Raw genomic sequence first — 57671 nt, forward strand, 5'->3', positions numbered from 1 at the left:
GGACCCCACGCCGCCCCCGCCCGCCGACTCGGCCAAGGTGGGGGCCGCGCTGCTCGAGACCATTTATAACGCCCCGGCCGCGCAGCCCGCGGCAGCAACGCCGAGCGCCCGCCCTTCGCAGCAGCTCGAGGCCAAGCCGACCAGCGGCAACACGGCTACGAAGCTGGGCGCTGCCAACGCCGCAGCAGTGGGGGACCAGCCTACCCAGCCGCCCCTCGCCCGCCTTACCACCAAGGTCCCCTTCGCCCCTGTCAACCAGACCGCCATGCTCGAGCTCCAGACCGAGCTCCAGGCGATCAAAAGGCTCGTGGGTCAGGTCCTCTCGACCGCCCGCACCACTGCCGCGACCGTGGTGCCCAACGCCGCGTCCAACCTCTCGTCCATGGCCGGCGCGAGCGACCCCCTCTTCGCCCTCTACCTGCGCCTCCAGGACGCCCAGGTCTCCCCCGCCATTACCGAGGAGCTCATCGGCGCCGTCCGCGACGAGCTCACCCCCGCCGAGCTCGCCGAGCCCGAGGTCGTCCGCGCTGGGATGCTCCGCGCGATCGCAGCCCGCATCCCGGTCGTGGGCTCGATGTCCCGCCCAGGCGCCCACGATGAGTCCGGTCGCCCGCTCACAATCGCCCTCGTCGGCCCCACCGGCGTGGGCAAGACCACGACCATCGCCAAACTCGCGGCCGCGTACAAGCTCCGCCAAGGCAAGAAGGTCGGCCTGATCACCAGCGACACCTACCGCATCGCCGCGGTGGACCAACTCCGGGTGTACGCCAACATCATCGGCCTGCCGCTCAAGGTGGTGATGACGCCCCGCGAGATGGCGGCCGCGTGCAGCAGCCTCGCCGACCACGATGTCATCCTTATCGATACCGCCGGCCGCTCGCAGCACGACGCGACGCGCCTCGACGAGCTCCAGACCTTCATCGAGGCCAGCAGCCCGCACGAGACGCACCTGATGCTCTCGGCCACGGTCGCCGAGCCCGTGCTGCTCAAGGCCGCGGAGAAGTTCGGCGCCCTCTCGCCGACGCGGGTTATTTTCAGTAAACTGGACGAGGCCGTGAGCTTTGGCGTGCTCCTCAACGTGATGCACGGCCAAACTCAAGGCCAGAAGCTCAAGGTCAGCTACGTCACCACCGGACAGGAAGTCCCGGACCAGATTGAACTTGCGCAGGCGGACCGCTTGGCTCGCCTGGTGCTTGATGGGGAGTTGGTCAGGTGAGTTCTCTCAACGTCTCGATCACAGGCGCACTCCCCGGCGGGCTCAAGTTCACCGGCGACAACCGCACCGTGCAGCCCCGGCCCGACGATCAGGCCTCCCGCCTTCGCTCCATGGTTGACGCCATGAACGGCGTCGGCGCGCCCGCGCCGCAGCCGCCCCGCGTCGCCGCGGCACCCGCCCCCGAGCGCCGCTGCCCGGTGGTCTCCATCACCAGCGGCAAGGGCGGCGTCGGCAAGACCTCCACCAGCGTCAACCTCGCGATCGCGCTCACCGAACTCAAGCTGCGCGCCACACTGCTCGACGCCGACCTTGGCCTGGCCAACGCCGACGTGCTCTGCGGAATGACGCCCACCACGCGCCTCGACGCCGTGGTGCAGCAGGCCAAGGCCGACCCCCTGGTGTACGGCCACAACCCGCCGCGGCGCAGCCTCGCCACCATCGCCATCGATGCCCCCGGCGGCTTCCGCCTCGTGCCCGGCTCCGTCGGAATCTCTCGGATGGCCAACCTGCCCGCGCAGCAGCGCGAGATCATCCTCCGCGGCTTGTCCGAACTCGAGGCCGACTCCGACGTCGTGCTGGTCGACACGGGCGCCGGCCTCTCCGACTCGGTCACCACGTTCGCCGCCGCGGCCGATCTCACGCTCGTCGTCGCCACCCCCGAGCCCACCTCCATTGCCGACGCCTACGCGATGATCAAGGCCGTCGCCCACCTCCGCGCGGCCAAAGCCCCCGGCACCGGCTTCCGCACCGCCATCGTCATCAACCAGGCCCGCAACCCCACCGAGGGTCAGGCCGTGCACGCCCGACTCGCGGCCACCGCCAAGCGCTTCCTCGGTATCGAGCCGCCGCTTCTGGGCGTCATCCCGCAGGATGACGTAGTCCCAGCCAGCGTGCGACTCCGCAAGCCCGTGCTGCTGCACGCGCCGACCAGCAGGGTCGCGAAGGACCTGCGCACCCTCTCGGTCGAGCTCGCCCACTTGCTGGGCGTGCAGAAGAAGCCCGTCGAGCAGCCCGCGAAGCGGGGTCTGTTCGGGTTTCTGCGCAAGTAATGCGCGCAACGATCCTGCTCTGATGGTCGTGTCTTCGCGCACTCTCGCATCCACCCCACCCTCGGCCGCGCACCGGTACGCCCTTTGCGGTTTATGCCGTCGCCCCGCGCACGGAATTCCGCGCGCGGCGGCAAAGTCGCGCCCGCATCCAGCCGATGCTGGCCTTGCGGCCTTGTCCGGTAACCGCCCTCCCGCGAGCTCATGGAGCACCGCTTGCACAACCAGGCCCGCGTCGTCACCGCGGTCTTCGCGCTTTCGGGCTTCGCGGTCGCCATCGCCTGCGGCCTTTCCGCCGGCAACTACGGCGGCATCATCCTCTCGCGCGCCATCGCGGCCATGATCGGCTGCCAGATCGTCGGCATGCTCGCGGGCGCCATCGTGCAGCGCGTCACCACCGACCACGAGGCGCGCTACCGCGCCGACAACCCTGTGCCGAAGTCCACCAGCGACGGCGTCGTCGTTGTGGATGAAGCTGTGGATACTTCCGCGGACAACACGCATGCAGCGGCGTAACACGAAAAAACACTTGAATTCTTGCAGTTGTGTCCTTGCACCGGCGCGGAGTCGTTATACTCCGCCCGCCGGTCAAGGACGACTCGGCGCGCAGTGATGCAGGCGTGCGGCGCACTTCCCGCGACGCACGCAAACAACGGTCAAGGACACGACCAATGGCAATCAAGTCAGCACCACGAAGCGGTCTGCGTTCCGGCGGGCGGTTCAACGCCCGCCATGCCGAACCCTCCAACATCCGCTCCCCGCTCGACAAGCTGCCCATCAACGAGCTGTGGAAGAAGTACCAGGCGAACCCCACCGAGGAGGTCCGCAACTACCTCATGGAGAAGTTCCTCCCGCTCGTGCGCTACAACGCCGAGCGCATCCACACGCGCCTGCCCGACGAGGTCGACATCGAGGACCTGATGTCCGCGGGCATCTTCGGCCTGATGGACGCCATCGACGCCTTCGACCTCGCCCGCAAGGTGAAGTTTGAGACCTACTGCGCCCCGCGCATCCGCGGTGCCATCCTCGACGAGCTCCGCTCGATGGACTGGGTGCCGCGCCTGGTCCGTTCCCGCAGCAACAAGGTCGAGCAGGCCCGCCAGCAGATCGAGAAGGAGACCGGCGAGCCCGCCACCGACCAGCAGGTCGCACAGAAGCTGGGTGTCAAGGGCGAGGAGTTCGACAAGCTCAAGCGTGACAGCTCGGCCGTGACCACCCGCAGCCTCACGCAGCGGGCGTTCCCCAGCGACAGCGGGCGCGACGTCCGCGAGATCGACGTCATCCGTGACGAGACGCAGAGCAACCCCGTCATTGACATCCAGCGGCGCGACCTCCGCGACCTGATCACCAGGGGTCTCTCGCGCTCTGAGCGCCTCATCGTCATCCTCTACTACTACGAGGGCATGACCATGAAGGAAATCGGCGCGACGCTCGACCTCTCCGAGAGCCGCGTCAGCCAGATGCACAGCTCCATCCTCGCCCGCCTCAAGAGCCAGATGCAGTTCCGCATGCGCGAGCTCGAACCGGTGGAATGAAAAGACGCCGGCGCTGAGCCCTCTCCCGCGACGCCGGAATTGAGCCGCTCCGGGTGAAGTACCAGACTGACGGCGACTCGCAGCCACTAAGATGACCTCACCAACCCGCGCCACGCCGCGGGTTTTTTCATTCCTAAACTCCCCCGTGCCCACCGCCGCCATCGCCCTCGGCAGCAACATCGGCGACCGCCGCGCCCACGTCCACGCGGCGTTCCAGGCGCTGGGGGCTCTCCCGGACTCAAAGCTCCTTGCATCCTCCGACCTCTTCGAGACGGCGCCAGTCGGCCCAGTCCCACAGGGCCACTATCTCAACGCCGCCGCGAAACTCGAGACGTGGCTCCCGCCCCGCGCCTTGCTCGAGCACCTCCTCGCCATCGAGAAGACCCAAGGCCGCGACCGCGGCAGCGAGCAGCGGTGGGGGCCCCGCACCCTTGACCTCGACCTCCTTCTTTACGACGGGCTGACCATCGACGAGCCGGGGCTCCAAATCCCCCACCCCCGGCTGCACGAGCGGCTGTTTGTGCTCGAACCCCTCGCCCGGGTCTGGCCTGACGCGGTGGTGCCTGGGCACGGTCGGACAGTTGCGCAACTCCTGCACGCCCTTCGCGTACCATCCGCGCGATGAAGCCCGCCGCACTGCTCCTGCTCGCCGCCGCCTGCACACACGCTCTCGCCCAGCAACAGCCGCGCGAGCCCGACCCTCATCCGCCTACCCCTGCCGAGATTGAGCAGGTCGCCCCCACGCCCAGGAAGGTCCCGCAGATCGACCTTCCTGAGACCATCGACGCGGCCCTCGCCCGCGCTCGCGAGTCCTACCGAGTCGGCTCTATCGCCGAACGCGTGCAGATCACAGTGACCACGAAGGACGAACAGCAGCGCGCCACCACCGTCCTGTTCCGCGTGTTCGCCGGCACGGAGGCCGCGCACCACCAGGATCGCCGCGTGTTCCTCGACCTGGGCCGTCTCCAAATCGCGGCCGACAGCACTGGCGTCACCGCCGTCACGCCGCGCGAGCCCGAGCTCTACTTCCAAGCGCCGGTGACACCGCCGATCACGCTCGACGAGCTCTGGAACGCCGTGCCACCGGTGCCGCTGCCGCAGCTTGAATGGGCCCTGGGCGAGGACACCGGCCGCATCGGGCGTGTCGTCACGGCCATCCTCCAGGCGTCGTGGACGAGCGTGCAGTACACGAAGGACCTCGGCGTCATCTTCAACGGCACCTCCCCCAGCGGCCCCGCCTCTGCCGAGTTCGCCCGTGACGGCCGCCTGGTGCGCCTGAGCGTGCCGCTCTCGCGCGAGGGCGACCGCATCGAGCTGCGCGTCACGCCCGAGGAGGCCGGCAACGCGTGGACGATCCCGCTCGAGGGCCGCAAGCCCGTCCCCTCGCTGGCGGACCTGCGCCCCCGCCCACCGGAGATCATGCCCGGCGGCCGCCTGCCCGCGCTCAGCCTGATGACGCGTGACCTGGATTCCTGGTCGCTCCAGGACGAGCTGGACCGCCTTCCCTCACCCGACCTCGCCCGCGTTCCCACCTACGGCCTGCTCGTCGTCTACCGGCCCGCGGGCACCACCGCTGAGCAGGATGCGGAGATCGGGGCCCGCGCCGTGACCCTCGCCCGTGCCGACGTGAGCCATGCGCAGCCCGACCCCACACGCCGCCCCCGGCTGGTGCCGGTCGTCATCCCCGTGCTCGACCTCGCTGACATGAACCGCACCAAGCTCGTCACCATCGACGACGCGTGGGCCGCCCGGCAGAAGGACGCGCCCCCGCGCTACTTCAGCCCTACCGGGATCGGTGAGATGGACCGCCTCGCCCGCGGCAGCAGCGCCGTTGTCATCATCATCGACTCCACCCAGAAGATCCTCAGCACCATCCCGCTCGAGAACCGCGCCGATGCCGAGTCGGTCGCGCAGGAGATCGGCAGCCTGCTCGAGGCCGCGGCTGCGTTGCCCGCGGCCCCATGACAAAGACACAAAAACGTAGTGGGCACGACGAGCGATCCATCGCTACAAGCCGTGCCCACGTTCCTTCAAGGATGTAGAACCGAGAATCGTGCCACCGAGATGTCTTCATCTCGGTGGTGCGTTCGCGAGCCTCAGCTCGCCTGCGCCCGCGGGTGGGCCTTGTTGTAAGCATCCTGCATGCGCTGCGTGGAGAGGTGCGTGTAGACCTGCGTCGTGCTCAGGCTCTGGTGGCCCAGCAGCTCCTGGACGCTGCGCAGGTCGGCGCCGTTGTCCAGCAGGTGCGTGGCGAAGCTGTGCCGCAGCGTGTGCGGGCTGATCGAGGGGTCGAGCCCGACCTGCTTGAGGTACTTGTCCAGCTTGCGGCGAACCGAGCGGGAGGAGAGCCGCCCGCCGTGCTTGTTGATGAACAGCGGCAGGCGCGAGTGGCCGTTGTTGATTACGGGTCCGAACTTGGCGTCGGCCCGCATCATGTCCAGGTAGCGGTTGATCGAGGCGATGGCGTGCGAGCCCAGCGGGACGATCCGCTCCTTCTTGCCCTTGCCGCGAACGCGCAGCGCCTCGCCCGCAAGGTCCAGGTCCTCGACCGCGAGGCCCACCAGCTCGCTGACGCGGATGCCGGTGGAGTACAGGGTCTCCAGCATCGCCCGGTCGCGCCGCCCCAGCACCTCGGCGTCGCCCGGCGCCGCCAGCAGCCGCTCGACCTGATCGATCGTGATCGCCTTTGGCAGCCGCTTGGCCTGGCGGGGCGTGCGGATGACGGTCATCGGGTTGCCCGCGCACAGCCCGCGACGGTCCGCCCACTTGTAGAAGCTGCGGAGCGTCGCGATCTTGCGGGCCATCGTGGCCGCGGAGTACTGCTGCGTGCCCAGGTGCGCCAGGAACGCGCGGACCACTTCCGCCTTGCTGGCGCAGATGATCTCGGTCAGCGTGCCGGTCCCGGAGACCTGCCCCTTGCTGGCCGCGGCCTTGTCCATCGCCGCCTGCTCACGGGCGTCGTTGATCTCGATCTTGTGCTCGCCGGCGAGGTACTCGATGAACTGGCGGAGGTCCGCCCCGTAGCACCGCGCCGTGTACGGCGAGAAGTGCCGCTCATCGGCGAGGTAGACGGTAAACGCATCCGTGATGGGCAGACTCGACATGACTGACTCCCCGCTCGTTCGTCTCTGCTGTCTCCGCCGCGGGTGCGTCCGTTGCACCTCGCGCCGGGGCGATTGTCCAGTAACTGCTTCGGCGTATTCCAAGGCCCTCTTGACCGCTCATGCCCGAAAACTGAAAAATCGCTCGCTACCGCTCCGGGGCCTCGGCCGACCGCTTTTCAGTCTGGCCCGCCCCCGGCAGCCGCACCCACTCCTGCTGGATCAGCTCATCCACCGCGTGGTACGCCCCGAACTCGCAGTACAGGTCCATGCTGGCCAGGTACCGCCGCCAGCCCAGGGCGGTGGGGCCCTTGAGCCGTCCCTGGGCAAAGCTCCGCACATCCATCTGCACCTGGTGGTTCTTGGCGTCCAGATGCTGAGAGATGACCGCCACCGGCCCTTCGTCGCGGCTCCACGTCATGGCCGGTGCATCGGTGCCCTTGGTCGCCAGAGTCCGCGGGTCCAGCGGCTCCCGCCCCGGCGCCATCGACCCCGGGCGGGCGTACAGCGCCAGCGCCAAGCCGAGCGTGGGGACGTAAGGGTCGTACGCGGTAACGCTGCCCACCAGCACGCCGTCCACGCCCATCGCCTGCGCCAGCGACCGGGCCTCGGCGGGCGAGCGCAGGCTGGTATATCCCAGCACGTTCATCGCCTGGATGGTCCGGTTCAGCGGCACGCACCGCACGCCCTCGACCTCTTCCGCGGCCGCGACCACCTTGTCGCTCACCGCGCCGATGTCGACGAGTGAGGTGCCCGATTCGTTCCGCAGCGGCACTACCGCCCACAGCACCTCGCCGCGGCTGACGTCATACGGCGCAACGATCTTGCGCGGCGCAGTCAACGGCGGCTCCTTCGGCCCGCCGCAAGCGCCCAGAAACGGCGTCACGCCGAGCGCGAGCCCGAGCGTGAGCGATAACCTCAGCTTTGCACGTTGTGGCATCCTGCCCCTCGTACCCTACGAGCCCCGAGCGCAAGCTCGGAAGCCCTCATCCTCACGCGCCAGCATCCTGCCCGCGCGTCCTAACCATCGAACTCACTGATCCGTGTGCTTCTCCGAAGCCGTCGTATGCTCCTCGATCGAAGCCGGGCCATTCGCGACCGGCTCGCTCTCGTTGAACTTCGCGTTTGCCGGCGCGGCCGCGGTCGCGGTAGTGGGGGACACGCCCGCCCCCAGCGCCGCCTGCGCCGAACGCACCGCGGGGCCCAGGTCCAGCGACCAGATGTTGTCCTTGCCCGACCGGTCGCTCACGAAGAACAGCCGGTCGTTGCCGCCCCATACCGGGCTGAGCGCCAGGCCGGTGCCGTCGGTCAGACGCACCTTGCCCTCGCCCTCGCCCGAGATCATCCACAGCGTCGCCCACTGCGGGCGCGAATCGGACCCGTCCACCGGCACCTCGGTGTACACGACCCACTGCCCGTCGGGGCTCCACGAAGGGTCGATCAGCGCCGTCTCCGCGCTGCTGGCGATCTCCGTTGTGTTGCCGGTCGTGCCGTTGCTGATCTCGACCGTCCACAGGCTGAAGGTCCGCCGCCCGCGCTCGCGCCCCAGCTGGAACAGGACCTTGTCGCTGCCGTTGCTGCCCGTGCCCGCGACCGGGCACCACTGCGGCAGCACGCCGTAGCCGATGAAGTTGGCGACCGCGGGGTTGGCAACCTCGGTCACCCACATCTCCCACCGCCCGCTCGCCTGGCCCTGGCGCGAGAACACCAGGCTGCGCCCGTCGGGCGACCACGAGGGGTGCACGTCGTCCGCGCTGTCGCTGGTCACCTGCACCGCGCGCCCGCCGGTCACGGGCATGACGTAGATGTCCCAGTTCCCTGTGCGGTCGCTCGCGAACGCGATCGACTTGCCGTCGGGGCTGATCGCCGGCATCGCGTCCTGCCCCGGGTCGTTCGTCAGCTGCGTCACCACGCGGCTGTCGGTCTTCTTCCAGTAGATATCCGCGTTGGTGCGGTGCTGCGTGCTGGCGAACACCAGCTTCTTCCCGTCGCGGGAGACGCAGGGGTCAAAGTCCGCGCCCTCCTCGGCAAACGTCACGCGGCTCACGCCCGTCATCACCACGCCCGGCGTGCCGCCCTCGTCCGTCCCGTCGCTCGAAAGGGTGAGCGCCGAAGCGCCACGCGGCCCGCTCGCAGAGGCTCCGGGCTTCACCTGCACCGACAACAGCGACACGTTCATCGGCGGCGGGATCCGCAGCCGCGCCCGCGGCCCTGTAGACGCCACCGGCGAAGGCTCGCTCTGCACCTGCACCATCGGCTCTGGGCGGTGCACCGGGCGCGGCTCGCTCGCGCACCCCGCCACCAGCACGGTCCCGGCCACGGCCACGATCTGCGCACACGTCTTCATAGGTCCCACCTCTGCACGAGGGCGTCAAAGCAGTATCGCCCGCGACAGGGCCATCCGTTTATCGGACTGCCCCGCGCGCGGACTTCAACCCGCGGCCACACGCCGCGGCACCTGCCACCATCGGACTTTGGGACCTGCGACTTAACGGGCCAAGGGTCCTACTCCCTCGGCTCCCGCCTCACGATCGCCGGCGCGATCCCCTTCCGCACCCACGGGATGCCCGGGTCCTCCAGCACGTTCAGGTGCTCGAGGTAGTGGGCGAGGGCCCCCTCGGTGAACCGCGAAAGGAACTCCGTGGTGGCCGTGGGGTTGAGCTCCAGGATCCGCTCAACCAGCTGCGCCCGCGACAGGAACGCGGGGCGTCGCTCGTGCTGCAACAACTCCGCCTGCTGACCGCGGCTGCCTCCGTGGCTCGTGACCATTGCGCCTCCGTGCTGCTACCCTCGCCCGGAGGCCCACCAGCGGAACGGCGGAACGCAACAACCCCGCCGGCCGGTGGAACCAGCCCGGACGATCTCCGCCCGCACGACCGCAATCCACGTGCCGTGCCCGGGCTCGAAAGGTGTGTCAATGCAGGTCCGTGTGCTCCGCCACGCCCAGCCCGGTTCATCGGTCTACGGCTGGATAGAACCGGAAAACTCAGATGTCACCGGGGACCCCTCCTGGGTGCCATGGCGACGTCTCCGTCGCTATGTCCTCGAGTCCGCAATACCCGTTACTGAACTTCAAGTTCCTGCTGACGCACAAGTTGTGATCCGCTCCGTGCCGACCGGCGACACGCCCGCCTGGCTCCCCGCCCCCCGGGCCGAGTTCCTCGCCTGGTGCCAGCACCTCGAGCAGGCCCTCCCCAACCCCCTCTGCATCTGGCCCACGGCCCAGGGCTCCGTCTCCGACGTCCCTTCTCTCCGCTCGTTCCTGACTGCCGCCGAGCAGCGTGGCCGTCCATGGACGTTCCTCTTCGACCCAGTCTCGATGCTCACGCCCGCGATGCTCGCCAACGCCGATGACCACCTCGTGCGTCTGTTCGAGTCCCTCTCTGACCACCCGGCGCGCGAGGCCACGCTCCTCGCCGACGCCGCGGCCATCGGTGAGACGGTCACCCCCGCCCCGCTGGGGTCGGGCCCGCTCACCAGCCTCGTTCTCCGCCTCGCAACCCCCCGCCCGGCCGGCATCGTCCTCGTCGAACACCACCTGCCCGAGCAACTCGCCCTGCTCTGAATCCCTACACTCCCCGCCTATGCAGGACCCCGTCACCAGACTCGACCACCCCGTCTTCGGCGTGGTCAAGCAGGCCTTCCCCGGCAAGAAGTTCCGCGCCGCTGAGTTCCGCGGCCAGTCCACGCTCGTGGTCGAGCCCCAGGACGCCCACGAAGTCCTCGCCTTCCTCAAGACCGATCCCCGCTGCGACTTCAACTTCCTCTCGGACGTCGGGGGCGTCGATTACCTGAACTACCCCGCCCCCCAGCCCGGCCGCTTCGCCGTGGTCTGGAACCTCTGCTCCTACGCCCGCACTGACCGGCTCTTCGTCAAGACCTACCTCAACCCCAGCCTCCCCACCGACGGCACGGCCGACGACCCCGCCCTGGTGGTCGACTCGGTCTGCGACCTCTGGCCGGGGGCCGAGTGGAACGAGCGAGAGTGCTTCGACATGTTCGGCATCCGCTTCAGGGGCCACCCGGACCTCCGCCGCATCCTGCTGTGGGAGAGCTACCCGGCCCACCCCCTCCGCAAGGACTACCCCGTCCGTGGGCGTGGCGAGCGCGAGGCGTATCGGGTGGTGGACCGCACCTCGTCGTAACGGGCCCGCGCCCGCTCCGTAGAAAGGGTGTCTGCCTATAGGTCCTATGGGACCTATACGACCTATAGGACCCACGCCCATGTCCAAGCGAATCAGCCTGCTGCTTCTCTGCGTTTCAGGGCTGCTGCTTCCCGCCTGCGAAGAGAAGCACGAAAGCCCCGAGGCCACCATCGCCGCGCTGCGGGCCAGCGTTGAGCAGGGGCGCGCCGACAAGATCCCCAACTACCTCTACGCCGACACGCCGGAGATGCGCAAGCTGCTCACCCGCTTCGGCAAGCTGCTCGGGAACCTCCAGAAGCTCGGCACCGCCGTCGCCACCAAGTTCCCCAAGGAAGTGGGGGAGCTGAAGGCTAAAGCCGAGGCCGCGGCCAAGGACGGCAAGTCCTCCAGCTTCCTGAGCCAAATGATGGCGCAGCAGCGCGGCGGCCGCCGCAACGTCGCCGTGCAGGTTGGCGGCAGCTCTCCGCAGAGCCGCGACAAGATGCGCGACGCGTTCAACGACACGATGAAGCAGCTGTTCGCCGACCCCTACGGCTGGATCCAGCGCAGCGAGCAGCGTCTCAGCACCGAGTTCCTGACCGATGAGTCGGTCGCCGTGCTGTGGGACGGCGAGCCCGTGCTCGCGCCCATTGGCATGGTGATGAAGCGCGACCAGCGCGACGGCAACTGGTACTTCGTCATCCCCACCAACATCCCGGGCATGAACCGCATCCTGCCCAAGAGCGAGCGCGAGTACCAGATCTGGGGCGGCCTGATTACGGTGTTCGACAAGATGATCGTGGACCTCACGAAAGAGGTCGAAAACGGCACGATCAAGTCGATCGACGAGCTCTCGTTCAAGGCCGGCGAGATGGCCTTCATGCCGGCGATGCTCACCGTGTACGCCTATACGCAGCTCAAGGACGCCGAGAAGAAAGAGGCTAAGGCCGCGGAGGCCAAAGCGTCCGCCCCGGCAGTCCCCGGCAAGTGACGCTGCTCAGCGGAAGAACCCGCCGCTGCCACCGGAGAACACGTCCCCGCCGCCCGAGAAGCGCCCGCTGCCCTGCGCCCCGTACGGCTGGAACACGAACCCGAAGCTCGTCTCGCCCGTGATGTCGTTGAACGACACGGTGACACCCAGCAGCATGCTGGAGAACCGCCGCCGCACCTCGACGACCGTGCTCTGGAAGCCGCCGCCGTTGACGTCGTACGTCAGGCCGACGGAGGCTGCGTACTTCTCCGTCAGGTCGTAGCTGCTGCCGAACACGAGGTACGTCGAGTCCTGCGGGTTGATGTACCGCGCATCCAGCATGCTGGTGAAGCCCGGCGCGTGCCGCACCAGCAGCCCCACGTTGCTCACCGCCTGCTGGTTGGCGTCGAAGTCGTACACCACGCCGCCCGCGATGCTGGTCGCGTCCGTCAGCCGAAGCACGGCGTCCACCACGCCGAACTCGCCCGCGCTGCTCAGTTCCGGCCGGTAGTCAAAGAACCGCGGGATCGGGCTTTTCCGCGTGGCGTCGTCGGTGCTGTACACGTAGTCGGTGCTCACCGTCAGCAGGTCCACGTTGTGCCACTGCCCGGGGCCGCCGCGCTGGGTCTGGAACGTCTGCGTCACGCCGATGCGGGCCATGCCGCCGTCGGCGAGGCTTTCCACTTCGTAGTCGTACGTGGGCAGGTCGCCCGCCTCGATGCTCGTGCCCGCGACCTGCACGGTCGCGTTGGGCTCAATCAGGTGCCGGATGCGGTGGATGTCCAGCAGTCGCGAGTCGACGTCGTCGTACACCCGCTGCACCGTGGTCGATAGCCGCACGCCCGCCGCGGACCACAGCCGCACGTTGTCGTCATTGTCCGGCGAGTACACCTCGAAGGAGTCATCCCACGCGGTCACACGCCCGACCGCGTACGGCATGATCTTGATCGGCCCTGCCTCGGTGGTAATGGCCAGTTCCTGGCGCGTGTCGCCCCGCGTTACGCCGTCCTCGAAGAGCCCTTGCCCGCGCAACCGGTCCGCGATCGACTGGTCGAAGTTGATGCCGAAGGCGCGCTGCGAGAGCGAGTTCCGCGTGAAGCCGCGGTCCCGTGCCTCCTCCTCATCGAAAACGAACTCCACCCGCCCGGCGCGGTACTCGTGCGTCCACGTCAGCAGGCCCGGTGAATAGTTCGCCAGCAGGTCGTCCGCCTGGCGCGCATAGAACGCCTCGGGCAGCTTGTTGACCGTGTACCCCTGGCTCTGCAGCAGCCACTCGTTGACCAGGAAGTCCTCGAACGTCGCCTTGGCCTGCAGCGACAGGTACGAGTTGTCATCCACCCGCCGCAGCGTTGCCCGATTCGTGAACTCCCGCGCGTTCTCCGCCATCTGCGGGAACAGCGCCGTCACCAGCGTGGCGTCGCTGATGGTGGAGGCTTCCGCGATCAGCGTCCACTCTCGATTGAACCGGTACCGCCCCTCGCCGACGATCAGCCCGCGGAACTCGCCGTCGTGGTTCAGGCGCGTGCCGGGCTTGAGGATGTCGGTGCCGCGGTCGCTGGGCAGGGTGTACGCGAACAGCCCGCCCTCGCTCTTCGCGGTATTCCACTTGAAGCGCCCGCCCACGCCCGCGCCGCGCTCGAAGTAAAAGTCCGTCAGCAGGTCCAGCTCGGTATCCCGCGGCCGCTCCAGCCCCAGCAGCGTGTACGCGTTCAGCGTCGCCCGCACGGCACCGCCGCTGCCGCTGCGGTTCTCCACCCGGAAGTCCTTGATCGGGAACTGCGACGGGTCGCCGCTGTACCGCGGCCAGTAGAACACCGGGATCCCCATCGCCTGCAGGGTGATGTTCCGCGCATCGACGATCGTCCGCGTGTCGGTCACCGGCCCTGGGGGCGCCGTGCCCTCGGCGACCTCCTCCGGGTCAGGTTCAACGATGTCGTCCTGCTTGGTGATGGTGACGCTCGTTGCGCCGATCGCGAGCTCGGGGTCGAAGAACGCGGTGTTGGTGAAGCGAGCGTCCTTCGCGACGAACTGGCGCGCCGACTCCTGCCGGATGCTCTTGGCACGCACGTACAGCGGCAAGCGCCGCTTCTCGTCGAACGTCCAGTACACCGCGTCGATCATCGCGGCCTTGTTCGCCCTGAAGTCGTAGTAGACCTGCGGCGCGTTCACGTGGTGAGTGCCGTCGCTGGCGAAGACCCCGCCCTCGAGGTACACGCCGCGGATCGCGTCCGCGCCCAGCCGCGCAAGGTCCGTGAGCTTCCCGGGGTCGCCGAAGACCACCGCTCGCTGCGCCCTCATCGTCAGCACGCGCCCGCGCGGGTCCTCGTACTGCACCACCACTCCGCCGGTGGCGATGACCGAGCTCTCCTCCGCCCCTCCCGACACCAGCACGCGGTCATCCGCCGCGATCGTGACAATCCCGTCGCTCGCAAAGATCGGCTCGTTCTCGGCCGTCTGGGGTGGACCGCCAATGGGTACCCCGCCGCTCCGCGGCGGCTCTTCACTCGGCCCGCTCACCTTCGGCGGCCCCCCCGCCGTCTGGTCTCCCGTCACAGGTGCACGCTGAGCCTGCTGATCCCCCGTCGGCTGCCCCGCTGGCGACGACGCCTCTGCCCGCCCACCATCCTGTCCTGTCACCCGCGGCCCCGGACGGGCCGTGCGATCGGGCACCTGTGGGCTCGATGGGCGCTGCCTGGCAGCAGTGGGGGGCTCCGAGCCGGCCTCCCCCGCCTCCGGAGGGCGCGAGTACGCCCGCGACTCAATCTGATCCGGCCGCAGCAGCGGCCCGCGAGGCGGCCGCACCGCCGTGCTCTTCCGTGAAAGCCGTGGCAGCAGCGCCGCGGCCGCGCTCGGCTCCGCGATGCCCAACTCCTTCCGCAGCGACTTCGCCATCGCCTGCTCACCGGCGCTCACGAGTGCCTCAGCCTCGCCCCGCCCCGGCGCCCGCTCGATCAGCAGGTCCGCCGCGATCTGCACCGGTCCTTCGACCTCAACAACACCCTTCACCGGCAGCCGTTCCGAGGCCATCGACACCCCGCCCGCCGGGTCGGCGGCCGAGCCCATCTCCTCGAAGTAGGCGAACACCTGTGTGGCGGGCCGGCCATCAACGACTACGCCCTCCATCCACACCGCGGCGCGTTTCGCCCGGAACGTGTACCCGGCGATCACCGCCCGCACGTCGCCCTCGATGATCAGCCGGCGCGTGGAACCCTCCGCCCACGACCACGCCCTGGTCCCCGCAAAGCCCAGCCGCCCCGCGACCGGCGCCTGCGCGAAACGCACGCCGGCGAACCCGCGCCCATCGATCCCGCTCGCGCGGTCATCCCGCGGCGCAACCTGCTGTGCTTGCACTGTTTGCGGCACAGCCGCACACCCGCCCGCCAGGGCCAGGAGCCACGAACCAACCACGAAATGCCCCGACCCGGTCCTGCGTGCCATGAGCCGCGATGGTAAGGACTTCCGCGCCGCCCCTCAACAACGCGGGAATTGTCGCAACAACCGCGCGCCCGCCACGGTAACCTCGTGCACGCGGCGAAAGCCGCGCAGGAGAAAGAGACATGCGCACCCGCATCGCCGCCATCGCGGCCGTCGTCGGCATTGCCGCCACCGTCCACGCACAGACCGAGGTCAAGTACCAGGTCTCCCGCGCCGGGCAGGAGAACTGGTCGTCCTCGCTGAGCGTCGCGCCCAATACCCCGGTCGACATCCGCGTGCTGGTCTCGTACAAGGGCCTCGCCCCCGCGCTTGGTCTTGGCTCCGTGATTTTCCAGCCCACCATCAGCAACTGGGTGAGCAGCGGCGCCGCCGATTCTCTGACCCCCATCAACGCGATCGGCTGGGTCACTGACGCCCCCAACACGTACGGCAAGATGAGCCCGTTCGTCCGCACCAACGGCACGCTCTCCACGCCCCAGGCCTACGTCGGGCACTCGCACAACATCAGCGGCACCAACTACCTCCGCATCGCGCTGCCGCACGTGACCAGCTGGTTCGGGGGCACCGGCAATACCAGCGGCGGCAGCGGCATCCTCATCGGGCAGATCAACCAGAACGCCCCCGGCCGCCCGACCAACCTGCCCCCGGCAAGCACGGCCAACCAGGAAGTCGTCGTGCTCAAGTTCAAGATCAACATCGGCGCAGCCCTCGACCCCCGGCTGCTGACGATCACAACCCCAGCCAACGGGTTCGGCAACCTCGACCCTGACTCCGGGCTCCGCACGGGCAACTGGTTCGCCAACTCCACCGAGCATGTCGGCAGTATTCAGGAGGCGGCGTTCGCGACACCCGCATTCATCAACGTCATCCCGGCGCCTGGCACGTGCGTGCTGATCAGCACGCTGTTGGTGGTCGCCCGCCGTCGTCGTTGATGACGGAACAAAAGCGGGCGCCACCAGGCGCCCGCTCTCACGAGCACTGTTCACAAACGGGGGCGTCAGCCCCCGTTTTCATTACGGCGCCCACACGTCCGCGACCTTGCCGCCCGTCGCCACGCCGTTCGCGTGGCCGTTGGCATGCCCGTTCGCGTGCGTGCCGTCGGCGTTGTGCATGGGCCCCACGCTGTTGGTGGTAATCCGCCCGCCCTTGATGCCCGGGAAGTGCTCGCCCTGCCAGCTGTCGGTGTACTTGGGGTCGTCCAGCTCCAGCGCCGCCTTCGTCGGGTACAGCGGCCGGAAGGTGTCGCACATCACCGCCAGTTCGCCCGTGTACTTGGCGTCCAGGCTCGCCTCGATGGTGCCCGGGTGCGGGCCGTGCGGGATGCCCTGCGGGTGCGCCGTGAGGCTGCCGACCTCGATGCCCTTGCGGCTCCCGAAGTTGCCCTCGACGTAGTACAGGACCTCGTCGCTGTCGAGGTTGCTGTGGTTGTACGGCACCTTGATGGCGTTGGGGTGCCAGTCCAGCATCCGCGGGCAGAACGAGCAGATGACGAAGTTGTGCGCCTCGAAGGTCTGGTGAATGGGCGGCGGCATGTGCAGCTTGCCGGTGATCGGGCTGAAGTCGTCGATGTTGAACGCGAAGGGGTAGTAGCAGCCGTCCCAGCCCACGACGTCGAGCGGGTGATAGTGGTAGATGTACGAGTGCACGCGGTCGCGGGCCTTGATCCGCACCTCGAAGTCGCCGCGCTCATCGAAGGTCAGCGGCAGCTCCGGCAGCCGTAGGTCGCGCTCGCAGTACGGCGCGTGCTCCAGGAACTGCGACGTGTGCTTGCTCACATACCGCGGCGGCGGCCCGATGTGGCTGCCATTGGTGGTCTCGATCAGCAGGAACTTGCCGAAGGGCATCTGCTCGACCGGCGGCTCGCCCTCCTTCGCCTGCGTCCGCTTGTCCCAGACCCACTTGTAGATGACCCCCTTGGGGATCACCACGTAGTCCTTGGGCCCGAACTTGATCGTGCCCATCATCGTGTACACGGTGCCCGAGCCGAAGTGCACGAAGATGCACTCGTCGCCCTGGCCATTCTTGTAGTGGTAGCCCATCTGCTCGGCCGGATTGCACACCGCCATCTCGCAGTCGCTGTTGCCGAACAGCACCACGCGACCGGTCACCATGTCGCCCTTAGGCTTCAGCGGCGCGCTCTTGACGTGCCGCATCCGCATCACGTCGGTCTCGGCGTACTCCACCTTGGTCGAGTACAGGGTCTTCCAGCCGCTCACCTGGGTGGGCGGGTGGATGTGGTACATAGTCGTGGTGGGCCCCACGAAACCCTCGGTTCCGAAAACCTCTTCTGAGTACAGGGCCCCGTCGGGCCGCCGGAACTGCACGTGGCGCTTCTGGGGGATCTGGCCGAGCTTCGTGTAATAGGGCATACAGGCCTCCTGCTCGTGACAACACGTGATTCTACGGGGCCTGTAACGGCCCTGACGCACATTCCGTCACGTGGTTGTAGGACCCCGCTTCAGTGCCTTCCGCCGCCGCCCGATACCGGCTTCAGGCCCTTGTGCGCGCACCACCGCCCGCTCCCGGCCCGGAGGATCGACATGGCCGCTTCAAAGAAGCCCGCACCGACCGACGACACCATGAGCACCGACCCCAACATCCTCCCCAAGCAGTCCCCGCAGGACGACATCTTGGACGTCCTCGCCGAGTTCGAGACGGGGCTGGAGTCTCTCAAGGCGCTCTACGCCCAGCGGCAGCGCCTCCAGACCCGCATCCGCCAGCACGAGGAAGAGGTTCAGACCAAGGAGACCGCCCTCAACCAGCGCGCCGCCGAGCTCGCCCAGGCCCAGGCCGCGCACCAGCAGCGGCAGAAGGACCTCGAGGCGGCGCTCGCCAAGCTCCAGTCGCGCGAGGCCGAGCTCGATTCGACCGCCAAGGCGATCGCCGCCGACCGCGCCGCCCTGGACTCCTCCCGCCACAAGCTCGATGAAGAGGTCCAGGCCCGAGGCCAGACGCTCGCCGCGCAGGCCCAGAAGCTCGCGGATGAGTCCCGCGCGGTCGAGAACCTGACCCACGAGCTGGAGCAGCAGGCCAAGGCCCTCGAGCAGCAGCGCGCCGCCTTCGAGCAGGAGCGCCGCACCCGCGCCGCCGACCTCGCCGAGATCGAGTCGCTCCGCAAGGACCTCGCCGCTCAGCGCGAGATTCTCGCCAGCCACGAGAAGCAGTCCAAGGACCTCCAGGCCCGCGTTGATTCCCTGGGCCAGGAACTCAAGCAGGCCCGCGACCTTGCCGCCCGCCACGCCAAGGCCGCCGAGCAGGCGACCACCAGCGCCGCCGCGGCCAGCAAGTCGCAGGTCGAGCAGCTCGCCCAGAAGGCAGCCGCCCTTGAGCAGCAGAGCAAGAGCCTCGAGCACCAGAACAAGGAGCTCGCCAAGACTGCCGACGCGGCCCGCGCCCTCGCCGCGACCGCCCAGGCCCAGGCCGCGGCCTCTCAGGTTCAGCTGGAGCAGCTTCACCAGAAGTCCGCTCAGCTGGAGCAGCAGAACCAGGAGTTCGCCAAGGTCGCGGGCTCGAGCAAGTCAGCCTCCGCCGCGCTCCAGTCGCAGCTCACCGCGCTCCAAACCAAGGCCGGTGAGTTCGAGAAAGCCCTCGCGCAGGAGAAGTCCGAGTCCGCCCGCCTCTCCGCGTCGCTCGCGCAGCAGACCGAGTCCGCGGCCGCGCTCGAGAAGACCGTCGAGGGCCTCCAGGCCAAGCTCAAGCACGAGCTGGCTGAGCGAGAGGAGATGCGCCGCCAGCTCGAGGCCGCGCAGGCCGGCCTGATGCAGGCGACCGCCCGCAGCAACCAGCTCGAGGCACAGCTCGCGAAGGCTCTGAACGAGGTCAAGGCACTGCAGGCCGCCGCGGCCGCCAAGCCGAAGAGCGCCGTCTCATCCTCCAACGCGTCGATGCTCCGGCGTCGGGCCCGCCTCAAGCTTGCCCACGACCTCATCCGCGAGCGTTACCAGAAGCTCGGTAAGGCCAACGAAGCCTTGAAGAAGCGCATCGAGCAGTGCGACCAGATCATGGCCCAGCGACAGGAGCTTGCGGCCATCCGCGACCGCGTCGTGCTCGCCGAGCGAGCTGCCCTGCGCAAGCAGGGCGGCAGCCGCGCCGCCGTCATGACCCTCTGCGCGGTCGGCGTCTTCGCCGTGCTCTCTGGTCTCGCGTGGGCGGTCGCCCGCGAGGTCGCGCCCGCGACCTTCCTCGCGACAAGTCAGCTCAAGGCCGACGGGCGCGGGCGTGCCCTCAACCAGAACGAGATCGCCGAGTGGCAGACCTTCCACCAGGGGCTGCTGGGCGACCCCCGCTTCCACGAGACTGCCGCCGAGCGCTTCAAAAAGCAGGGCATGGCCACGCTCGCCTCCGCCCCCGCGGTCGCGGAGATGATCCGCGAGAACCTCACCACAGAGACCTCCAAGGCCGGACAGCTCTCACTGCACCTCAAGGGCAAGGGCAGCGACCGCACGGCCCGCGAGCTCGAGACCTTCACCGCCGCGTTCGTCAGTCACGCCAACGCCGCCCAGCAGCAGCGGATCGACGGCAGCGTGACGGAGGTCCTCGCCGCCGCCACTGTGGGCGCTGACCCGCTGGACAACACCCGCACCATCTACGCGGGTGGCATCCTCGCCGCGGGCGTGGTCCTTGCCGGCGCCCTGTGGATGCTGTTGTGGAAGCGGCTGGTCGGCGCTAAGACCGCCTTTGAGACCGACGGCGAGATCGCAGCGGCCCTGGACGACGCCAAGTGGGCCAACTTCGCCGCAAACGGAGCCGCCGCCCAAGTCGCACAGGCGAAGCACCGCTGAGCCATTCAGCCGTCCCGACCCTTGCCACCGAGATGTCCTCATCTCGGTGGTTCTCCGTTTGTGCACTCCAAGGGCGGCACGAGCATCCCAAAAACAAAGCCGCCCGCGTCTCCGCGGGCGGCGTCACTTTTCGATCTCAGTCACGAAGCAGGCCGCTCAGGCGACCACGCCCTCCATCAGGAACTTGCCGCCCGTCGCAGGCTCGTTGATCCGGGCGCTCACGAGCGCCACCCGCATGCCCGAGGTCAACTTGGGCAGCGTGATCGACTTATGCACCCCGTCCGCGGCGATCTCGGTGATCGTCCGCTCGATAGCGCCGTTGTCGTCCACGACCACAAGGCGGTAGCTCTCGCCCTGCAGACCGGGGAGCTCGCAGAACATCTTCGAATCGTTCCACTTCTCGTCCACCCAGATCACGGCCTTGCCGCTGAAGCCCTGGGCCGCCGTCATGAGCACCCGCTGGGACGTCGCGCTGTACAGCACGTCGCCCATGTACGTCCGCTCGAAGCGCTGGAGGAAGGCGGAGTTGGCCGCGTCGTCCTCGAAGTGGTGGGTCATCCGCTGGTTGGCGGTGTAGACGTTCACGAACGCGACGCCGAGCACGACCACTGCGGTCACCAGACCGATGGCCGAAGCCCGCCACGCCGTGTGCACCCGCTTGGCCGGGGCGAGGTTGAGGTCGGTGCCGGCGCCCTCAGCGATCATGGCCGCGCTCACCGCGTTCAGCACGCGCTCGCGGAGGTAAGCGGGCGGCTCGACCTGAGGCAGCAGGTGGTCCATGTTGGCAAACCGGGCCTGCTCGCGCCGGATCTGCGCCTGAACCGCGGGCGGGGCAACCGTGAAGGCGGCCTCGAACGCAGCCTGCTCCTTCTCATCGAGCTGGCCTAGCGCATCCAGGTGCGCGTGCTCCAGAAGCTCCTGCAAAGTCATGTGGCAAACTCCTCGCCATTGCGCTCGCGAAGCCGCACGAGGGCCCTGCTCAACGCCGACTTGATGGTTCCCAAGGGTGTGTTCAACTCTTCCCCGATCTGCCGCAACGTCTGTCCCCCCAGATACGCTCTCGTGACGACTGTGCGTTGCAGTTCTGGCAGTGATTCGATCCTTTTCAGCAGAATCTTCATCCGCTCGTCTGTATCCAGCCTGGAAGTTCCCGCTTCCACCGCCGCGGGCATCACCGCTGTCGGCCCGTCCAGCGACGAAGCCTTGAGCCGGGCCCGGTTCCGCCGCAGCTTGTCGACCAGGTGCCTGCGGGCGATGAGCATCACCCATGTCACCAGGGCCGAACGCCCGTCGTCATACCTTGATGCCGTCTTCCACAGCCGAACGAAAATCTCCTGCACCGCGTCCTCCGCCTCGGCCCTGGTAGGCATGGACTGATACGCCATGCGGAACACCAGCGACCCGAAGCGGTCGTACAACTCACCGATCGCGCCCTCGTCGTTGCTCGCGACGCGGCGCATCAAGTCCAGATCGCCGCTTCCGCGGCCGTCTGAATGACCCCTCACGCCCATATGCCGGCACCGCCTATCTACCCGACGGGTGAAGATCGTGAAGTGGTCTTCCCAGTGAGCCTGGTTGGCGCCCGTCTGACCACAAATACGGGCGGCGTCGCTGAAGGATGCTTCATTTCGACCAAATCCAGTCTACACCAGCCACCCGGCCTAGGCACGAAAAGTTATCCGACCAGGTCCCGAATCCCCCGTTCGGGATCACCTTTGGGGTGTTCAGCCGACCTGTATGAGGAATTAAACTATTGCTGAAACTTCCCGCCGAGAGTAACCTGCTGGGGTGGACCTGAGTCCGTGACCGGACAAGACCACGCTCGCTTGGGGTTCCATTGATGAAGACCCGCCAGCTCAACGCGTCGCGTCAGCGCCGTGTTTCAGTGCGCGCCGGCTTCTCCCTCATCGACATCCTGGTGTCCATCGCGGTCATCGCGGTGCTCATCGGCATGCTCCTCCCCAAGCTCAGCAGCGTGCACGAGTCCGCCCGGCGTGTCTCCTGCCAGTCGAACGTCCGCCAGATCGGCGTCGGCGTGATGACCTACGCCAATGACTACCGGGGCTACATCCCACCCAGCATCTACCTCCCCGAGTCCTCGACTGGGATGGCTCCGCAGAACATGAACACGCTGCGGACCGACGACGGGCGCTGGGACGGCATGGGCGTGCTCTACTCGCTGGAATACACCGCCGCACACAAGGTCTTTTACTGCCCCTCCCATAAGGGTGAGAAGCCGCTCAACAAGTACACCGGCCTCTTCAAGAACAACCCCGGCGGGGAGATCCTCAGCAACTACCACTACCGCGGCGAAGGCCCCGCCGGCCATGGGCCCGGCGGCCCGACGACCCGCAATCTCGACAAGATCGACCCCGCCTACTCCTCCCTGATCTCTGACTCCATGCAGCTCCGTTCCGACTACAGCCACAAGGTCGGCGCCAACTTCTTCCGTGCCGACCTCTCCGTGCACTGGTACAACGACCCGGGCTCCAACCTTCGCCTGGAGCTGCCCGAGACCAAGGAAGAGGCCGACATCCAGTTCGAGTACGTGGTCGAGCTGTGGAACAAGTTCGACGACGCCGCCAATGCCGAGCGCAATGGCGAGAACCCCTGAGCGAACCAAGGTTTGGCTCATCCGTCTAAGCTGATCGCATGACCACCCGCGTCCTCGCCGCGTTGCTGTCGCTAGCCGTTGCGGTTTCCACACACGCGCAACTCAAGCCTGACCGCCTCTACTACGGGATCAACCGCCCGGTGCCGATGCAGGTCTCGCTGCCGCCCGCACCGGAGGGCAAGGCGTGGGGCGACCTGCACATCGACCTCTACACGCCCGGCAACCCCGAGCCCATTGCCGTCGCGCCCGTCGAGCAGGGCAAAATCGACCTTGGCGCGCTCTTCCCGATCATGTGGGGCACGACCACGCCCAAGGTGCAGTACGCGCAGCTCGTCGCCGGCACTGAGAAGGTGGGCCCGCCTGTGGTGCTCCAGCCCATGGTGAACCCCGCGGCCGCGATGGTCTACAGCGAGTCGGCCAAGGGTCCGTGGTTCATCGACCCCAAGACCCTTACGCCCAGCTTCAAGCCCCGAGATGGCCAGATCGCGTGGGTGAGCTACGAGACCCGCACGTACACGGGCATCCGCGCCTACGTCGACCAGCATGTGGTGATCGAGACGACGCTGGGCGAGATCGAGTTCCGCCTCAACCCGGAGGCTGCCCCAAACACGGTGTTCAACTTCCGCCACCTTGTCGAGGGCGGCTTCTACACCGACGTGATCTTCCACCGCATCGTGCCGCGCCTGGCCAGCGGCGCGCCGTTCGTCATCCAGGTCGGCGACCCGACCGGCACCGGCGACGGCGGCCCCGGGTACTCGATCGACCTCGAGCCCAGCACGCTGCCGCACGACTTCGGCGTGATCTCCATGGCCCGTGAGAACGAGCCCAACACCAACGGCTCGCAGGTCTTCGTCTGCCTCTCCCGCGAAGGCACCAAGGCCCTTGACGGCCGTTACACCGCCTTCGGGCACGCGGTGCGTGGCAGCGAGACCATCATGGCATTGGCCGCCGTGCCGCTTGTGCCAGACGAGCCGGGGCAGGACCCCAAGAACCGCCCAAAGGACCCGCCCATCCTCCAGCGGGCGCGCCTGGTCGATGCGCCGCCCTACGGCGAGGCGCCGCCCGCGCTCACCCGCCCGGCCGAGCCCCCCAAGTCCCGCTGAGGACGCTCGCGGTCAGAACAGGAACACCAGGCTCGCGCCCACAAACGGCGTCCCATCCGCGCCCTGCTGGTCCAGCTCGTTCCCGTTGTTATCATCGACGGTGTATTCCTGCCACGCGATGTAGCCGCCCGCCACCGTCACGCTGATCCGCGGCGAGAACGAGTACCGCACCTGCAGCCACACCGGGATCCGCGAGTCCCGCCCGACGCCGTCGGGGATCGGGCCGTCCTCATCGAGCCGATACGCCCGACCCTGGTACGCCCCGTGCAGCGAGATCTGCAGCTGCTCGTTGGGCCGGTACGCCAGCGCGATGCCCGTCGAGTTCAGCTCGTTGCTGTTCGACAGCGTCCACTGCTCACTTATCTTCCAGTCGATCGACACCAGCGGGAGAAACAGCCCCGAGTCCTCCAGGCGCGAGCGTGCCGCGAAGCCGCCGCCCAACGTGAGGTTCTCGTTCACCTTGTAGTTCGCACCTGCCACCAGCCCGCCTGTGAACGACTTGCCGAGGTTGGCGTCATCCTCGAAGCTCGCGTCCGCGCCGCCGCCGAAGAACCACGACCAGCTCGTGGTCGCCTGGCGGCTGATGATGACCGCCGCGGAGAGCTGGTAGGTGTCGTCCCACGGCTCGCTCGTCCCCGCCAGGGCCGTGTCGCTGCTGAAGTCGTAGCCCGAGTACTCGGCGCCGATTGAGAGGCTCAGGCGTGTGCGCTCGTCCAGCGGCTGGCGGATGCCCACTTCCGCGCCGGTGCGGAAGAGGCTCACGCTCCCGTTCACATCCTCGAAGTCCGCCTCGAACGCGTGCGTGCCGAACAGCGTCACGGCCACATCCGGTCCCGGCAACTGCCGTGCCTGAGCGACCGCGGGCGGCTGGCCGCTCGCGCCGGTCGTGGGGGTGGCGCCCTCGGGCGCACCCGGCGTGTGCTGGGCGAACGCGCCCGACGACAGGAACGCGGCAGAGACAAGGACAGCAGCAGCAGACCGGATCGGCATAACGACTCCCGAGGACAGGTGGCGGAACGGCCCCGATTCTACGAGAACCCCCGGCGTGCCGGATTCATCCACACTCATGGAAAGCCGACGCGCACGCGGCTGGAGACTTCCCCGCCCCTTGCCCCTACCCTTCCCGCGTGCCGGGGCGGTAGCTCAATTGGTAGAGCACTAGCTTTGCAAGCTAGGGGTTGGGAGTTCGAGTCTCCTCCGCTCCACTTCTCCATCTGTTCCAGCGGGCGGCGCCCGCCAGCATCCCGCGGCCACCATGACCACCGCCACACGTCCACCGGCCGCGACTCCGCCACCCGCCAACTCGCCCGCCAGCCCACCCGCGCCCGCTGGCGTGCACGGCCTGTCAGCGACCGGCGTTACCGCCGTGGTCCTCTCGCTCATCGGCTGGACGACGATCCCGCTGTTCCTGCACTACTTCGCCAAGGACATCGATGCTTGGACCAGCAACGGCTGGCGCTACGCCATCTCGGCCCTTATCTGGGCTCCGGCGCTGGTGATCGCCGCCCGGCGCGGCAAGACGCCCTCGGGGCTGTGGAAGGCCGCGCTCGTCCCTAGCTTCTGGAACGCCGCCGCCCAGGTGTGCTTCGCCCTCGCGCCTTACTTCATCCAGCCGGGACTCATGATCTTCAGCATGCGGCTGCAGATCGTGTTCCTGGCGCTCTCCGCCGCGCTCATGTTTCCCGCGGAGCGGCGCGTGCTCCGCAGCCCCGCGTTTGTCGCGGCCCTCCTGCTCGTCCTGGGCGCCACGCTTGCGACCATCGCGCTCAAACCACCAGGCGGCACACCCACCGATGGCCCGCCGCTCGCTGATGTCCCGCACGCGTTCCCCATCGGCATCGCCCTCAGCATCGGCGCGGGGCTCATGTACGCCCTTTACGCCCTGGGCGTGCGCAAGCACATGGTCGGCATGAACCCGATCCTCGCCTTCGCCGCCGTCAGCCAGTACACCGCCGCGGCCCTGGTCGCCTGCATGCTCCTTTTCGCCCGCGGGCACGGCGTCGAGGCCGTCACGCACCTAACGCCCTTCACTTTCGGGCTGCTCGTCGCCAGCAGCCTGATCGGCATCGGCCTCGGCCATACCTTCTACTTCTACGCCATCGCCCGTATCGGCCTGGTGGTGGCCGCGGGGGTGATTCAGCTCCAACCAATCACCGTGGCGATCTCGTCGATGCTGCTGTTCGACGAGGAGATGACGGCCGCGCAGTGGACCACTGGGCTGATCGCGGTGGCCGGAGCGGTGGCGATGCTGGTCATCCAACATCGCGTGACCACCCGTGATCGGCGAGCCAGCATGGGCCTATGCAAAAAGTGTGGGTATGACCTGCGCGGGCTCGCCTCGGGTGCAACCTGCCCCGAGTGCGGCACGCGGGCGTAACGAGTCCACGAAAAAGGCACGACGCACCCGCGCCAGGCCTTCACACTTCCGCTTTCCGGTTTCCGCCTTCCGCCGTCTCAGGCCCGGCTCTGGTAGCTCCGGTCCTGCGTCGAGATCTTCAGGGTCTCGCCCTGCTTGATGAACGCGGGGACGCGGATCACAAGCCCGGTCTCCATCGTCGCGTCCTTGGTCTGGTTGGTCACCGTGGCGCCCTTCACTTCCGGCGGGCAGTCCTTCACCGTCAGTTCGACGCTGGGCGGCAGTTCGAGAGTCACGGCATTCTCGCCGTAGAACAGCACCGTCGCCTGCGTGTTGGGCCGCAGGAACATCAGGGCATCACCCAGCACGTCCGGTGGGATGATCACCTGGTCGAAGGTCTCGGGGTCCATGAACGTGGCGCCGCTGTTGTCCGAGTACAGGTACTCCATCGGGCGGCGGTCCAGGTCCACCACATCCACTTCGTCCGAGGAGCCCAGGCGCCGCTCGATCGTGCGGCCCGCGACCACGTCCTTGATCTTGATCTGGATAAACGCGCGGAGGTTGCCCGGAGTGCGATGCTCGAAGTTCGTGATCACATAGAGCTTGCCGTCGATCTTGCAGCCCAGTCCGGGGCGGAGGTCAGTCGCCTTCATCCTTGAGATTCCTTGAAACAGGGGCCGCCGGGTGGACCGCGGGGCCGGGTTTTGAATGGGGCCAAGTATAGGCGGGGGCGCTCGCGACCTGCCGCCCGGGCCCTCGGCCCCCATGTCGGACCGATAGGTAGCGGAAGTGGGGGATTGCGGGCCATAATGGGCTCTGCTGGGAGCACCTCGTCAGGAGTCATCCATGAGCATGAGCGTTTCGCGGCGTGAGTTCGTGGTCGGCGCGGCGGCCCTGGTCGGCGCGGCCGGCCTCAACCTCCGCCTCTGGGCGCAGGAGGGCACGAAGACAGCCCCCAAGCCCGCCGCCTCGGCCGAGACCTTCAACCGCTGGGTTGAAGTCCGCCCGGGCTTCCACGTCGCTATCGGCACCACCGGCGAGAACTTCGCGCTGCTGGGCGGCAACTCAACGCTGGTGGCGACCAAGGACGCCTCGGCCCTCATCGATACCAAGCAGGCCGTGATCGCCCCCGCCCTCCGGCGCGAGTTGCTCACGAAAACCGCGGCCGTCGTGCAGGTCTTCAACACCCACCACCACTTCGACCACTCCGGCGGCAACGGCGTCTTCAGCAAGGACGCGGCCCTCTCCGCTCACCCTAAGGCCTGCGAGCGCATCGCCGCCATGAAGGGCTCCTTCACCGCGCAGCTCCGCCAGCAGATCAAGGCCCTCGAAGAGGCCGAGGTCGCCGGCGCCAAGCAGGCGGCCGAAGATGCCAAAGCATTCCAGAACTCCCTCGCCGAGCTGAAGGAGGACGCCTGGACCCCCAAGCCCATCAAGATGGAGGAGGTCAAGAGCGTCGCCGGGAAGAAGGTCGAGGTCCACCACGTCGGCGCCGGCCACACCGACAACGACGTGTTCTTCTTCTTCCCCGACGACAACGTGCTCGTCGCGGGCGACCTCGTCTTCAACAACCTGCACCCCTACTACGACAAGGACGCCGGCGCCACCAGCGAGGGCTGGATCAAGTCCCTCGAGCGCATCGTCCACCTCTGCGACGAGAAGACCGTCGTCGTCCCGGGGCACGGCGACATCGGCAACCTCGAGACCGTCAAGAAGCAGATCAAGTACTTCGAGGACGTGCGCGAGGCCGTGAAGAAGGCGATTGACGAGGGCAAGGCACGCGAGGACGTCATCAACACGACGCTCCCGCAGTACGCGCCCTACCGCCTTGAGGTCGCGCGTGGCCTCGTCCTCGGCGGCGTGTACGACGAGCTCAAGAAGTAGCACTGCAGGAGCGCCGCACCGCATCCGGTATCTGGAGCAACCCTTGCTGAATCGCCGCGAGTTCGTCACCGCCAGCAGCGCCGCCGCGCTCGGAGCCCTCATGAGCCGCGACCTCCTCGCCCAGCCCCGCAAGGACGTCGGCAGCAGCGGGGGAGGCAGGGCCGTCACGCTCTTTGAGTGGAAGCCCATCGCCCCCGACCTCGCCTCCATCAAGGTCGCCTTCGGCCAGGGCGGCAACGTCACGCTCATCGACGGGAAGGAGGTCGCCTACCTCATCGACACCAAGAACTCCCCCTGGGGCAAGACGCTCCGGCGCGAGGCGTCGCCGGGTGCCCCGAAGCTCGTGGTCATCAACACGCACCACCACGCCGACCATACCGGCGGTAACCATGCGTTCACCGGCGACTGCGACGTCCTGGCGCACGAGAAGTGCCTGCCGCGCATCGAGGGGAACGTCGCCCGCTACATCTCGCAGATCAAGGAGGCGGTGGGCAACTTCCCCAAGGGTGAGAGCGAGGGCCTCAAGAGGGCCCGCGAGGACTGGACCGAGCTCTACCACAACGTGACGAAGCTCGAGGCGAAGAACTTCACGCCCACGGAGGCCGTGAAGGACACCCACGAGATCGCCACGCCCGGCGGCGCGAAGATATCACTCCGCCACTTCGGCCCCGGCCACACCGACAACGACCTCGTCCTCCACCTCCCCAACTCCAACGTGCTCATCGTCGGCGATCTCGTCTTCCGCAAGGTCTTCCCCTACGTGGACCAGAACGGCGGCGGCACCATCGAGGGCTGGATCAGCGCGCTCAAACAAGCCCAGGCACTCTGCGACAAGAAGACCCGCGTCGTCCCCGGGCACGGCGACCTCTGCGGCCCCGAGGGGATCGCCGACCAGATCACCTACTTCGAAAAGTGCCGCGATGCCGTCGCCAAGGCCATCAAGGCCGGTCGCCAACGCAAGGACATCGTGACGATGAAGCTGCCGTTCCACGGCTACGCCAACGAGGACCGCCAGAGCATGACGATGATCCAGCTCTACGCGGAGCTGAGCGAGAAGAAGTAGCAGGGGTGATAGAGCGCGCGCCCCGCGTGCTCTTCACCACCCCTTCTCCGTTTCGCCTCAGTTCCTCTCAGTGTTCTGCCTTGAGGCGATTTCAATCCAGCAGGTGCACCACATTGGGCAGTTCATCGCGGTCATCCGCCGCCCGCGGGAACTTCTGCGCCAGCGCCCCACCCACCAGCCCCACGGCCTCCTTCAGCCCCACCGCCAGCTCCCCACGCCGCGAACCCGCCGTGACGGCCTTGCACGCGTTCTCCCACGTCTCCTGCGGCAGCACCGCGTTCACCTGCTGATCCCCGTCCACCCACGCCATGTGCTCCAGCAGCGACACGAAGATCAGCACACCGCTGCGGCCCTTGGTGTGCCCCACGCGGAAGAGATGGAACGCCTCGAAACCGCGCCGCCGAACCTCGGCCTCAAACTGAAGCCGCGGCACGAACGGTCGCGCCAACGCCGGGAACCGCGTCGCCAATGCCGCGCCCACCATCCACCACACCGCGAACAGCACCAGCACCGGGATCAGCCCCAGCGCCAGCTCCTGGCCCTGCGTCCATTCGGTCTCGTGGAACTGCTGGTACAGCACCCACGCGATCGCCACGCTGGCCAGGGCCAGCAGCAGCCCGAACAGGTCCTCCGCGCGGTCGTACCGCCCCGAGCGCGTAGCAACAACGACCACGATCTCGGCCGAAGTGCCGCGCTCGGCCGCGGCGATGGCTGAGTGCAGCTCGTCGCGGTCCTTCTGCGTGATGACTTGGGAAGCAGTCTTCATAGTTGATCACCAGGAGCCCGTGGCCCCGCCCCCTCCAGAGAAACCGCCGCCGAATGAGCCGCCGCCGCCCCCGCCGCCGAACCCACCGAACCCGCCGCCCCCGCCTCCGAACCCGCCGCCCGAACTATCGCCCCCGCCGAACATCCCGCCGCCTGAGCCGCGCGAGCCCCACGCGTTCCCAAGCAGCCCGCCCAGCAGCAGGCCGCCCAGCATTCCCCCCATGCCCGAGCTCGGACGCGAGCCCCAGCCGCCGCCCCAGCCCGCGGGCCCATAGCCCGGTCCGTACCCGGCGCTGCCGCCGCCGTACGGGACACCACCCGCAGAGCGCCGCGTAAACGCCTTGATGATCATGAACAGCACGATCAGCCCGACCGGGATGATGAAGCACCCGAGCGATGAGAACAGCCCGCGCCCGCCCAGCAGCGTGCCCGTCGGCTTCACCGGCGGCGCCGCCACCGGTCCCGAACCCCCCGCCGCCTGCGAAGTCCCGCCCACACCGCCCGGCGTGAACGCCTTCGTCGGGTTGTCGATGTTCTTCGTGATCGCCTCCACGCCATCGCGGATGCCGCCCGAGAAGTCCCCCTTCTTGAACCGTGGCACGATCACGCCGTTGATGATCTGCGCGGCCGCGACGTCCCGCTCATGCGTGAACGCCCCACCCATCTCGATCCGCACCTTGCGGTCACCCTTGCTCACCAGCAGCAGCACGCCCGTGTTGCGGTCCGTGGTCCCCACGCCCCACTCGCCGAACAGGTTCATCGCGTACCGCTCGATCGGCCACCGCGCGGCCCCGTAGTCCGCCAGCGAGTTGATCGTCACCACGATGACCGGGATGCCCTTGCTCTTGAGGAATGCATCCGCGCTCTTAGTGACCGCGGCCTCATCCTCCGGCTTTATGAGCTCAGCCAGATCGCTGACGAACTGCCCCTCCGCTGGTCGAGGGGGGTAGGTGACCTGGGCCTTTGCGGAGCAAGGCGTCAGCACCGGCAGCACGGCTACAAGAACGAGGAGCCACCATGGCCGCGATCGGGTCAGAATCAGCATGCCGCATTGTTGGTAGACCCGGGTAAGGGGTTTTATGGGGCCGGGGTGAACCCGATGCTCAAAGTGGCGGGAGTCGATGGTCGATTGTACAATGTACAACCATGAAGACGGACGGCCCTACATCAACTGGCACGGGCGTGTTCAAGCGACTCCAGAAGTACGGGAACAGCTACGCCCTGATCATCGATAAGGGCATGCTCGATGTCATGGGCGTAAGCCCCGAATCCGAGTTCAATGTCACAGTCCAAGGTGGTGGCCTCACGATTACTCCCAGCAATGTGGGCGCCGGTCCGGAGCGGATTGCCGCGTCGATCAAGAAGCTCCGTCCGATGTACGGCGAGATGCTCAAGAACCTCGCGAAGTAAGCCATGGATCGCCCCGTCTTGTTCCTGAGCGTCGCCGACGTGCTGCAGATCCAGCAGGACACCATCGAGAGCGAAGGTGGCGGTCGTGGTGTTCGCGATCTCGGACTGCTCGAAGCCGCGGTGATGCAGGCCCGCCAAACCTTCGGTGACGAGTACCTGCACCCGGACCTCGCCGCGATGGCTGCGGCTTACCTGTTTCACATTGTGATGAATCATCCCTTTGTGGACGGCAACAAGCGGGCAGGATCATTCTCCGCCGTCATCTTCCTGGACCTGAACGGAGTGACGAAGTACCCCGACCAGCACGTGATGGAGGAGGTCACCGTGGCCGTCGCTTCGAGCGAGATGTCAAAGGACCAGCTCACGCGATGGATGCGTGAAGCAATCTCTTAGAACTCGCATCGGTTCGAGGGCTGCGAAACGAACCAAGTGGGTGAAGGAGGTTCGTGTGAGGAGCGGCGACAACCAACCTCAAGCTGCCGGCCTTGGCGGCCTCATCCACACCTACCTCGCCTTCGACCCCAAGAACTTCCCCTCGCCAACCGCCCCACCGCCCGACCTCACTTCCGCGGCCTTCGAGCACATGCTCGCCTTCGGCTCCATGCGCCACCTCACGGAGGAGGAGCTCGCCCGCGCCATCCACCTTGACCCTTCGATGTTCCCACGCCTGGGCCCCAGCCTCGACCAGCTCATGGCCATGTTGGCGGAGCGCAAGCGGAAGATCCTTGAGACCTACGAGACCGAGCAGGTTCAGCAGTCCGTGGCCAAAGCCTTCGAGGATGCCGCGAGCACGGCCAACCCGCCGCCCAACCTGCGCGACGCCCTCACCCGCATGATCCGCGATGAGCAGCTCGCCGACCTCGAGCGGCTCTACTTCCGCCAGAAGGACGACACCAGCGACTTCGCCAGGCAGCTCATGTCGCTCATGCACCGCCTGGGCGAGAAGTACCAGGTCGACGAGCTCGCGGCCAAGTACGAGTTCACCGGCCGCACCCCCATGACCGTGCCCCAGGCCCTCGAGATCAAGGACGAGCTCGAGACCATCGACAAGCTCCTCGAGCAGCTCAAGGAGGCCAGCAAGACCGCGCAGCTCGCCATCATCGACATGGACGAGCTCAGCGAGTTCGCCGACGACAGCGCCCTCGAGGACCTCAACAAGCTCCAGGAGCAGATCGAGGACTACCTCCGCGAGCAGGCCCGCGCCCAGGGTCTTGAGTTCACCCGCGAGGGCTACCGGCTGACGCCGCAGGCGTTCCGTGTCTTTCAGCGCAAGCTCCTGCAGGAGATCTTCAGCGAGCTCACGGCCTCGCGTTCCGGCCGCCACACCGGCCCGGTGGTGGGGGAGGGGGCCGTAGAGATCGAGCGCACCAAGGAGTACGAGTTCGGAGATTCGGTGGCGCACATGGACATCGTGCAGACCGTGATCAACGGCGTCGCCCGCGAGAGAGCCAAGCCGCCGGCCCAGCCCGGATCGCAGTCACAGCGCCTCCACCTCTCCATGGACGACATCACCATCCACCGCACGCGCAACAACCCCAAGTGCGCGACCATGGTGCTGATGGACATGTCCGGCTCCATGCGATACGACGGCCAGTACATCAACGTGAAGCGCATGGCCCTTGCCCTCGACGGTCTCATCCGCGCCGAGTATCCCGGCGACTTCCTCGGCTTCGTCGAAATGTTCACCTTCGCCAAGCGCCGCCAGATCTCCGAGCTCCCCGCCCTCATGCCCAAGCCCGTCTCGGTGCACTCCCCCGTCGTGCGGCTCAAGGCCGACATGAGCAACCCCGATGTCTCCGAGCTTCGCGTCCCGCAGCACTTCACGAATATCCAGCATGCACTCGCCGTGTCCCGCCAGGTGCTCAGCGTGCAGGACACGCCCAACCGGCAGGTCATTCTCATCACCGACGGCCTTCCCACCGCCCACTTCGACGGCCCCGAGCTGTACATGCTCTACCCGCCCGACCCGCGCACCGAGGAGGCCACCATGCGCGAGGCGATGCTCTGCTCGCGCGATGGGATCACCATCAACATCTTCCTGCTGCCGAACTGGAGCCAGACCAGCGAGGACGTCGCCTTCGCGCAAAGAATGGCCGAGGCCACCCGTGGACGCGTCTTCTTCACCGGCGGACGCGACCTCGACCGCTACGTCGTCTGGGACTATGTCAAGCAGCGTCGCAAGGTGATCGGGTAAGAACCGCGACCGTCAGGGAGCGACACGCCCGCGCCCCGCGGGCGTGCGTCCTGTCACCCTCCCACAAAATCCCCAGATTTCCTTTGACTGCCACGCCCAATAAGTGCATCTTCACACTGCGGGAATGGGGCTCGTAGGGGTCGCTGTCATTCGGCCAGACCACGCGCATGTGCGCGGGGCGGCTGTCAGCGTGTGTCCGTCATCCCGGGAGAGTCCGCATGGTCCGCTCGCGAGCGCTGGTGTTGTGCGTGTCGGCTGGTTTCGCTTTGTTCGCGGGCGGGCACGCCGCCGCCCAGAATACGATCAGCCCCCCGGTCGAGAACCCCGCCAACAACCACTGGTACATCCTCCTCGACGCGTCCCTCATGCCCGACGCCCGCGCCAAGGCCGCGGCCCTGGGCGGCTCCATCGTCACCATCAACGACGCCGACGAGAACGAGTGGGTCCGCGCCAACATGGCCAACTACAACGGCGTCCCGCGCCGTCTGTGGATCGGCCTCACCGACGAGAACGCCGAGGGCACCTACGAGTGGATGAACGGCGAGCCCGTCACATACACCAACTGGCAGCTCAGCACCGCCCAGCCCGATAACCACCTCGGGCGCGACGCCGTGAACGGCGAGGACTACGTCGAGATGATCACGCCCGCCCTGGGCGAGTGGAACGACCAGCCGTCCTGCTGCAACGTCGGGCTCAATCCGCCGCTGCACGCCGTGATTGAGTTCAACACCCGCCCGACCTTCGGCGCCTGCTGCACCGGCACCACGTGCCAGGTCACCACGCCCGCGGGCTGCTCCAACCTCAGCGGCACCTACCGCGGGGACGGCACCGACTGCTCGCCGATCTTCAACGGCGCCAGCAACAACGGCCCCTTCGCCTCCGGCCTGCCCATCGGCCCCAACGCCGGCACCGTCACCACCGATACTCAGACGATGTCGGGTCCCACCGTCATCGGCAACCTCAGCCTCACAATCCGCCTCACCCACACCTACATCGGCGACCTCACGATCGACCTCCGCAACGACACTACCGGCGCGACGGTCCGCGTCTTTTCGCAGCTCTGCGGCACCAACGAGAACATGAGCGTCACGTTCGTCGACGGCGCCGCCACGCTCGTCTGCGGCACGCCCACCAGCGGCACCTTCAACCCCGCCAACCCGCTCTCCACCTTCGCCGGTCTGGACGCCAACGGCCCCTGGACGCTCACGATCACCGACCACGCGAACGTCGACGGCGGCACGCTCGAATCCTGGTCCTTGACCACCTTCGAGAGCGTCACCGCCAGCATCTGCGAGACGTCCATGTGCGGCACCGCCGACTACAACGGCGACGGCGACACCGGCACCGACCAGGACATCGAGGCCTTCTTCGCCTGCATCGGCGGCACCTGCTGCCCCACCTGCTGGCACCTGGGCTCGGACTTCAACGCCGACGGCGACGCCGGCACCGACCAGGACATCGAAGCCTTCTTCCGCGTCCTGGGCGGCAACCCCTGCTGATGGAGGAACCCCGACCGTGAGGGAGGGATACAGCCGCGCTTCGCGGCTGTGCAACTCACCACGTCACGAGAGGCCCGCGCCCCCGCGCGGGCCTCTTCTCTTTACCGCTCCAACCGCAGCCGCACCGCTAGATCATCCAGCCCCAGCACCGCCTCGCGCGTCGGCTCTTCCGGCAGTGAGGACCGCTCGCTCGCCGCATTCAGCTCATCCCTCAGCCGCACGAACTCAAGCTCGTGCCGTTCCAGCTCTCCCGGCCGCAGCGCATCCTTCTCGTTCCCGCTTACCTTTCGCGCGATGAGGTCATCGATGTACGCGAGCCGCGCCCGTTCGTTGAGCACCCTCAGATTGCTCTCCACCATCCCCGTCTCCAGCAGGTGTATGCCCGCCAGCAGCACGCGGTAGGTGTACAGCAGGCCCTTCACCGTCGGCCGCGGCGACCTCACCACCAGCTCCCACTGATTCTCGGCAAACCCGCGGTAGTGGTACCGGTGGTGCCGCGTCATGCACCCCCGCGCCAGGTGCCTGAGTTCTTCCAGCACCCCGCAGTCGTGCACCACCAGCGGCGAGAACACCTGCTCCAGCACGTAGCCGTTGCGCTTGAGCATCAGCCTGAAGAACTTGAGCACGTCGTGGGTCACGACGTCCATCTCCGGGAACCCGCTCTTGTCCATCACCTCCAGCGTCTCGCTCGGCGGGTCCATGCTCACGAACTCGCGCACTGGCGTGACATGACATCCGCGGAGGTCATAGTCCGAGTCCGGCGAGTGGAACCCATACAGGTGCGCACCGCTCACGGTCACGAACACGCGATCCGCCGGGTGCCGCGTCAGAAAAGCGCGTGCAAGGTCAAAGTCGAACATAAGCCCCCACTCTAGGGACTTCGCTGGCCTTCCCCGACCGAAAAGGCCGCCTCCCGCCCCTCCTCGCCTCTACTTCTCTACCCCTCTACTCCACTTCTCCTCCGCTCCGCTCCCCCCTTCGCGCCTTCGCTCCCCTTCGCGACCTTCGCGTTCGATTCCTGACGGACACCCACCCCCAGCGCATCGCTACAGTCCGTCCCGACCTCCACTGGGGTAGCAGGTCGGCTGGGGTGTTGTCCGAGTGTCGCCGACGCCGAGCTCTTCCGAACCCAATGCCTCAGAGCCGCTCGCGCCGGGACAGCCCATCGACGACGCCGCGCACACCCGCCCCAACCCACCCGACTCCATCGATCGCCCTCACGATCCCTACCTCGCCCTCCGCTCCGCCGACTACCGCCGCTTCGCCCTCGGCTTCGCCCCATCCTCCATCGGCCTCCAGATGATGGGCACGGCCATCTCCTGGGAGATCTACGACCGCACCCAGAGCCCCATGGCCCTCGCCTACGCCGGCCTGGCCCGCGCGGTCCCCGTGCTCTGCCTCGCCCTCCCCGCCGGTCACGCCGCTGACCTCTTCAACCGCCGCAACATCCTCGTCATCACCCAGCTCTGCTTCGCCCTCGCCGCCGGCGCCACCGCCGCGGCCTCCTACTGGCACGCACCCATTTGGGTCTTCTACCTGCTGCTCTTCGTCAGCGGCGCTGCCCGATCCTTCAACGGCCCCGCCCGCAGCAGCGTGCTCCCCCAGATCGCCCGCGGCGACGCCTTCCCCAACGCCGTGACCTGGAACAGCGGTGTCTTTCAGGTCGCCGCGATCATCGGCCCGCTCCTCGCCGGCTTCATGATCGACTGGCCCACTCTTTCCGGCGGCAAGCCCCAGGCCTGGCCCGTCTACCTCGCCACCGCCCTTGGCTGCGGGCTGTTCGCGCTCTCCGCGGCGGGCATGCACGTGCCCGCGCCCGAGCGCAAGCCCGGCCCCGCTTCCTTCAGCTTCCGCGCCATGATCGCGGGCATGTCCCACGTCCGACGCGAGAAGACCATCCTCGCGGCCCTCTCGCTCGACCTGTTCGCCGTGCTGCTGGGCGGCGCGACGGCCATGCTCCCGGTCTACGTCGAGCTCATCCTCGATGTCGACCCGGACTCTGAGGGCCGCTGGCTCGGCGCCCTCCGCTCCAGCCAGTTCGTCGGCGCACTGGTCATGTCCCTCGCCCTCGTGCACCGCCCGCCCTTCCGGCGCGCCGGACCCGCCCTGCTCTGGTCGGTCGCGGGCTTCGGCATCTGCATGATCGTCTTCGGCCTCTCCCGAAACGTGTGGGTATCGCTCGCCGCGCTCTTCCTCTCGGGCGGCCTCGACGCCATCAGCGTCGTCATCCGCCACGTCCTCGTGCAGACCCGCACCCCCGACCACGTCCGCGGGCGTGTCTCCGCCGTCAACAGCGTGTTCATCGAGAGCAGCAATCAACTCGGCGAGTTCGAGTCCGGGTCCGTCGCCCACGCCGCGGGAACGATCGCGGGCTCCAAGGTTTTCGGCGCCATGTTCAGCGTCGTCAGCGGCGGCATCGGCACGATCCTGGTTGTCCTTGGCATCGCCTGGATGTGGCCCGAGATCCGCCGCCTCCGCAAGCTCTGATCACCCCGCTCCCTCCCCTTCGCGACCTTCGCGTTCTATGCCTTCAAGCGCCCGCAAATACACGCAGATCGGTTAGCATGCCGCGCATGGGACAGACCGCCACGATGCCCGCCCCTCCCGGGCCGCGCGCCGCCGCACCCACGTACTGGGGCCTCACCGGCTACCAGTGGCTCGTCGTCGCCGCCGCGTGGCTGGGCTGGGGCTTCGACGTCTTCGACGGGCTGCTCTTCAACTACGTCGCCCCCGCCTGCGTCCCCGACCTCCTGGGGATCACCAAGGACACACCCGGCTACCAGGGCCAGATCAGCTTCTGGACCGGCACGCTCACCAGCGTGCTGCTGATCGGCTGGGGCGTGGGCGGCATCCTCTTCGGCAAGATCGCCGACCGGATCGGCCGCACCCGCGCCCTTCTGGTCACGATGCTGCTCTACTCCCTTGCCACCGCCGGCTGCGCCTTCGCCAACAACATCTGGATGCTGATGTTCTTCCGCGTCATCGCCAGCCTGGGCATCGGCGGCGAGTGGGCCGCGGGAGCCTCGCTCGTCGCCGAGACGGTCCCCGAGAACAAGCGCGTGTGGGCGGGCATGCTCCTCTACACCGCGTCACCCTTTGGCATCCTGCTGGCCACGCTGGTGTCCGACGTCTTCCTCCACCAGATCGACTTCGCCGCCGTGTCCGAGTCCCTCGGCTTCGGCGACGCCAGCTGGGGCTGGCGCGCGGTGTTCCTCACCGGCCTCGTCCCCGCCCTCGTCGCCCTCGTCATCCGCATCAAGGTCAAGGAGCCCGAGATGTGGAAGCCCGACGAATCCGCCGGGCGGGTGAGCGAGCTCTTCAGCCCCGCGATGCGGTCGCGCACCATCGGCGGGCTCGCCATGACCATCATCGCCCTGCTGGGCTGGTGGTCCTGCTTTGCCTTCATCCCCCTCATCGGCAACCGCCTGGGGACCGCGCCCGCGGACAAGTCGCAGCTCGTCTTCATCGGCACCGCCGCATACAGCCTGGGCGGCCTCATCGGCACTATCCTCACCATGCCCATCGCCCTCACGCTGGGCCGCCGCTGGATGTTTGCGCTCTACTTCGCCTTCTCCGCCGCCGCCATCTGGCTCGGCTTCGGCGGCGACTGGGAGGCCAAGACCCGCATGTGGATGATGCTGCCCGTGGGCATCGGCGTGTTCGGTGTCTTCGGCGCCTTCACCTTCTACCTCCCCGAGCTCTTCCCCACCCGCCTCCGCGGCACCGGCGCAGGCTTCTGCTACAACACCGGCCGCTTCATCGCCGCGGGCGGGCCGTTCCTCATCGGTGCTCTCACCACCCGCAAGTTCGACACGCCCGGCGAGCAGCTCGAGTTCCTGCTCACCTGCGTCAGCTGGGTGGCGGTCTTTCCCGCCCTGGGCGTCGTGCTCGTCCTCTGCCGCGTCTGCCACGAGACCAAGGGCCAGGCCCTGACCGACCATGGCTGACCCCTCGCCCACGATGCCCCGCCCCTGGCGCGTCTGCGTCGACACCGGCGGCACCTTCACCGACTGCATCGCACTCTCGCCCACCGGCGAGGTCCGCCGCGCCAAGGTGCTCAGCAGCAGCTGCCTGCGCGCCGCCGTGCTCGAATCCCGCGGGCCGCTCATGCGCATCACAGGCCGCGGGCTGGCCGCACTCCCGTCCTTCGCCGGCTTCACGCTCCGCGTGCACGATCAGGGCGAGGCCCTCATCACCAAGTCGCACCTACTTGACGATTCGACGCTCGAACTCACCCTCGGCCTCGAAGTGATCGTCAACCCCGGCTCCCTCTGCGAGCTCTCCAGCGGCGAGCCCGCGCCACTACTCGCCGCACGTCTCGCCACCTCCACCCCCCTCAACCACCCCTTCCCGCCCCTCGAACTCCGCCTTGCGACCACCCGCGGCACCAACGCCCTCCTTGAACGCCGCGCCGGCCCCGCCGCCCTCTTCCTCACCGCCGGCTTCGCCGACCTGCTCACCATCGGCACCCAGCAGCGTCCCGACCTCTTCGCGCTCGCCCCGCGCAAGCCCCGCGGCATCGACTGCGACACCATCGAGGTCAGCGGCCGACTCGACGCCCACGGCCGCGAGCTTCAACCCCTCGACATCGAGTCCCTCCGCGTGCACGCCCACGCCCTTGTGTCCCGGGGCATTACCTGCGCCGCCGTCGCCCTCATGCACGCCTGGCGCAACCCCGCCCACGAGCAGTTGGCCGCGCAGGTCCTCCGGGACGCCGGCTTCCGCCACATCTCGCTCTCCTCCGAGATAGCCGGCCGCATCGGCTACCTCGACCGCGCCCGCACCACGCTCGTCAACGCCTACCTCGCGCCCGTCGTCGACTCCTTCGTCGCCGAGGTCGCCCACGGCCTGGGCGCACCGAACTCCAACCCCACCGCCACAACCACCTCGCCCGCGCCGAACACTCCCCGCCTCCTCCTCATGACCAGCGCCGGTGGCCTCGTCACGCCCGATGCCTTCCATCCCAAGGACAGCCTCCTCAGCGGCCCCGCCGGCGGAGTAGTGGGGGCCCTCGACGCCGCCAGGCGCTCCGGCTTCACCCGCGTGCTCGCCTTCGACATGGGCGGCACCAGCACCGACGTCGCCCGCATCGACAACGAACTCGATTACGTCTTCGAGCACCGCGTCGGCCCCGGCACCGTCATGGCCCCTGCCGTCGCCGTCGAGAGCGTCGCCGCGGGTGGTGGCTCGGTCTGCTGGTTCGACGCCGCATCCACCCTCTTCCGCGTCGGCCCGCAGAGCGCGGGCGCGAGCCCCGGCCCCGCCTGCTACGGCGCCGGCGGCCCGCTCACGATGACCGACGTCAACCTGCTCCTCGGCCGCCTCGACCCCTCCCGCGTGCCGCTGCCCCTCGACTGCGCCGCATCTCAACGCGCCGCGGCCGCGCTCCTCGCGCAGGTCACCGCCGCGGGCCGCGACTTGTCAGAACAGCAGATGCTTGACGCCCTGCTCGCCGTCGCCAACGAACAGATGGCCGCCGCCATGCGCACCGTCTCCGTCCGCCAGGGCTACGACCCGCGCGACTACGCCATCCTCGCCTTCGGCGGCGCGGGCGGCCAGCACGCCTGCGGCGTCGCCGCGCTCCTGGGCGTCGACACCGTCATCGTTTCACAGGATGTCGGCCTCCTCTCCGCCCGCGGCCTCGCCGCGGCGGGAATCGAACGCTTCGCCACCCGCCAGGTGCTCGCCAGCCTCACCACCGCTCCGCTCGCGGACATCCTCGCCGAACTCTCCGCGCACGCAGCGGCACAGCTCGAGAACGACGGCTACTCAAAAGCAACCATCACCCGCCGCATCATCGCCGCCCGTCTCGCCGGCCAGGAGAACACGATCGCCGTCGAGGTCGATGACACCACCGACCTGGAGCACCAGGTCCGCACCGGCTTCGCCCGCCTCTTCCGCCAGACCTACGGCTACGCCCCCGTCGCCCGCGTCCTCGAGGTCGAATCCATCCGCGTCGTCGCCCGCGCTATGGAAGAGCCCTTCGACATCCCTACCGCGCCGATCTACGCCCCACACTCAACGAGCACCACCCCCAGCACCTGGCCCTCCCACCCGCGCGAGTCCCTCCGCCCCGGCGACAGCATCCACGGCCCCGCCATCATCAGCGAAGCCCACGCCACCACCATCGTCGAGCACGGTTGGACCGCGACCGTCGATGCCGCGCACGCCCTGATCCTCCGCCGCGATGACCCCGCGCCCTCAGCTCACGCCCCCGCCCACGCCGCCGAGCACGACATCCTCGCCGCCCGCCTCACCGCCATCGCCACCGACATGGGCGAGATGCTCCGCCGCACCGCCCTCTCCACCAACGTCAAGGACCGCCTCGACTTCTCCTGCGCCGTGCTCGACCCCGACGGCGAGCTCGTCGTCAACGCCCCGCACATCCCCGTCCACCTCGGCGCTCTCGGCCTCTGCGTTCGCCTTGTGAAGCACACACTGCCGATGCACCCTGGCGACGTCGTCGTCACCAACCACCCCGCCTTCGGCGGCTCACACCTGCCCGACGTCACCGTCATCGCCCCCGTCTACCACGACGGGACGCTCATCGCATTCGTCGCCACCCGCGCCCACCACGCCGAGATCGGCGGCATCCGCCCCGGTTCCATGCCCCCGGGCGCCCGCACCCTCGCCGAGGAGGGCGTCGTCATCCCCCCCATGCACCTCATTCACCACGGCGAGCCCCGCCTCGACGAGTTCCGCCGCGTCCTGCTCGAAGCCCCGCACCCGACCCGCGCCGTCGAAGAGAACCTCGCCGACGTCCGCGCCCAGCTCGCCGCCTGCACCCGCGGCCAGCACTGCCTCCTCGCCCTCGCCGCCGAGTTCGGCCCTGCCCTCCCGCGCGTGATGCACACCCTCCGCTCCCGAAGCGAGTCCATCGTTCGCGCCGCACTCGAGCGCGTCGTCACGCGTGAGCTCGCCGCGACCGAGTACCTCGACGATGGCTCCGTCATCAACGTCACCATCCGACGCGACGCAGACAAGACGATCATCGACTTCACCGGGTCCAGCCCCACCCACGCGCTCAACCTCAACGCCCCCCTCGGCGTCATCCGCAGCGCCGTGATGTACGTCCTCCGCCTCCTCGTCGACGAGCCGCTGCCCCTCAACGAGGGCCTCCTCCGCGCCGTCGACCTCCGCGTGCCCGAAGGGATGCTCAACCCGCTCTTCGACAAGGACCCCGCGCGGTGCCCCGCCGTCTCCGCCGGCAACGTCGAAACGAGCCAGCGCGTCGTCGACACACTGCTCAAAGCCCTCAACCTCGCCGCGTGCAGCCAGGGGACCATGAACAACGTCGTCTTCGGCAACGACCGCTTCGGCTACTACGAGACGGTCTGCGGCGGCGCGGGAGCCACCGCCACGACGCACGGCGAGTCGGCCGTGCACACCCACATGACCAACACCCGCATCACCGACCCAGAGTTCCTCGAGCACCGCTACCCGGTCCGCCTCGAACGCTTCGAGATCCGACGCGGCTCCGGCGGCGCCGGCCTGTTCCACGGCGGCGACGGCGTCAACCGCGAGTACACCTTCCTCGAGCCCGTCTCACTCTCGCTCCTCACCCAGCACCGCAACGAGCGTCCCTACGGCCTCGAGGGCGGCACCGGCGGCCGCCGCGGCCACCAGGTCATCTTCTGGCCCGACGGCCAATCGCACCAGGTCCCGCACTTCTGCTCCTACGACCTCCCCGCCGGATCCCGCCTGTTCCTCGAAACCCCCGGCGGCGGCGGCTGGGGCACCCCCGCCTGATCGCAGCCGAAGGCCGGCCCGATAACCGCGCCATTCTGGGCAGCCCCAACCGCCCCCGCCGCCCCCACATTCCGAGAAAAACGCTCACCCGCTCACCTCAGGCCCCGCATCGGCCGATGTCAGAGCGGGAGAACCCACATGAGCACACACACCAAGCCCATCCAGAGCCAGCTCGCCCACGATCCCGAGATGTCCGAGCTGCTCGACCTCTTCCTCTCCGAGCTTCCCAAGCGCGTCGATTCGGTCACCAGCGCGTGGCGTCAGCGCGAGCTCAACACCCTCCGCCGCATCGCCCACCAGATGAAGGGCTCCTGCGCCGGCTACGGCTTCCCCACCCTCGGCCAGGCCGCGGCCGACGTCGAGCGCACCGTCGACCAGAACGCCCCGCTCGAGACCATCGCTACAGAGGTCAACGAGCTCGTCGAGCTCTGCCAGCGCGCCCTCCAGGGCCGCGGCCGCGCCGCCGCCTGACGCTCCCGCCCGCCCGAGGACCTTCGTTGCCCAGCCTCAACCCAACCCGCCCTCAGGACGAGCCCCGCCCGACGGTGCTCATCATCGACGACAGCGCCGACGTGCACCGGCTGCTCAAAGCCAACCTCAAGAGCGAGGAGCTGGAGTTCATCAGCGCCAGCGACGGCCTCGAGGGCCTCATGGCCGCGCAGCAGTACACGCCCTCCCTCATCATCCTCGACCTCGACCTGCCGTCGATGGACGGCCTCTCCGTGCTCAAGCGCCTCAAGGAGCTGAGCAAAACGCAGCAGATCCCCGTCATCGTCCTCTCCGGCCAGCAGAACCCTTCCGACAAGGTCGCCACCTTCGACATGGGCGCGATCGACTACATCACCAAGCCCTTCGAGATGACCGAGCTCCGCGTCCGCGTGCGCTCGGCCCTCCGCATGCAGCAGCTCGTGCAGATGCTCGCCCAGCGCGCCCAGATCGACGGCCTCACCGGCCTCTGGAACCGCACCTTCTTCGACCGCCGCTGGTCCGAAGAGCACGCCCGCTGCACCCGCCACGCCCACCCGGTCGCCATCGCCCTCCTCGACCTCGACCACTTCAAGGACGTCAACGACACCTACGGCCACCCCGCCGGCGACATGGTCCTGCAGACCGTCGCCCGCATCCTCCAGCGTGAGTGCCGCCACAGCGACCTCGCCTGCCGCTACGGCGGCGAGGAGTTCGTCCTGCTCATGCCCGACACCGCCACCCACGAGGCCGCGGCCGTGTGCGAGCGCATCCGCGCCGCCGTCGAGGCCGCCCGCTGGGCCCGCCTGCCCAACCTCAAGGTCACGGTCTCCATCGGCATCGCCGGGTGCTCGGGCGTCTGCCCTGTCTCGCCAGACCAGTGGGTCGAGGAAGCCGACCGCAATCTTTACTCCGCCAAGCGCAACGGCCGCAACATGACCGTCAGCGCCGACCTCTCCGTCGCCCCCACCTGGGCCTCGCGCACCACCTCTGGATAAGAACCGCGACCGTAAGGGAGCGATACAGCCGCGCCCCGCGGCTGTCCTGTCTCACTAGGAACCGCGACCGTAAGGGAGCGACACAGCCGCGCCCCGCGGCTGTCCTGTCTCACTAGGAACCGCGACCGTCAGGGAGCGATACAGCCGCGCCTCGCGGCTGTCCTCTCTTCGCGCATCCAGCACCCGCACTCAGAACGGAAAAATCAACCCCGCGTACAGCATCAGGCTGTCGCGTCCCGGGTTGTCGTTGTTCCCGCTGATCCGCGCGTTGCTCACGTGCGCCCACCGCATCCCCACCTCCAGCCGCGCACCCTCCTCGCCGATCGCCCGCGTGAACCCACCGCCCGCTCGTGGCGTGAAGTTGAAACTCGACCCCTCGTCCCCGTCGGTCCGGTTCACGGGGTCGGTGCTGAACAGGAACCCGATCCCGCCATCAACAAACCACGTCCACTTCTCGCCGTTGTAGAAGTGGTACCGCAGCACCAGCGCCGGGTTGAACCCCGTGGCGTCCTTCCCCTCCTGCTGGTAGTTCCAGATCCCCAGCTCGCCGATCAGCTCGATGTCCTTGGCGATGAAGTACTCGTAGCGCCCGTACAGGTTCACATCGGTGAAGTCCCCGTTGCTCGCCGCGCCCGCGCCGATGCCAATCCACCTCGACCCCGTCTTGCCGAACTCCACCGCCGGCGCGCTCGCGTCCAGCTTCGCCTCGGTGACGGTCGTGGTGGTGGTCGTAACCGGCGCTTCGGTGGCCTCGGGCTGCAGCGACACCACGACGGGCGTCAACGTGAGCTCCCGCCCGTCACCGGCCAGCGCCGGCAGCGCCACACCCGCCACCACCGCGGCCACACACACAGCATTCGTCGAGCGTTGAAACATGAGGGGTAGACTATAACCGCGTATGCTCCCCGACGCCGATCCAGCCGCCAACGGACGTGTAGAACGCCTCGAAGAGGCGCAGATGTTCGCCGATCGCCGCGCCGACCTCCTCAGCGAGCAGATGGCCGCCCTCGAGCAGAAACTGCGCGAGTTCAACGACCGCCTCCGCCGCCTCGAGGACAACCTCGCCCGCCTCGGGCAGGTCATGGAAGAGCGCGAACAGCCCGACAGCGGCGACCTTCCCTGACCCGACCTGTGCCACGATCATGTCCTCATGATCGTGTCCCCCCTCACGCGAGCAGCGACTCCCCCGTCATCCCCTCCGGCCTGCTGAGCCCCATCATCGCCAGCGCCGTCGGCACGATGTCCCCCAGCCGCCCGCCCATGCGCAGCCGCCGCCCCCTGAACTCCCGCCCGATCACGAACAGCGGCACGTCGTAGGTCGTGTGTGAGGTGTGCGGGCACTCGTTCACCGGGTCCCACATCTGCTCCGCGTTCCCGTGGTCCGCTGTCACGATCAGCGAGCCGCCCCGCGCCAGGGTCGCATCCACGATCTTCCCCACGCACGCATCCACCGCCTCGCACGCCGCGATGGCCGCGGGCAGCGACCCCGTGTGCCCAACCATGTCCGCATTCGCGAAGTTGACGACGATCACGTCCTCGCAGTCGTGCGCCGCCAGCCGCTCCAGCACCACCTCGCACACCGCCCCCGCCGACATCTCCGGCTGCAGGTCGTACGTCGCCACCTTGGGGCTCTGCTTGATGCAGCGGCTCTCGCCCGGGAAGGGCTCGTCGCGGTAGTCGTTGAAGAAGAACGTCACGTGCGGGTACTTCTCCGTCTCCGCGCACCGGAACTGCCGCAGCCCCAGACTCGACCAGTACTGCCCCCCGATGTTCGGCAGCTTGGGCGGCTTGGGGAACGCCACCTTCACGTACGGGTTCAGCGCCTCCTCGTAGGCCGCCATGGTCACGAAGTGCAGGTCCAGCTTGGGCCCGCGGTCAAACCCGCGGTGCTTGGTGTCCGGCGAGGGCGCCACGTGCCCCTCGAACTCCGGCAGCACGAACGCCCTTACCAGCTCCCGCGGCCGGTCCCCGCGGTAGTTGTAGTAAATCACCGTGTCCCCGTCCCTGATCCGCCGCGACAGCGCCCCCGCCCCCCCATCCTCGCTCGCGCCGATCATGGTGGGGGGGACGAACTCATCCCCCTTCTGCGTCTCCGACCGCGGGCTCTCGTAGTACGCCTGCGCCGCCGCCCCCGCGTCCGCCCCCAGCGCCACACCCGTCTCCATCCACCGGTACCCCGTCAGCGCCGCGTACGCCTTCTGCACCCGCTCCCAGCGGTTGTCTCGGTCCATCGCGTAGTACCGACCGATCACCGACGCCACCGCCCACTCCCTGCCCGCCCCCGCCTCGCGCAGCTTCGCCTGCACCTGCCCGATGAACCCCGCCCCCAGGAACGGCCCTGTGTCCCGCCCATCCGTGAACAGGTGCAGGTATAGCCGAGGCACGCCCAGGTCCCTCGCCAGGTCGATCAGCGCGAACAGGTGCCGCAGCAGCCCGTGCACCCCGGCGTCCGAGCAGATGCCCATGAGGTGCACCGCCGTGCCCTTGCGCGTAGCCGCCTCCATCCCCTCCACCAGCACCTTGTTGTTTCCCAGCCCCGCCCGCGCCGCTTTCGTGATCACCAGCGACTCCTGGTCCACGATCCGACCCGCCCCGATGTTCTGGTGCCCCACCTCGGAGTTGCCCATCTGCCCCGCCTCCAGCCCTACGTCCTCGCCGCTGGTCCTGATCAGCACCATCGGCCAGTCGCGTCGCAGGGCAGCGTCCACCGGCGTCTTCGCGAGCTTCACCGCGTTGTAGCGGTCGTGCTCGGCGTTCGGGTTCTCCCCCCAGCCGTCGCGGATCACCAGCACAAAGGGCGTGTTCTTGGGCATGCCGCAGGGTACGTCGCCGCCCGGCTGATTGGTGCGCCCTCATCCGCTTGTCATCCCCGCGCCGCACGCTGCCAATCCGAACCCTCAGGAGACCGCTCATGCCCATTGCCTCGCTCCGCCCCGCCGCCGCCCTCCTCACCCTCGCCTGCCTCACCGCCAACCTTGGGGCCCAGACCACCACCACGCAAACCCTCGAGGGCAAGGCCGCGCTCACCGACTGGCGGACCGACCAGCCCGGCCTCCGCCGCCGCCTCACCATCGACGACCTGCCCGCTCCCAGCGCCGACAAGCCCAACGAGTCCAAGGTCGTCCCCCGCCCCGATGGCGCAACTCCCAAGGTCCCCGCCGGCTTCACCGCCGAGCTCGTCGCCTCCGGCCTCAAGGGCGCCCGCGTGCTGCGCTTTGCCCTCAACGGCGACCTCTTCGTCTCCTGCGGGCAGGAGGGCGAGGTCCGCGTCCTGCGCTTCCAGGGCGACAAGGGCGAGCCTATCCAGAGCGACGTCTTCGCCAGCAACCTCAGCAAGCCCTACGGCCTGCTCTTCTACCCCGCCGAAAACCCGCAGTGGCTCTATATCGCCGTCGACGACGGCATCGTCCGCGTCCCCTACAAGGAGGGCGACACCACCGCCAGCGGGAGCCCCGAGCGCATCGTCTCACGCATCCTCTGGCCCCACCACTGGACGCGCGACCTCATCGCCTCCCCCGACGGCGAGCGCCTGATGCTCGCGGTCGGCAGCGGCAGCAACGCCGCCCAGGACATGTTCCCCGCACCCCGCGTCGAGGGCGGCCTCGAGGGCTGGAAGAAGACCCGGCCCCTGGGCGCCGCCTGGGACACCGAGGAACGCCGCGCCTGCATCCTCACCTTCACCCCCGACGGCAAGGACGAGCAGACGTTCGCCACCGGCATCCGCAACCCGTCGGGCGTCTGCGTCAACCCAGCGACTAAAGACATCTGGGCCGTGGTCAACGAGCGCGACGGCCTGGGCGACGACACCCCCTTCGAGTTCGCCACCCGCGTGGAAAAAGGCTCCTTCCACGGCTGGCCCTGGTACTACATGGGCGGCAACGAGGACCCACGCCACAAGGGCGCCCGCCCCGATCTCAAGGACCAGCTCGCCCAGCCCGACGTCCTCATGCAGGCCCACACCGCCCCCCTCCAGATCTGCTTCTACAACGCCGAGCAGTTCCCCCGCGAGTACCGCAACTCCGCCTTCGTCACCATGCACGGCTCCTGGTCCCGCGGTAGCCGCGTGGGCTACAAGGTGGTCCGCATCCTCTTCGACAACGACAACAAGCCCACCGGCGAGGTTGAGGACTTCATGACCGGCATGGTGGTCAACGACAAGGAAGTCTGGGGCCGCCCCGTCGGCCTCGCCGTGGCCCGCGACGGCTCCCTCTACGTCAGCGAGGACGGCAACGGCACCATCTGGCGCGTGCGCTACACGGGCGCCTCGCTCTCCCCCGAATAAGAGTGCCTCTCGCGGAGATCGCGGAGGCGCGGAGTAAGACGAGATCTGAACCATGAACGGACGAGGGCGGCCCTCCAGCGGGCCGCCCTTCCTTTTTCCTGCCTCCCTCCGCGCCCCCGCGTCCTCCGCGAGAGAAAGGCCTTCTCCCGGTCTGCACCCGTTACTCCCACCGCTTCCGCGACCGCGCGATCATCGCCTCGCGCAGGCTCCCGTTCGGCGGCCACAACTCCTTCCGCTGCTCCATCGTCAGGATCGCCTCCAGCCGCGGCTCCGACCCGCTGTAAATCTCGTCGTGCTTCTGACCCCACTCACCCGTCGCGAGGACGAGAGGATTGTCCGGCCGCTCCATCGCCTCCTTGTACTCCCGCTCGCTCATCCGCATCATCTTCTCGTCCGCCTCTTCGTACGCCTTCTCCGCTTGAGCTCGCAGCTCCATCACCCGCTTGTCGATTTCGGCCAGCAGCGCCGCGATCTGCGCCTCCTGCTCCTTGGTCAGCGAATCCAGCTTTCGCGCATCTGCCGCGCCGATGTGCGTCGAGGTCTCAGCCCAGAACGACAAGTCCCAGTAGGCCCTGTCGTGCGCCCACCGCTTCAGCCTCGCCGCCGGCGCCTCCGGCAGCTCCTGCAGCACCAGCCGCAGGTGCCGCCGGTTGATTGCCCGCAGCTCCAGCGCCCCCTCCAGCCACACCCGCTGCGCGTCCTCGCCCTTCTGCCCCGCCACGGCCTCCATCCGCCGCAGCGGCTTGTCGATCAGCAGCTCGTACTCGTCGACCAGCCCCCGCACCTTCGCAAACTCCTCCGCCGGCAGCTCCAGCAGCAGCACCCCGCGCACCAGGTCCACCCGGTGCCACTCCACCGGCGACCGCCACAGCAGCGAGTCCATGTACTGCCGCCGCACATGCCGCTCCACCCGCTCCCACTTGTCCCCCGCCTGCGACTCCTCCAGCATCGACTTCAGGTCTCGGAGGAACTCCTTCTGCGCCCCCGGCTTCCTCTCGTGGTACCGCGTGTTCGTCTCCTCCAGAGCCTTCACCGCCTCCGGAGAAGCCTGCTGCTGCCCATCCACCCACACCGCGGCCTTGTTCCACTCCTTCCACCCCTGCTTGAACGCCGCCACGCTCCGCGCATGCTCCGCCAGGTACCCCTCGTACAGCCTGTCCGCCGCCTCCCGCTGTTCCTTTGTCAGCTCCAGCCGCGCCACCACCACCTTGTAATCATCGCGCGACAGCGCGGGGGCCAGCGTCTCCATCAGCGTGGTCTGCCCCGCGGCCCGCCCGGTGAGCAACGCCATAGCCACAACCACGCCCAGCACCCAGTTGCGGATCATGCACCTCATGCTACAGAACGACACCGCCCACCGGTGCCCATTCGGCCGGCCTTCGCGGGCCCGAGGCGGGGAACTCAAAAGACGTTCGCAACGAGCCCGGAACGCAGTGACGGGTTCTTCCGACCACCCTCCGCGCACGGCGCCTCAAAAGCGCCCACTCACTGCGTTCGGGGCTCGTTCCGAACGCAACCGCCCTGACTGGCGCCGCTACTTCGCGTTCCGATCCTCGTGCATCACACCAAAAAGATGCCCCGCGGGGTCTTGCAGTACGCCAGCCAGCCCACCCCCGGGATCGCCATCGTCGGCACCACGACCTTCCCGCCCGCCGCCTCCACGGCCTTCAGCACCCGGTGCACATCATCCACCTGGATCGTGTTCACCGTGCGGTCCTTGCCGTCGCGCGACCGCATCAGCCCGCCGTTGATCCCCGGCTGCTTGCCCGCCTCCGGCCCGCAGCAGTCGCCCGTGCCCAGCAGCCAGTACTCCTGCGTCGGTGATTCCCACTTGTGCACGCTCCATCCAAACACGTCCTTGAAGAACGCGAGCGACTTCTCGGGGTCGGTGGAATGAATCTCAAAGTGGCAGGGGCGGTTCAGCATGCCCGCAGTCTAACGGGTTTGAACCACAGAGCACACAGAGAGCACAGAGGAAGACAGGGAAAAGGGATCGGAAAGAAACCGATTCGCGGTATCAGAATTCAGCTGGGTGCTCCTTCTTCTTCTTCTTCTTCAACCCAATCCGCTCTGCCTTGCCTTCCTCTGTGCCCTCTGTGTGCTCTGTGGTGAAATGCGTTCTCAGCACGCCAGCCCACCCAGCACCCGGAAGAACGCCTCGATGTCCTGGTCGGTTCCCGTGTCCCCGTCGCCATTGAAGTCCGCCCCGCCGCCCCAGCACGCCGCGCAGCAGTTCCCGCCGATGCACGCGAAAAACGCTTCGATGTCCTGGTCCGTCCCGGAGTCCCCGTCGCCGTTGAAGTCGCTGGTCCCGCACACGCGCGCCGCCTCGTACGCCCCGATCGACGGCTCGGCCGCATAACACCGCGAAACGAAGTCGCCGCTCACCAGCGCCGGCCCCCGCCCCGCACCCACCGCCGGGCCGTTCGCCGCGGGCTTGTACGACGCCCCCGCCTGCGGCAACGCCGTCTCCAGCAGCGGGTTCACCCCGCGCACGCCATTCGTCTCCGCCACCGGCAGGTTGGGGTTCGATGCCGCGGGGTTGTCGTACGCGTACCACAGGTTGTTCCTGAACATGAACGTCGTGGGGGCCGTGTTCGCCCCCACGTTCACGTACGTCGACAGGTCCGCCCGCTCGAAGTACACCAGGTTGTTCTCGAACACGCTGTTCCCGCACGCCGCGAACGTGTACCCGCCCTGCGTTACCGTCTCCTGCAGGATCCGCAGAATCCAGTTGTGCGGCGTCACGATCGTGTTGTTCGATACCACGCTGTCCACCGCCCCCACGAACGCCACCGCGCACGTCCCGCCCTGGATCACGTTCCCCACCACCCGAATATTCCGCGCCTCCGCATTCACCCCCGTCTGCGACACCGGCGGGCGGAAGAACTCCAACCCGGTGCTCCCCCCGATGTTCACCGCCCGCTCCCCGCACTCCTCCATCCGGTTCCACAGCACGTCGATGTGCGACGTCCCCCCCTTGATCTGCAGCGCGTTCGCCGACGCCTCATGGAGGAAGTTGCGCGCGATCACGCCGCGGTGGCACCCCACCATGTCCACGAGCGACCCGCTCGCCGCACCCCCGCACCGGGCCACCTCGCAACCCACGACCCAGAAGTCATAAATTCCCGACAGTTTCAGACCGTCGTTGTTCCCCCCGCTCCCAATGTCGTGGATGAAGAGGTTCCGCAACACCAGAAACCCCGACGCGTCCGCGTTGCTGTACTCGCCCCCGTCATCGCAGTTCAGCCCATTCCCCGTCGCCCCGCGCACCTCCAGGTCGTGCACCACCACGTACCGCGCCCTGCTGAACTGAATCCCATTCCCACCACCCTGGATCACCGGCCGCGCCTCGCCCGCCACACCCCCGATCCAGATCGGAGCCCCCGCCGTCCCCGCCAGGTTCGCGATGAACATCCCGCCGCTGTACGTCCCCGCGTGCACCCGGATCGCCGTCCCCGGCGTCGCCCGCTGCGCCGCGGCCACGATCGTCGCCAGCGGCCGCGCCGCCGTCCCATCCCCCGTTGCATTGCTCCCATTCACCGCCACATGCAGCTCGCGCGTTGGCGCCACCGCATCCGCGAACGTCACCACCGCCCCGCACGGCTGCGCCACCGCCGCCCCCATCGGCAACCCCAGCACGCACACGAAAACACCGGCAAGCACACGCATCTTCATGCCAACAGCGTACCTCACTCCGCGCCCCGCCCACCCGCTCAGGCCACCGAAACCACGAGGAAACACCCGGCGCACCCGCATGCTCTCAGCACACCCATCACAAACGTGAACCACGCCGCCCCCTTCTCCCGCATGACCTTCGCCGGCATTCGTACCCCGCACCCGCGCCCACCCACACTGGCAACACCACCAATCCCCCGGAGCCCCGCCCCGTGAACCCCTCCGTTCTCTCCGTGTCTCCGTGTTTCGCCTTCCTGCCTTCATCCTCAAAGACCCAGTGTCTCACCGCCCTCGCTCTCACCACGCTCTGCGGCGCCCTCGCCTCCGCTCAGCCAGTGATCACCTCCACCGACACGACAACCGCGACCCACAGCGGCCGCGTCATCCTCCGCGGCCAGGGCTTCGGCGACCGCACCACTGCCGGTGGGGGGGGCACGCTGCTCGTCAACGGCCTCCCCGCCCACTACGCCCGCTGGTCCGACACCCACATCAGCCTCTACATCCCCGAGCAGGCGACCCCCGGCCCCGCCACCATCAGCCTCACCACCGAGTCCGGTACCGCCGCCGCCAACATCACCATCACCCCGCGCCCGCCCGCCGACGGCAAGCTCCTCTGGAAGTTCAAGACCGACGGTCCCATCATCCGCCACCGCGGCCGCGTCGCCGCCGACGGCACCGTCTACGCCTCCGACTCCCTCGGCTTCCTCTACTCCATCGCCCCCAGCGGCGCCCTCAACTGGGTCTACTGCGCCGACTGCGTCAACGGCACCGGCTCCGAGGGCCCCGTGGCCCTCGGCCACGACGGCACCATTTACGTTGGGGGCAACCCCCTCGGCCCCGAGACCAACATCCACGCCGTCAATGCCGACGGCACCCGCAAGTGGCTCTACACCGACATCTGGACCGACTGCGTCGCCGGCCCCAGTGTCGGGCCCGACGGCAACGTCTACGCCGTGATGGAGACCGCCGGCGCCGGCCTCACCTGCCTCGACCCCGCCACCGGCCAGCGCCTCTGGGCCGCCCTCCCGCCCGGCCAGCGCTTCGACGAACGCGGCCAGTGGGGCGCCGACATCACCTTCGGCCCGACAACCCCCGGCGGCCACCCCAACCAGATCTACGTCACCTTCGACATGCGTCCCATGCAGGTCCCAATCCCGCAGGGCGCCAACTCCGCGCTCTTTGCCTTCGGCACTGACGGCGCGCACAAGTGGTCCGTCGCCGTGGGCGGCCAGTCGATCGCCGGCGGCCAGCAGCAGGGCGAGGCCGCCGTCGGCCACGACGGCACCGTCTACGAGTGCAGCCTGCTCCCGCCCAACGCCTGGGCCCTCTACGCCCACGATCCCAGTAACGGCAGCACCAAGTGGAACCTCTACCTGCCGCCGGGCAACGTCATCAGCGAGCCCACCGTCGCCAACGACGGCACCGTCTACATCGTCCGCAACACCATCCACATCCACGCCGTGAACAGCTCTGGCGCCGTGCAGTGGACCTACACAGACCCAACGGGCTCGTTGTACGAGGCCGCCGTCGAGAGCCCCGATGGCCGCATGGTCATCTCCGCCGGCAGCATCGGCGACACCATGACCTTCAGCGGCCACATCCGCGCCGTCACGGGCACGGGCCAAAACCTCTGGTCCCTCTTCCTCCCCCGCGAGAACAACACCCCCATCATCCCCCGCACCCGCGCCTTCTACAGCCCCGATTCCCGCCGCGCCTACCTCGGCACCAGCGGCCGCGAGGTCGCCGGTGAGGAGTACGCCTACCTCCTCGCCCTCGACACCGCCCCGCCCGCGCCCACCTCCTGCGACGCCGACTTCAACCAGGACGGCGACACCGCCACCGACCAGGACATCGAGTCCTTCTTCGCCTGCCTCGGCGGCACCTGCTGCGACACCTGCCTCTCCGCCGACTTCAACGCCGACGGCGACACCGCCACCGACCAGGACATCGAGTCCTTCTTCCGCGTCCTGGGCGGCGGCAACTGCTAAGGAGCCGATCGCGCAAGCGATCGAGATGACGCCGGCGTGCCCGTACACTTCCCCTGTGCGCTGCGACCACTGCGGCTACGACACCACCGGCGTCACCTCCCCGCTCTGTCCCGAGTGCGGCGACACCCTCGCCCGCGTCCACACCACCCTCCCGCCGCGCCTGCGCACCGCCGCCATCATCGCGGGCTGGTCGGGCTGGGCCGTCACCGCGCTGCCCATCCTCCTGATCACGATCCCCGTCGCGCTCATGGGGCCAGGCGCTCTGGTGTGGCTGCTCTGCCCGGGCGTGCTCCTCGCCCTCGCGGCCCTCTTCTTCGCCCCCTGGTACACCACCCTGCGGCAGTTCCGCCGCGCCCCCATGCTCGCCGACGCCCTCTTCGTCGGCCTCTTCCCCTGGCTGCCCGGCGGCTTCGCCCTCGCCCTCCTGCTCGCCGCCGCCCGGTCCCTGCTCGCGGGCTAGCCCCTTGCATTCACGCCCGTTTTCATAGCCCGGGGCACCCTTCCTCCGCCCCCTGAAAACCCCTCCCCCGCCGACTACGCTTGCCGCCACCAGCCCTCCGGCTGGACCGCCATCAAGGAACCCCCATGCTCGGACGCGTCTTCAAGGCTTACGACATCCGCGGCACCTACCCCGACCTGCTCAACGACACCATGGCGTGGCAGATCGGCTACGGCGCGAGCAAGTTCCTCCTCGCCGACGCCGCGGCCGCGGGCGAGACCACGCCCATGATGAAGAACATCGTCGTGGGCCGCGACATGCGGCAGTCCAGCCCCAGCCTCACCAAGCAGCTCATCCAGGGCATCAACGACCAGGGCGGGGACGTCATCGACATCGGCCTGTGCGACACCTCGATGATCTACTTCGCCATCAACCACCTCGACTGCGCGGGCGGCGTCATGGTGACCGCCTCCCACAACCCGCCCAACTACAACGGTTTCAAGATCTCCAAGCGCAAGGCCAAGCCCGTGGGCGAAGTCTCCGGCCTGGCCGAGGTCCGCAAGCACGCCGCCATGGTGGACAAGGCCACCCTCGTCAAGCAGCACGGCCGCCTCGAGCAGCGCGACCTCTGGCCCGCCTACGCCCGCCACGTCCGCTCCTTCCTTGACCTCTCCGCCGCCTCCAAGCCGCTCAAGGTCGTCATCGACGCCAGCAACGGCATGGCCGGCACCATGATCCCCAAGGTCTTCGGCAAGCAGTCGCCCCTCGGCGCCGTCCCCGGCCTCCAGATCATCGAGGTCAACTTCGACAACACCAAGGGCGTCTTCGCCCACGAGCCCAACCCCCTCGTCGCCGCCAACCTCCGCCAGGTCCAGGAGGCCGTGCTCAAGGAGAAGGCCGACGTGGGCTTCTGCTACGACGGCGACGCCGACCGTTGCATGGTCATCGACGAGAAGGGCAAGGCCGTGGGCTGCGACCACCTCACCGCCCTGCTGGCGAAACACTTCCTCGCCAAGGCCCCCGGCTCGCCAATCGTCTACGACCTCCGCTCCACCAAGGCCGTGGCCGAGGACGTGCTCAAGGCGGGCGGCAAGCCCGTCCGCGGCCGCGTCGGCCACGTCTTCCTCAAGCAGGCCATGGCCGAGCAGAACGCCGTCTTCGGCGGCGAGCTCTCGGGCCACTTCTACTTCCGCGACAACTACAACGCCGACAGCGGCGCCATCGCCATGTGCACCGTGCTCACCATCCTCGCCCAGAACCAGGGCAAGAAGACCATGAGCCAGCTCATCGCCCCCATCGCCCGCTACGCCCAGTCCGGCGAGATCAACTTCCAGATCGAGGACAAGGACGCCGCCCTTAAGGCCTTGAAGGAAGCCCACGGCCCCGCCGCCAACCCCAGCGCCCAGATGGACGAGCTCGACGGCGTCACCATCGACCTCTGGAAGACCGACGCCTCTAGCGGCGGCGGCTGGTGGCTCAACGTCCGCAAGAGCAACACCGAGCCCCTGCTCCGTTTGAACCTCGAGGCCAAGGACCAGGCCACCCTCGACAAGGTCTTCGCCATGGTCGCCCCCAAGCTCGGCAAGCGCGCGGACCACTGAACAACCGGTGACGTTCGTAACGAGCCCCGAACGAAGTGAGCGGGCCGAGCTCTTCAGTGCCTGAGGTCGCGCCGCGCACCCGCACACCCGCCGTCCGAAGACCCGTCACTATCGTTCCGGGCTCGTTCCGAACGCTTACTGCGGCCCTGACCCCCCGCACTCCGGGCACGCGACCCCGCGCGCCAACCCCCGCCGGTCATACCCGCACCCCCCGCACAACCCCCGCCGCGCCCGCCCCCTCCGCCAGCGACAGTGCGCCCTTCACCACCCGCGCTCTCAACGCACTTCTCCGCACGCAACGCAGCCTACCGCGCCGGCCCCACGCGCGACGTTCGTAACGAGCCCCGAACGAAGTGAGCGGGCCGGGGTCTTCACTGACTGAGGTCGCGCAGTGCACCCTCAAACCCGCGGTCCCAAGCACCCGTCACTACCGTTCCGGGTTCCGAACGGCCTTCGATCACCCGACGCAACAGTTCACATCCGCGCCACCGAGATGTCCCCATACCGGTGCCGAACCGCCCTGACCACGCGCAACCGCCGGAAGCACGGAATCGGCCGACCCACTGGTGTCGGTCAAGTGATCAAAGCCACACGGCGACGCCCTACCGACACCTTCGCGAAGCGTCCCAAATGGTCTTTGCCTTCACCACCGCGTGCTCGCCGCCGCGGCATACACGCTGCTCCGCACCCTCGCACAGGGGGCGGCCGACCTCATTCGGTCGTGACAGTCACACGACCACCTTCCCAACACCCCATGTAAGCGTCCTCACACCCCGTCCCGCCCCCCAAGCCTGACCGGCCCAACCCTCCCTTGTCGCATGAACATGAGCACCGGCACGGCCTCACGCACCGTTCCGGCGTTCACGCTCCCAGAGAGGACCCCATGCGCCGCAGCACCCCCGCCCGCAATCACAACCGCGCCCCCGCCCCCACGCTGGCCCTCCTCGCCCTCGCCGGGGTTGCGCAGCTGGCGCAGGCGCAGAGCGTGGTGTACCGCTACCAGGAGAACTTCGACGCCTACGCGACCACGACGTCGCCCTTCGGGCCGCCCTCGCTGACCGCCAACGGCTGGATCTTCCGCAACCAGTCCGCCAACCGCACGGCCACCTACTGGCGCATCAGCGACTGGGTCACCGAGAGCATCGTCCCCACCTCCGGCGGCCGCATGCTCGCCGCCAATGCCAACTGGGACAACGGCACCCGCATCATCAGCTCGTGGATGATCCTGCCCGCCGTGCCCACGCAGCAGGCCGGCGACGTGATCCAGTACGTGATCAACGGCTGGGCGTACAGCGACAACCAGATCGAGCTCCGCTACTCGCCCAGCGGCGGCACCAGCACCGGAACGACGTACAGCGACGTGGGCGACTTCACC

At 68.2% G+C, this 57671-nt stretch carries 49 protein-coding genes and 1 tRNA gene (1 of these 50 running past the window's edge); 32 read left to right on the top strand and 18 right to left on the bottom strand.

Translation table 11 applies throughout. The features are described from left to right. From VD997_03205 to VD997_03230, 6 genes are all read left to right on the top strand, one after another. Positions 1-1216: hypothetical protein (locus VD997_03205; protein ID HYE60981.1), on the top strand; the 1216-nt coding region annotated here is incomplete at its 5' end. Beyond that, entirely contained in the window at positions 1213-2265 is a 1053-nt protein-coding gene (locus VD997_03210; GenBank protein HYE60982.1) for a MinD/ParA family protein, read from the top strand. The genes VD997_03205 and VD997_03210, both read left to right, overlap by 4 nt. A 213-nt stretch (positions 2266-2478) precedes the next feature. Then, on the top strand, positions 2479-2778 hold the full coding sequence (locus tag VD997_03215; GenBank protein HYE60983.1) for a hypothetical protein: 300 nt from the start codon (positions 2479-2481) through the stop codon (positions 2776-2778). A 155-nt stretch (positions 2779-2933) separates the two neighbouring features. Further along, complete coding sequence (locus VD997_03220) at positions 2934-3797, top strand: FliA/WhiG family RNA polymerase sigma factor (protein ID HYE60984.1); 864 nt, start codon at positions 2934-2936, stop codon at positions 3795-3797. Between the two features lie 145 nt (positions 3798-3942). Next, entirely contained in the window at positions 3943-4422 is a 480-nt protein-coding gene (folK, locus tag VD997_03225; protein HYE60985.1) for a 2-amino-4-hydroxy-6-hydroxymethyldihydropteridine diphosphokinase, read from the top strand. Then, on the top strand, positions 4419-5762 hold the full coding sequence (locus VD997_03230; protein HYE60986.1) for a hypothetical protein: 1344 nt from the start codon (positions 4419-4421) through the stop codon (positions 5760-5762). The genes folK and VD997_03230 overlap by 4 nt, the downstream gene beginning before the upstream one ends. A 131-nt stretch (positions 5763-5893) precedes the next feature. Here VD997_03230 and xerC read toward each other — a convergent pair whose 3' ends face one another. From xerC to VD997_03250, 4 genes are all read right to left on the bottom strand, one after another. Next, positions 5894-6901, bottom strand: coding sequence for a tyrosine recombinase XerC (gene xerC / locus VD997_03235; protein ID HYE60987.1), 1008 nt, complete (start codon positions 6899-6901; stop codon positions 5894-5896). 145 nt (positions 6902-7046) lie between these two features. Further along, positions 7047-7838, bottom strand: a complete 792-nt coding sequence (locus VD997_03240; GenBank protein HYE60988.1) for a hypothetical protein — start codon at positions 7836-7838, stop codon at positions 7047-7049. Between the two features lie 93 nt (positions 7839-7931). Next, positions 7932-9245 (bottom strand): DPP IV N-terminal domain-containing protein, encoded by a 1314-nt coding sequence (locus VD997_03245; GenBank protein ID HYE60989.1) that lies wholly within the window; start codon positions 9243-9245, stop codon positions 7932-7934. A gap of 158 nt (positions 9246-9403) precedes the next feature. Beyond that, positions 9404-9667, bottom strand: coding sequence for a hypothetical protein (locus VD997_03250; GenBank protein HYE60990.1), 264 nt, complete (start codon positions 9665-9667; stop codon positions 9404-9406). Positions 9668-10007: 340 nt separating this feature from the next. Here VD997_03250 and VD997_03255 point away from each other — a divergent pair, with 340 nt between their 5' ends. The 3 genes from VD997_03255 (at position 10008) to VD997_03265 (ending at position 12013) form a co-directional block, all read left to right on the top strand. Beyond that, positions 10008-10463 (top strand): hypothetical protein, encoded by a 456-nt coding sequence (locus VD997_03255; GenBank protein ID HYE60991.1) that lies wholly within the window; start codon positions 10008-10010, stop codon positions 10461-10463. Positions 10464-10482: 19 nt separating this feature from the next. After that, positions 10483-11043 carry an NADH-quinone oxidoreductase subunit C gene (locus tag VD997_03260; GenBank protein ID HYE60992.1) on the top strand — a complete coding sequence of 187 codons (561 nt, stop codon included), beginning with the start codon at positions 10483-10485 and terminating at the stop codon, positions 11041-11043. A 79-nt stretch (positions 11044-11122) separates the two neighbouring features. Then, a complete protein-coding gene (locus VD997_03265) occupies positions 11123-12013 on the top strand; it encodes a hypothetical protein (protein HYE60993.1) in 891 nt (296 codons plus the stop codon). A gap of 6 nt (positions 12014-12019) precedes the next feature. Here the strand turns inward: VD997_03265 and VD997_03270 are convergent, their stop codons facing one another. Then, the gene (locus tag VD997_03270) at positions 12020-15430 is read right to left on the bottom strand and encodes a hypothetical protein (GenBank protein HYE60994.1); all 3411 of its coding nucleotides are present in this window, start codon (positions 15428-15430) and stop codon (positions 12020-12022) included. 119 nt (positions 15431-15549) lie between these two features. Between VD997_03270 and VD997_03275 the strand changes: the two genes are divergently transcribed. Beyond that, positions 15550-16359 (top strand): hypothetical protein, encoded by an 810-nt coding sequence (locus tag VD997_03275; GenBank protein ID HYE60995.1) that lies wholly within the window; start codon positions 15550-15552, stop codon positions 16357-16359. A gap of 81 nt (positions 16360-16440) precedes the next feature. Here VD997_03275 and VD997_03280 read toward each other — a convergent pair whose 3' ends face one another. Beyond that, the gene (locus VD997_03280) at positions 16441-17796 is read right to left on the bottom strand and encodes a hypothetical protein (GenBank protein ID HYE60996.1); all 1356 of its coding nucleotides are present in this window, start codon (positions 17794-17796) and stop codon (positions 16441-16443) included. A gap of 171 nt (positions 17797-17967) precedes the next feature. Here VD997_03280 and VD997_03285 point away from each other — a divergent pair, with 171 nt between their 5' ends. After that, complete coding sequence (locus tag VD997_03285) at positions 17968-20208, top strand: hypothetical protein (GenBank protein HYE60997.1); 2241 nt, start codon at positions 17968-17970, stop codon at positions 20206-20208. Positions 20209-20364: 156 nt separating this feature from the next. Here VD997_03285 and VD997_03290 read toward each other — a convergent pair whose 3' ends face one another. Both VD997_03290 and VD997_03295 read right to left on the bottom strand, forming a co-directional pair. Then, entirely contained in the window at positions 20365-21138 is a 774-nt protein-coding gene (locus VD997_03290; protein HYE60998.1) for a hypothetical protein, read from the bottom strand. Then, positions 21135-21668, bottom strand: a complete 534-nt coding sequence (locus VD997_03295; protein ID HYE60999.1) for a sigma-70 family RNA polymerase sigma factor — start codon at positions 21666-21668, stop codon at positions 21135-21137. The genes VD997_03290 and VD997_03295 overlap by 4 nt, the downstream gene beginning before the upstream one ends. 380 nt (positions 21669-22048) lie before the next feature. Between VD997_03295 and VD997_03300 the strand changes: the two genes are divergently transcribed. Beyond that, positions 22049-22822, top strand: coding sequence for a DUF1559 domain-containing protein (locus VD997_03300; protein HYE61000.1), 774 nt, complete (start codon positions 22049-22051; stop codon positions 22820-22822). A 38-nt stretch (positions 22823-22860) separates the two neighbouring features. Continuing rightward, positions 22861-23925, top strand: coding sequence for a peptidylprolyl isomerase (locus VD997_03305; protein ID HYE61001.1), 1065 nt, complete (start codon positions 22861-22863; stop codon positions 23923-23925). A gap of 12 nt (positions 23926-23937) precedes the next feature. On the opposite strand, the gene VD997_03310 is transcribed toward VD997_03305, so the two are convergent. After that, positions 23938-24915: a DUF6268 family outer membrane beta-barrel protein gene (locus VD997_03310; GenBank protein HYE61002.1), complete on the bottom strand. Its 978-nt coding sequence runs from the start codon at positions 24913-24915 to the stop codon at positions 23938-23940. A gap of 142 nt (positions 24916-25057) precedes the next feature. Between VD997_03310 and VD997_03315 the strand changes: the two genes are divergently transcribed. Together VD997_03315 and VD997_03320 are read left to right on the top strand one after the other, a co-directional pair. Next, positions 25058-25130, top strand: a tRNA-Ala gene (locus tag VD997_03315). 50 nt (positions 25131-25180) lie between these two features. Then, positions 25181-26302, top strand: coding sequence for a DMT family transporter (locus VD997_03320; GenBank protein ID HYE61003.1), 1122 nt, complete (start codon positions 25181-25183; stop codon positions 26300-26302). A gap of 77 nt (positions 26303-26379) precedes the next feature. On the opposite strand, the gene efp is transcribed toward VD997_03320, so the two are convergent. Then, entirely contained in the window at positions 26380-26934 is a 555-nt protein-coding gene (gene efp, locus VD997_03325; GenBank protein HYE61004.1) for an elongation factor P, read from the bottom strand. Positions 26935-27127: 193 nt separating this feature from the next. Between efp and VD997_03330 the strand changes: the two genes are divergently transcribed. Together VD997_03330 and VD997_03335 are read left to right on the top strand one after the other, a co-directional pair. Next, the gene (locus tag VD997_03330; protein ID HYE61005.1) at positions 27128-28165 is read left to right on the top strand and encodes an MBL fold metallo-hydrolase; all 1038 of its coding nucleotides are present in this window, start codon (positions 27128-27130) and stop codon (positions 28163-28165) included. 43 nt (positions 28166-28208) lie between these two features. After that, the gene (locus VD997_03335) at positions 28209-29228 is read left to right on the top strand and encodes an MBL fold metallo-hydrolase (protein HYE61006.1); all 1020 of its coding nucleotides are present in this window, start codon (positions 28209-28211) and stop codon (positions 29226-29228) included. Between the two features lie 91 nt (positions 29229-29319). Here the strand turns inward: VD997_03335 and VD997_03340 are convergent, their stop codons facing one another. Then, positions 29320-29994, bottom strand: a complete 675-nt coding sequence (locus VD997_03340) for a hypothetical protein (GenBank protein HYE61007.1) — start codon at positions 29992-29994, stop codon at positions 29320-29322. 6 nt (positions 29995-30000) lie between these two features. Then, positions 30001-31038: a TPM domain-containing protein gene (locus VD997_03345; protein ID HYE61008.1), complete on the bottom strand. Its 1038-nt coding sequence runs from the start codon at positions 31036-31038 to the stop codon at positions 30001-30003. Between the two features lie 101 nt (positions 31039-31139). On the opposite strand from VD997_03345, the gene VD997_03350 reads away from it, so the two are divergent. From VD997_03350 to VD997_03365, 4 genes are all read left to right on the top strand, one after another. Beyond that, the gene (locus tag VD997_03350; GenBank protein HYE61009.1) at positions 31140-31403 is read left to right on the top strand and encodes an AbrB/MazE/SpoVT family DNA-binding domain-containing protein; all 264 of its coding nucleotides are present in this window, start codon (positions 31140-31142) and stop codon (positions 31401-31403) included. A 3-nt stretch (positions 31404-31406) separates the two neighbouring features. Next, complete coding sequence (locus VD997_03355; GenBank protein ID HYE61010.1) at positions 31407-31796, top strand: type II toxin-antitoxin system death-on-curing family toxin; 390 nt, start codon at positions 31407-31409, stop codon at positions 31794-31796. A gap of 55 nt (positions 31797-31851) precedes the next feature. Beyond that, positions 31852-33597, top strand: a complete 1746-nt coding sequence (locus VD997_03360) for a hypothetical protein (GenBank protein ID HYE61011.1) — start codon at positions 31852-31854, stop codon at positions 33595-33597. Positions 33598-33815: 218 nt separating this feature from the next. Then, complete coding sequence (locus tag VD997_03365) at positions 33816-35096, top strand: lectin-like protein (protein ID HYE61012.1); 1281 nt, start codon at positions 33816-33818, stop codon at positions 35094-35096. Positions 35097-35197: 101 nt separating this feature from the next. Here VD997_03365 and VD997_03370 read toward each other — a convergent pair whose 3' ends face one another. Beyond that, a complete protein-coding gene (locus VD997_03370; GenBank protein HYE61013.1) occupies positions 35198-35956 on the bottom strand; it encodes a nucleotidyltransferase domain-containing protein in 759 nt (252 codons plus the stop codon). A gap of 241 nt (positions 35957-36197) precedes the next feature. Between VD997_03370 and VD997_03375 the strand changes: the two genes are divergently transcribed. The 5 genes from VD997_03375 to VD997_03395 all read left to right on the top strand — a co-directional run bounded on the left by VD997_03375 (position 36198) and on the right by VD997_03395 (position 44308). Then, on the top strand, positions 36198-37583 hold the full coding sequence (locus VD997_03375) for an MFS transporter (GenBank protein HYE61014.1): 1386 nt from the start codon (positions 36198-36200) through the stop codon (positions 37581-37583). An 86-nt stretch (positions 37584-37669) separates the two neighbouring features. Continuing rightward, positions 37670-39043, top strand: a complete 1374-nt coding sequence (locus VD997_03380) for an MFS transporter (protein ID HYE61015.1) — start codon at positions 37670-37672, stop codon at positions 39041-39043. Beyond that, entirely contained in the window at positions 39036-42845 is a 3810-nt protein-coding gene (locus VD997_03385) for a hydantoinase B/oxoprolinase family protein (GenBank protein ID HYE61016.1), read from the top strand. Before VD997_03380 ends, VD997_03385 begins: the two co-directional genes overlap by 8 nt. Before the next feature lie 138 nt (positions 42846-42983). Further along, entirely contained in the window at positions 42984-43316 is a 333-nt protein-coding gene (locus VD997_03390) for an Hpt domain-containing protein (protein HYE61017.1), read from the top strand. Positions 43317-43342: 26 nt separating this feature from the next. Next, positions 43343-44308: a diguanylate cyclase gene (locus tag VD997_03395; GenBank protein ID HYE61018.1), complete on the top strand. Its 966-nt coding sequence runs from the start codon at positions 43343-43345 to the stop codon at positions 44306-44308. Positions 44309-44497: 189 nt separating this feature from the next. Here the strand turns inward: VD997_03395 and VD997_03400 are convergent, their stop codons facing one another. Continuing rightward, on the bottom strand, positions 44498-45184 hold the full coding sequence (locus tag VD997_03400) for an acyloxyacyl hydrolase (GenBank protein ID HYE61019.1): 687 nt from the start codon (positions 45182-45184) through the stop codon (positions 44498-44500). Positions 45185-45206: 22 nt separating this feature from the next. On the opposite strand from VD997_03400, the gene VD997_03405 reads away from it, so the two are divergent. Next, positions 45207-45431 carry a hypothetical protein gene (locus tag VD997_03405; protein HYE61020.1) on the top strand — a complete coding sequence of 75 codons (225 nt, stop codon included), beginning with the start codon at positions 45207-45209 and terminating at the stop codon, positions 45429-45431. A gap of 43 nt (positions 45432-45474) precedes the next feature. On the opposite strand, the gene gpmI is transcribed toward VD997_03405, so the two are convergent. Further along, positions 45475-47121 (bottom strand): 2,3-bisphosphoglycerate-independent phosphoglycerate mutase, encoded by a 1647-nt coding sequence (gpmI, locus tag VD997_03410; GenBank protein ID HYE61021.1) that lies wholly within the window; start codon positions 47119-47121, stop codon positions 45475-45477. 98 nt (positions 47122-47219) lie between these two features. Between gpmI and VD997_03415 the strand changes: the two genes are divergently transcribed. Next, positions 47220-48590, top strand: a complete 1371-nt coding sequence (locus tag VD997_03415; protein ID HYE61022.1) for a PQQ-dependent sugar dehydrogenase — start codon at positions 47220-47222, stop codon at positions 48588-48590. A gap of 160 nt (positions 48591-48750) precedes the next feature. Here VD997_03415 and VD997_03420 read toward each other — a convergent pair whose 3' ends face one another. From VD997_03420 to VD997_03430, 3 genes are all read right to left on the bottom strand, one after another. Next, the gene (locus VD997_03420; protein HYE61023.1) at positions 48751-49917 is read right to left on the bottom strand and encodes a hypothetical protein; all 1167 of its coding nucleotides are present in this window, start codon (positions 49915-49917) and stop codon (positions 48751-48753) included. 233 nt (positions 49918-50150) lie between these two features. Further along, entirely contained in the window at positions 50151-50516 is a 366-nt protein-coding gene (locus VD997_03425; protein ID HYE61024.1) for a VOC family protein, read from the bottom strand. A gap of 195 nt (positions 50517-50711) precedes the next feature. Then, on the bottom strand, positions 50712-52268 hold the full coding sequence (locus tag VD997_03430) for a hypothetical protein (protein HYE61025.1): 1557 nt from the start codon (positions 52266-52268) through the stop codon (positions 50712-50714). A 335-nt stretch (positions 52269-52603) separates the two neighbouring features. On the opposite strand from VD997_03430, the gene VD997_03435 reads away from it, so the two are divergent. The 4 genes from VD997_03435 to VD997_03450 form a co-directional block, all read left to right on the top strand. Next, positions 52604-54256 carry a PQQ-binding-like beta-propeller repeat protein gene (locus VD997_03435; protein HYE61026.1) on the top strand — a complete coding sequence of 551 codons (1653 nt, stop codon included), beginning with the start codon at positions 52604-52606 and terminating at the stop codon, positions 54254-54256. A 55-nt stretch (positions 54257-54311) separates the two neighbouring features. Continuing rightward, positions 54312-54716: a hypothetical protein gene (locus VD997_03440; GenBank protein ID HYE61027.1), complete on the top strand. Its 405-nt coding sequence runs from the start codon at positions 54312-54314 to the stop codon at positions 54714-54716. A gap of 125 nt (positions 54717-54841) precedes the next feature. Further along, positions 54842-56296 carry a phosphomannomutase/phosphoglucomutase gene (locus tag VD997_03445; GenBank protein HYE61028.1) on the top strand — a complete coding sequence of 485 codons (1455 nt, stop codon included), beginning with the start codon at positions 54842-54844 and terminating at the stop codon, positions 56294-56296. An 883-nt stretch (positions 56297-57179) separates the two neighbouring features. Continuing rightward, positions 57180-57671, top strand: partial view of a choice-of-anchor J domain-containing protein gene (locus VD997_03450; protein ID HYE61029.1) — the 5' portion only. The gene runs 2682 nt beyond the window's last position; 492 of the gene's 3174 nt are visible here — the first part of the coding sequence; the start codon lies at positions 57180-57182; its stop codon lies beyond the right edge, outside the window.

It is taken from the genome of Phycisphaerales bacterium, assembly GCA_035627955.1.
Lineage (GTDB): Bacteria > Planctomycetota > Phycisphaerae > Phycisphaerales > UBA1924 > JAEYTB01.

Bases quoted from the DNA above. Each gene is read 5' to 3' on its own strand.
- efp (HYE61004.1), bottom strand. From the start codon at position 26,934: ATGAAGGCGACTGACCTCCGCCCCGGACTGGGCTGCAAGATCGACGGC.
- VD997_03220 (HYE60984.1), top strand. From the start codon at position 2,934: ATGGCAATCAAGTCAGCACCACGAAGCGGTCTGCGTTCCGGCGGGCGG.
- VD997_03385 (HYE61016.1), top strand. From the start codon at position 39,036: ATGGCTGACCCCTCGCCCACGATGCCCCGCCCCTGGCGCGTCTGCGTC.
- VD997_03260 (HYE60992.1), top strand. From the start codon at position 10,483: ATGCAGGACCCCGTCACCAGACTCGACCACCCCGTCTTCGGCGTGGTC.
- VD997_03370 (HYE61013.1), bottom strand. From the start codon at position 35,956: ATGTTCGACTTTGACCTTGCACGCGCTTTTCTGACGCGGCACCCGGCG.
- VD997_03290 (HYE60998.1), bottom strand. From the start codon at position 21,138: ATGACTTTGCAGGAGCTTCTGGAGCACGCGCACCTGGATGCGCTAGGC.
- VD997_03365 (HYE61012.1), top strand. From the start codon at position 33,816: ATGGTCCGCTCGCGAGCGCTGGTGTTGTGCGTGTCGGCTGGTTTCGCT.
- gpmI (HYE61021.1), bottom strand. From the start codon at position 47,121: ATGCCCAAGAACACGCCCTTTGTGCTGGTGATCCGCGACGGCTGGGGG.
- VD997_03390 (HYE61017.1), top strand. From the start codon at position 42,984: ATGAGCACACACACCAAGCCCATCCAGAGCCAGCTCGCCCACGATCCC.
- VD997_03295 (HYE60999.1), bottom strand. From the start codon at position 21,668: ATGCGCCGCGTCGCGAGCAACGACGAGGGCGCGATCGGTGAGTTGTAC.
- VD997_03270 (HYE60994.1), bottom strand. From the start codon at position 15,430: ATGGCACGCAGGACCGGGTCGGGGCATTTCGTGGTTGGTTCGTGGCTC.
- VD997_03445 (HYE61028.1), top strand. From the start codon at position 54,842: ATGCTCGGACGCGTCTTCAAGGCTTACGACATCCGCGGCACCTACCCC.
- VD997_03245 (HYE60989.1), bottom strand. From the start codon at position 9,245: ATGAAGACGTGTGCGCAGATCGTGGCCGTGGCCGGGACCGTGCTGGTG.
- VD997_03330 (HYE61005.1), top strand. From the start codon at position 27,128: ATGAGCATGAGCGTTTCGCGGCGTGAGTTCGTGGTCGGCGCGGCGGCC.
- VD997_03265 (HYE60993.1), top strand. From the start codon at position 11,123: ATGTCCAAGCGAATCAGCCTGCTGCTTCTCTGCGTTTCAGGGCTGCTG.
- VD997_03340 (HYE61007.1), bottom strand. From the start codon at position 29,994: ATGAAGACTGCTTCCCAAGTCATCACGCAGAAGGACCGCGACGAGCTG.
- VD997_03345 (HYE61008.1), bottom strand. From the start codon at position 31,038: ATGCTGATTCTGACCCGATCGCGGCCATGGTGGCTCCTCGTTCTTGTA.
- VD997_03430 (HYE61025.1), bottom strand. From the start codon at position 52,268: ATGAAGATGCGTGTGCTTGCCGGTGTTTTCGTGTGCGTGCTGGGGTTG.
- VD997_03230 (HYE60986.1), top strand. From the start codon at position 4,419: ATGAAGCCCGCCGCACTGCTCCTGCTCGCCGCCGCCTGCACACACGCT.
- VD997_03420 (HYE61023.1), bottom strand. From the start codon at position 49,917: ATGATCCGCAACTGGGTGCTGGGCGTGGTTGTGGCTATGGCGTTGCTC.
- VD997_03310 (HYE61002.1), bottom strand. From the start codon at position 24,915: ATGCCGATCCGGTCTGCTGCTGCTGTCCTTGTCTCTGCCGCGTTCCTG.
- VD997_03250 (HYE60990.1), bottom strand. From the start codon at position 9,667: ATGGTCACGAGCCACGGAGGCAGCCGCGGTCAGCAGGCGGAGTTGTTG.
- VD997_03320 (HYE61003.1), top strand. From the start codon at position 25,181: ATGACCACCGCCACACGTCCACCGGCCGCGACTCCGCCACCCGCCAAC.
- VD997_03350 (HYE61009.1), top strand. From the start codon at position 31,140: ATGAAGACGGACGGCCCTACATCAACTGGCACGGGCGTGTTCAAGCGA.
- VD997_03405 (HYE61020.1), top strand. From the start codon at position 45,207: ATGCTCCCCGACGCCGATCCAGCCGCCAACGGACGTGTAGAACGCCTC.
- VD997_03305 (HYE61001.1), top strand. From the start codon at position 22,861: ATGACCACCCGCGTCCTCGCCGCGTTGCTGTCGCTAGCCGTTGCGGTT.
- xerC (HYE60987.1), bottom strand. From the start codon at position 6,901: ATGTCGAGTCTGCCCATCACGGATGCGTTTACCGTCTACCTCGCCGAT.
- VD997_03415 (HYE61022.1), top strand. From the start codon at position 47,220: ATGCCCATTGCCTCGCTCCGCCCCGCCGCCGCCCTCCTCACCCTCGCC.
- VD997_03285 (HYE60997.1), top strand. From the start codon at position 17,968: ATGGCCGCTTCAAAGAAGCCCGCACCGACCGACGACACCATGAGCACC.
- VD997_03400 (HYE61019.1), bottom strand. From the start codon at position 45,184: ATGTTTCAACGCTCGACGAATGCTGTGTGTGTGGCCGCGGTGGTGGCG.
- VD997_03300 (HYE61000.1), top strand. From the start codon at position 22,049: ATGAAGACCCGCCAGCTCAACGCGTCGCGTCAGCGCCGTGTTTCAGTG.
- VD997_03240 (HYE60988.1), bottom strand. From the start codon at position 7,838: ATGCCACAACGTGCAAAGCTGAGGTTATCGCTCACGCTCGGGCTCGCG.
- VD997_03280 (HYE60996.1), bottom strand. From the start codon at position 17,796: ATGCCCTATTACACGAAGCTCGGCCAGATCCCCCAGAAGCGCCACGTG.
- VD997_03380 (HYE61015.1), top strand. From the start codon at position 37,670: ATGGGACAGACCGCCACGATGCCCGCCCCTCCCGGGCCGCGCGCCGCC.
- VD997_03275 (HYE60995.1), top strand. From the start codon at position 15,550: ATGCGCACCCGCATCGCCGCCATCGCGGCCGTCGTCGGCATTGCCGCC.
- VD997_03355 (HYE61010.1), top strand. From the start codon at position 31,407: ATGGATCGCCCCGTCTTGTTCCTGAGCGTCGCCGACGTGCTGCAGATC.
- VD997_03425 (HYE61024.1), bottom strand. From the start codon at position 50,516: ATGCTGAACCGCCCCTGCCACTTTGAGATTCATTCCACCGACCCCGAG.